Consider the following 56,917-nt stretch of genomic DNA (forward strand, 5'->3'; position numbering starts at 1 on the left):
TATTCAATCCGTTGCTTCAAAAAGAAACCATATTCCAAGAAAATCACTAAATTACCGAACACCATTGGAAGTATTTTTGAGATGCATAGATAAAGATATATTGTCTAGCTTAATTTGACAAATCAGATTAGTTAAGTTTGTTTTCTTCCGCTGAACCAAGGGCAAAATTTTTTTCTAGTTCAAGCAATTGCGCTTTGATTTTTAAACCTGCTGGACTGGAACCTGTATAGCCGGTGAGTTGACCATTTTTACCGATGACTCGATGACAAGGAATGATGATGGGCAGCTGGTTGGCGCGATTAGCTTGACCGATGGCGCGAACAGCTTTGGGGCGGCCTATTTTTTCAGCGACAGCTTGATAACTCAGCGTCTGACCATAAGGAATCTGCTGGAGTGCCTGCCAGACATTTTTTTGAAAAGCAGTACCGCCTGTCACTTCAATCGGAACGGAAAAATCTTTTAGCTGACCTTTCAAATAACTTTCCAATTCTGTTTGCGCTTGTTGTAAGATCATTTGATTGGCTTGCGGATCTTCTGCAATCTCAGTGTAAGAGATAGCAGTTAACGCGGTTTGGTTAGCATCGAGCCATAAAGGACCTAAACGGGATTCAAATTGCATAGAAATTTCCTCCTTTTCTAGCAAAACGATTCGTCAAAACCGTACTTTAGCTGTGCCTATGTTACTATAGATGCGACAAAGATTGGATAAGGGACTGAAAGTTATGGAAAAAATTATTCTTTTACATACCAATGATCTTCATTCGCATCTGGAAAATTGGCCGAAGATCCGGCGTTTTTTACATGAACGACGAGCGGAGAAACAAGCGCAAAATAATTTTGTGATCACTGTTGACTTGGGGGATTTCGTTGATCGCTCGCATCCGTTGACTGAAGCGACAAACGGTCAAGCAAATGTGACCTTGATGAATCAGATCGGTTATGATGCGGTAACGATCGGAAACAATGAAGGTGTGGGCAATTCAAAATTTGATTTGAACCATTTGTATGACGAAGCGAACTTTGATGTGATCTTAGACAATCTCTATGACAAACAAACGTTGCAAGTCCCTGATTGGGCGCAACAATATAAAATTATGGAAAGCGCGGCGGGCACGAAGATCGGCTTGATCGGCTTCACCGCACCTTTTCCTTTGACCTATCATCCCAATGGCTGGGATATTCGGCAAGTGTTCGACATTTTACCGGATCTGGTGGCCAGCCTACGTCCCAAAGTCGATGTCTTAATTTTGTTGAGCCATTTAGGTGTGGGAGCTGATCGTAAAATCGCCAAAGAATTGCCCGCAATCGATGTCATCTTAGGTTCTCACACGCATCATTTATTTGAACACGGTGAACAAGACGGCCGCGTCCAACTAGCAGCAGCTGGGAAATACGGACGTTACGTAGGAGAAGTTCAAGTCGAACTAGATGATGCGCATCAGATCGTTCACACGCAAGCAGAAACATTTGCGACAGAAAAGATGTTAGAGCTGCCGGAAGATCAAGCAGAGATCACCGGCTATTTAAAAAAAGGCCATCACTTATTGGCGGAAGCAAAAGTAGCCGATGTGCCATTTAAATTGACGACTGCATTAGATAGTGAGCATCCTCTGATCGAAATTGCCTTAAAAGCTGTCAAAGAACGAGCCAAAACCGAGGCGGCGATCTTAAATAGCGGTTTGTTTTTAAAAGATATCCCTGCAGGACTTGTAGATCAAGATCAATTGCACACCGCGCTGCCGCATCCGATGCATTTGATTAAAGTTACGCTTTCAGGCAGTGATTTGATTCGGTTGATTTTAGAGATGGAAAAAAACCGCCACTTCTTATTGCATTTTCCAGTTTTAGGGATGGGGTTTCGTGGTAAAGTTTTTGGCCAACTCGTCTATGATGGAATCAGTTATGACGCGGTCAATCACATCGTCCGCTTTTTAGGAGAACCCGTTGATCCAGATGGAACGTATACTTTGGCGACGGTGGATCATTACATGTTCGTCCCATTTTTCCCAACGATCGAAATCGCAGGGCAAACGGAATTTTTATTTCCAGAATTCATTCGAAGTGTCGTAGCTGACTACTTAAATGCTCACTACCCAATCAAATAAAAACAAGGTATAATAACACACAGGTGGTGAAACGATTGACAACAGAAGAAAAACAGACTAAGACGGTCACCGATGAATTGACAGAAGTCTTAGATGAAATCAGCAAGACGCCAACTGAAACGAAAGAAAAGAAAAAAGGCGAGAGCGTGACCGTCGTGGATGAGAAAAATCTTTTGATCGGCGACCGCCAATATCATTTAGTTGCTAACTATCGTGAAGGGTTTGACCCAGAACGATTAGGCGAGCGTTTCAGTGAAGTGTTATCCCGCTATGATTATATCGTAGGGGATTGGGGCTATGAACAGTTACGGTTGAAAGGCTTTTTTGCAGCGGATGACCGCAAAGCAAGTCCCGAACAGCGGATCGATACGTTAGAAGATTATTTGTATGAGTATTGTAATTTTGGCTGTGCGTATTTCGTGATCGAACGGGTCGGCGGCAAGCGCACCCATCATCGAAAAAAACGCAAGAAAAAAGTAAAAGACAAGGCGTATACCGAAGAGAAAAAAGCGCCGGCTACTTCTGACAAGCCAAAGAAAAAAGCGGTGATCAAAAACCGCAAGCCAAAAGAAAAAACGGAGAGCAAAACGAAAGAAAATGATGGACGGTTTGTGATCCGGCAACGAGAAGAGTAAAGTGATGAACTATAAAGGTTATTTGATCGATTTAGACGGCACGATCTACCGCGGAAAAGAACCGATCCCGGCTGGTCGACGCTTTGTCGAACGTTTACAACAACGAAAGATCCCATTTTTATTTTTAACGAACAACACGACGAAAAGTCCTGAGACTGTCGCTTATCGACTGGAACATGAATTTGATATTTTTGTATCACCGGAAACAGTCTATACTGCGACCCTAGCGACGATCGATTTTATGAAAGCTGATGCGCGGGGCAAAAAAGTCTTTATCATTGGGGAGCCTGGCTTGATTGAGCCGGTCTTAGCCGCTGGTTTTACGTGGGAGGAAGAGCAGCCAGATTACGTCATTGTCGGATTAGACAATGCTGTCACCTATGAAAAATTTGCTAAAGCGACATTAGCGATCCAAAAAGGTGCTACGTTTATCGGAACGAATCCAGATAAAAATATTCCGACTGAGCGTGGGTTACTGCCGGGAGCTGGGGCGGTGATCGCGCTGGTGGAAGCCGCAACACAAACCAAACCAATCTTTATCGGTAAGCCGGAAGCGATCATTATGGATAAAGCAGTCGCGCTCTTACAATTGCAAAAATCAGATGTGTTGATGGTCGGAGATAATTATATGACCGACATCTCGGCTGGGATCAATAATGAGATCGATACGTTGCTTGTTTTGTCTGGTTTTACACCTAAATCCGCGGTACCGACATTACCAGTTGCGCCGACGTATGTCTTAGATTCATTAGATGAGTGGACTTTTGATGACGAAGCTTAAATGGCTCGAACGTCTCGGTCTAGTTTGCTGGGTCGTGACGTTGCTGACCTTTGCGATCACGGTGACGATCAATGTCCGTAGTTTATACGTTTTTGATATCGATCATTTGCAAATTTTGCACAATACGATATTGTCGAAAAAGGAATTGTTACACAATTTTGATCAGTTGATGGCGTACTTGAATCGTCCGTGGGTAGAAAAATTAGTCATGCGTGACTTTCCAGTTTCTAAAAGTGGTGCTTTCCATTTTTATGAAGTCAAAAAGTTATTCTTATTGAATTATGCACTGTTGTTTCTCAGTGTGATCCCCAGTGGCATTTATTTACGACACTTGAAAAAAACGAAACGGCTATGGACCCTTTATCAGCCGTTTCAACTTATCGCGGCGGTGCCGATCGTGATCGCATTTTTAATGGCAGTCAACTTTGATCGCTTTTTCGTGGCGTTCCATGGGATTTTTTTTCACAACAACGATTGGATCTTCAATCCAGCCACTGACCCGATCATCAATGTCTTACCGGAGACTTTTTTTCTCCATTGCTTCATTGTATTTTTTGTTCTGTTAGAAGGTCTATTGATCAGCCAGTTGTTGATTGGGCGACACGCGTTAAAAAAATAAGCAAAAAGGTTTGACTGCAAAAAGCAGTCAAACCTTTTTAGTTGTCCAGCGTTACGCCTTCAATCCGTTTTTAGACATTCAATTGTTGACCAGGTACGATGGTCGATGCTTGAGTCAACCCGTTTAAAGCTAACAGTTGTTGGAAGGTCAAGCCATTTTTTTGAGCTACGGTCCAAAGGGAATCCCCATTTTGCACCGTATAAGTTTGACCGCTGGCACTGGTGCTTGTAGCGGTAGTTGGAGCCGTTGTGTCAGTCGAGCCATAGCTTGTTCCAGTATCAAAGCGAGTCAAGTCATACGTTTGGATCAAGCTGATCAGTTGGCTGCCATAGTTAGGAGCTGTCGCATAGCGTCCAGTTAAATAGTGAGCAGCTTCTTGGTAATTGTTAGTGTGGCTTTTCCAAGCACCGGCGTAATTTGAACTAGCTAAGACGCCGACATGCCCAACAAAAGATTCATAGTAGCTGCTGTATTTAGAAAATGGTTCAGACATGGTCGTCCACTGACCGTTGACATATTCTTTTGTCGCCATGTAGACAGCTGGGCCGCCGCCGTATTCTTTGACGCCGAATAAATTATAATTCGGAGCTTGTGAGAGCGCAGATGAACCAAAGCCGCTTTCAAGTAACGCTTGTGCTACCATGATCGAAGCATATAGATCGTTGGCTGCTGCGACTTGCACGGCAGATTGGCCCAGTTGTTCGATCAAAGCTTGGTTGTTTTGAGTGCTGGCGATTTCAGCTGCTTGGGCATCGGTAGGACTTAGCGTGGTCAAAGTGGCCACAGCGGGTGCGACGGATAACGCAACACTCAGTAGTGAAGCACTTTGTTTCAAACGTTTTTGTTGCTGCTTTCGTTTGAAAAATAGACGCTCGGTTCGGGTCGTGAATGATTTCATCTTTTTTCCTCCAAAAATAAATCCAAATAAGTACAAAAGCAATTTAAAAAATTATACCGCATTTTGACAGTCGCAACAATAACTGTTGAAGTCTACTGAGAAAAATAATTTAGCCAGTGTTTGACAAAAAGACATAAAAGCTTCGAAAATAACAGCTGTTAAAAATGAAAAAAATGAGCTAAAATAAACAAAGAGCAAGATGAACTGGCTTTATTATTTTGCGACACAAGAGCGGTTAAGGGTGCATATTCCTTAGCTTGAATATTCGTTTGAATAAAACGATCAGCAAATAAAGATAAAACTAGATCGTCACAGCGTTCCTTCTTTAAGTAAAAAGAACACGCATCTTAATTTTTTTCAAGAAAGTGCGAGCTTTGTTGTAAGAAAGTGGGGGAATAAGATGAATGTCAAAATTACTTTTTACAATGAGGTAGATGGCAAGCAAGAGACGGGCGTTCAAAAACGTCTCATGTCTGATCCACCTCGAATTGGTGACGTTTTCGAGTTGAAGCGTAAAAACCAACGCGGAAAGTACCAAGTGTTTGAAGTTCAAAAACAAGACATCGGCTATGGTCTGGCGGAAAGCCGGATCTGTTTAGCAAAAGTCAAACCAATCAGTGAAAAGTAAGCTTGCTACCAGCAAAAAGCACAGACCGTTCATTCGATCTGTGCTTTTTACTGTGAAATTTTTAGGCTGGTCGGGTTTAAGCTAGCTGTGTTTTTAAAGTAGCTAATAAAATGTCGGCTGGGTCGATGCAAGGAATCGCTGTCTGTTTTTGATAATCCGCTAGAAAATACGGAAAATGTGTACAGCCGATCAAGATTGCTTCGACTTGGTTCGCTTGAAAAAATGTTGGAGTGTCTGACAAACCAAATGAGGTGACGATCGTTTGTGGTGGAATTTTTTGTTCGACGGCATTGACCCAATCTAAATTGGTCACGTTATACACTTGGATCGCTGGATTCGTTTGGACTAATTCACGTTCGATCCCGGCGGCTCCTTGGGCGTTAGCGGCTAAGACACCTAGCCTATGGTACTGAGCAGCTAGTTGGTGATACGCGTGAAACGGCGTTAAGATCGGCAAAGCAATCGCCTGAGCAAGTTCATCAAAATCGATCGCACCGCTCAATGAATTACAATAGACAAACACTTGCTCGGCACCTTGAGCCTTTAATGTTAGTAGTTGCTGTTTCACTCGTTGGTATTTTTTGGCATAAGGCAACGTTTGGAAAAAAGTTTGTTCATTTGGATTTTTGGAAACGGGTGCGAAAAATGTTTCGACCGGTAGCGCTTTGAGTAACTCGATTCCCATTTGAGTATCAACTGGTGTTCCGGCCATCACGGCGATTTTTTTCATCAAATCACCTCCTCGCTGAGATTTTGGCTTCATTTTACAGCGGAAAACGATTTTTAGCCAGTGCTTCGTTTTGCTAGAGGAATCATTTTAGCTTGAGCTAGCTGAGTAATAAAAAAGTGATGACTGTTAACTTAGCTCAGTCTTTTACTTGTTCAGCTTGAGCGATTTTTTGTTGCAGTTGTTGGTCATAGGTTCGTACGCGCGGAATCAAACAGGCGACTATCCCACAAACTAATGTGCCGATTCCGGCCAGTAAAAACATTTTTTCGACGCCAAACTGATCGGCAAGCGGGCCGGCAAAAATCAAGCCGACTGGACCGGTGATGCTCATCAGCGAATTCAAGACCCCTAAGACACGGCCTAAATATTTTGGTTCATAACTTTGCTGGATCATCGCCATCAAAAGCGTATTGAAAAACGGTGTGCTGAAGCCTGCAATCAGATTCAAGCCGATGAACCACTTGAAGCCCAGTTGATCACCAGGTAAAATTCCGCTAGTACCAATCGTGATTCCTAAAACAAAAAAAGCGATTAAAACAGGTTTCATCCGATCGCGCCATTTACCGAAGATCCCAACAAAGGTACCGCCTAAAAGCATGCCGACTGAATAGATGACTTCGATCAAGCCAGCTTGGGCGACTGTCCCGTTGAAATAATCCATCGTCATAAGGGGGTAAAGGCTAACGGCTGGCATGAATAGTAAGGTAAAGATCGCTTCGATCAACGTGATCAACCAAAGTCCACGATTTTCCCGCAGCTTTTGTAACCCGACTTGACTGTCGGCTAAGAGGTGGATCGTTTCACCTTGAGAAGTGATTTGGGGAATCGTCACCAATAGCAGTAAGCCAACGCCAAAAAAAGCGCCCAAGACATCCAGTAAAATCAAAAAATTCATGGGCACAGCGGCAAATAAAAAAGCGCCTAGAGCGGGTGCGATAATGTAATTAGCGGATTGAACGATTCCTAATTGTCCATTGACTCGTGTAAGCTCAGCTTCTGGCACCATCGTTGGCAAAATCGATTGGATCGTCGGCAGCTGAAAAGTTTGAGCGATCGCTCGCATCAAAAGTGAAATGAAAACGAGCCACAGTGGAAATTCAGTTGCGATCGTCCCAACGATCGCCAAGATCAAAGCGAAGATTGCAACGATGATGTCGGTTGCGATCAAGATTTTTTTCTTGTTCCAACGATCGACGAACGGTCCGACAAATGGTGAGAGCAAAACTAACGGCAACATCCCCAAGAGGGTGGCGAAACTCAAAATAGTCGCTGAGCCGGTGATTTTAGTCAAATGCCAAATGATCGCGTACTGCACGATCATACTCGTGATCCCAGATAAAAATTGGCCGCCTAAAAAGAAATTGATGTTGCGACGCCAATGAAGGGGGAATTTTTCGGTCATAGTTTTTCTCCTTAAAAAGATAGTCACTTCAGTTTACCTGACAAAAGAGGACAAAACAATTTATAATTGAATCGGAGCTGCGAACGTTGCGGTAAAAAATGAAGGTAGGAGTGAAGGCATGAAAGTTATTATTATTGGACCTCATGGCAATATGGGGCAGTGGATCACCAGGATCGCAAATGAACGGAAAGATTTTGAGATCGTAGGTGCAGTTGGTCCTAAGGGGCGAGACTACATCGGACAAGACTTAGGACAAGTGGCGCGGGTCGGGCAAGATCTGAAAATTTTAGTCACAGATGAATTGGAAAAAGTAATCATGCAAGGGGATGTGATCATCGACTTTTCAACCCGTGAGATGAGTCTCGATGTTTTACGTTTGGCTGTGGCCTATCAAGTGCCATTAGTTTGCGGGACAACGGGTTTTTCGTCAGAAGAAAAAGCGCGTTTCACGAAAGCCGGTGAAAAGATCCCAGTGTTACTTGCCGCTAACACCTCACGCTTTGTTTATATCTTGCGCCAGTTAGTAGCGGAAGCGACTGAACAGATCGGAAAACAAAGTGATATCGAGATCGTCGAGATGCATGATCGTTGGAAAAAAGATGCGCCTAGCGGAACAGCCGAAGAGTTAGGAGAGGTGATCGCTGGTAAATTAGGAACGGATCTAGCTGAGTTGGCGGTTTATGATCGCCACCAGCAAACCCAACGCCACGAGCATGAGATCGGCTATCATTCATTGCGACTAGGAAATGCTTCTAGCAGTCATAGCGTTTATTTTGGTGGAATCGGTGAGCGGCTAGAACTTACCCATCATTCGTATGATTTTTCTAGCTTTGCCAAAGGTGCATGTGATTGTGCCGCCTTTTTAGTCAAACAATCGGTAAGTAATTACACTGTGGAAGATGTTTTTAAAAATTAAACGAAAGACTAACAGCCCGTCAGATCGAGTTTTGATCTGGCGGGCTGTTGTTGTTTATTCAGAAACTTTTTCAGTGCTAAAAAGTAAAAACTGAAGAAGTACCGTTTACTTGATATGCTATTAATAGAGCAAATCATAGGCAAAGTTAAAAAAGTTTTGTGGTGCGTTGCCTTTTGGTGCGATCTTTTCGGCACCGGCTAACCAGTGTTCAAATTCTTTTTGACTGGGTACAGGTTTTGCGGCGGGCAACTGAGCAGGATTGGCAACTTTTTGTAACAACGTCAAAGGAGTCGTCTCACCATCTTGCGCTAATGTTTTTTTCCACGCATTCGGGTCTTCGTGTTTTTCTTTTGCCAAACGATCTAACAAGATTCCAGCATAAGCTCCGATCGCGTAGCCTTCGATCACGGCGCCGCTGTCACGGTAAGCGGGATTGTCATCTTTTAATAAAAGCGACAAAGCTTGTTGCACATCGGCTTCAGTTTTGATTTGTTGTGGGTAGCCGGCATACAAACTGGCTTTCAATTCATAATAATACGCTGAACCCTCTAGCCGATCACTTAACAAAGTGGCACGGGCATCTCGGGGATTCTTTTTTTGATAATCTGCATAAGTCGCGAGCGCATCGTTCAAATGTTCCGTTTGTCTAGCTGGTTCACTGATCGCTAAAGCCAATTGCTGTTGCAAGAGCATCCGTTTTTTGCGCGCTGCCGTATCAGTGTCGCGTTCATCGCGCTCACGGTTGCCAAATTTTGAAGTTGCCCATTTTTCTTGCGGTAACGCGTGGAACAATTCATGTGCAAATGTGATAAAAGGGTCATAAGTTCCTAAGTGTTCATAACGCTGAAAAGTATAAAAGTTTGTCAACGCATTCGGGTCGATTGGTAAGTAGGCCCCTGATACGCCATTAGTTGAAATCTTAGACCAGCCGCCATTCGTAGCAGGTCCCGCGATGTGATATTTTTTTAGTTCAGTTGCAGAAAGTGGTTTGAGCTGTCCCGTTGGGGTGATCAGTTGCGCTTTTTGAGTTGTGACATCTTGTGTGATGACAGCTTGATTGATTTCATTGTTGTCCGGCCAAAGTTCGGGCGCTTTTTGATTATAGATTTTGACTTGTTCAGCGAGAACCTTGAGATAAGCGGCAGTGGTTTGCGGCTGTTTGTGACTAGCAGCCCCGAGTGAAAAATTTTTGTTTTCAATTTTAGGAATCGTTGCCTGATGAGCGACAGGCATTGGGAAAACGATCCGATGACCAATAAAGACAAGTGCGTAAATAAGGGCAACTAGCGCCACTGAGAATAGAAAAATTTTTTTCAAACGTTTCATGGTCAACTCCTCCGTTTAAGAAAGAAAAAGTTTGATCCCATAATAGACATTGTAAAGTCCTAAGATCAAATCGACTAATAGTACGACACCGAGAAATAAAAGCGAGCCAACGCCCAGTGATTGCATAAATGTATCGCTGTTTCCAAAGGCTAGACCTAGACTACCGATGACGATCGCTAAGCCAATTGTTAAAACGAGCGGGATCAAGTGCAGTTTAAACGCGCGACCAGCATGGTAGTGAGAAGTCGTATTTTTGGGCGTTAAGAGCCAAACGATAAAAGGAAAGAAAAAAGGCGCGAATAAAATGGAGATATAAGATAAACCATCTAAGATCTTGTTTTCAGATTGCATGGGAATTCCTCCTAAAAAATAAATTTGTAGTTGAGATCATCATACCAAGGCCAAACATTTCTCGCTACTTTAAAGGCGTCAGCTGACAAAACTGTTCGTTTACTGTCACCTTAACGCAAGTGGCGGATCTCTTTTGGTGTTGCACCGAAGTAATCCCGATACTTTTTGTAAAATTGCGTTTTGTTTGAGTAGCCGACAAATTCTGCGATTGTTTCGATGGCTGCATCAGTAGTCAAAACGAGTCGATGCGCTTCATTTAACCGTTGCAACGTGACTAACTCTTTAAAGGTCTTACCGGTTTTTTCTTTGATCATATTGGAAAGATAATTTTTATTGTAGCCAAACTCAGCTGCTAAATCTAACAAGGTCAGTTTCCGATAATCGTTTTCGATCCGCTGTAAGACTTTGATCATGAAGTCGGCATCTTGAACGCCGTGGTAGATTTTTTCCAATTGAGAGTGATAGACCCGTGACAATTGTAAAAATAAAATCTGCGTATAGGCATCCATGATCTCTTTAGTCAGCCGCTTGGGTTCATGAAATTCATGCATCATCTGTTCAAAAGTTGTTTGGATCTCAGGATGCTCGGTTAGATCCAACACTAAAAAATTATCATTATAGTTATTGCCTAAGATCGCACTCATCAAAAAATTATATGTCAAGCCCGCACTGCGCGTATCGATTCGTTTCAAGAGGTCGATATTTAATTCTTTCGTTCGAAATAAAAAATTGATCAACAAGTCATTCGGTCCTAAAGCCGCTAGTTCGTGTTCGCTGTTCGTATCCAATAATAAAAGTTGCTTTTCTTTCAAGCGCAATTCTTTTCCGTTGACGACTTGCTGCGATTCACCTGCCAGCATGTAATTGAATTCTAAAAATTGATGGGAATGCAGTGGGTAAGGAGCAAAACGTCGGTGTTTACGGATCAAGATATTTTGCGAATCGTAAAATAATTTATCGTGTATCACGAGAGATTGTGAATCATTGGTTAAATTTTCTTCTTCAAATTCTTTTGCAAAGATGCCAGTTTCTTTTTGTTTGATCTCGAGTTTATCTAAGGGAAGAAAAATGTCTTTAATCGTTTGGCCCATTTTATCATCACCTGTATTTTTGTTAGTTTTATTATAACTTTCTGATATTGTCTGTCAACGTGATCCAGCTTAAACTAGAAACATATTAAGCGATGTAAACGAATTCAAAAAAAGAGAGGAATGTATCAAATGAACAAAAAAGGGTTGATGAAGTTTTCACTACTGTCGATTTCACTCGTGTTGACTTCGAATACGGCAATCGCGTCCGCATTGCCAATGATGTTGGGCTATTATAAGAATCAGCCGCAGTCATCTGTAGAACTGTTAATGACGATCCCGCAAGCAAGCGTTGTCATTTTTATCGCGTTAAGTAGTATCATTGCGAAAAAGATTGGACAGAAAAAAACCGTCTTGATCGGTTTGATCTTGGCAGGGGTGTCAGGTGTCTTACCAGTCGTCACGTCAAATTTTTATTTGTTGATGATTTCACGAATCGCGTTAGGTGCCGGCTTTGGACTTTTTAATTCACTTGCGGTCAGCATGATCAGTGAATTTTTCGACGGTGATGAAGCTGCGACATTGATCGGGTTCCAATCAGCTTTCCAAGGGTTGGGGGCAGCCGTGATGACTTTTGCGGCCGGTCACTTATTAAACTTCGGTTGGCAACGGGCATTTCTCGTTTATCTGATCATTATTCCGATCATTTTCTTATTCATGATGTTTGTACCAGAGCCACCTAAAGCTGCGAAAGCCGCGGAAGAAGCGCTGGATCAGCCAACAACGAAAACTAAATTAAGCACAACGACGATCGGTTACGGGATCTTGTTACTTCTCTTATGTGTCTTGTACATGATCGTAGCTGTTAAATTATCATTGTTCATCACAACAAATGGTATCGGCACAGCATCGAATGCTGGAACGATTCTTTCATTCATGCAAGTTGCTAACATGGTCACTGGTTTCTTATTCGGTCTGATTTTCAAAAAATTGAAAGCCTTCACATTACCAGTTTCATTTTTCATCATGGCAGCCGCACTTGTCTTGATCTTAGTTTCAAAAAGTTTGTTTTTAACCGGGATCGGCGCAGCACTAAACGGCGTAGCCTTTGCATTGTTTGTTCCGTACATCTTCAATGATGCAAATTCAAAAGTTTCTCAAAGTGCTAAAGCAAGCACGACCTCTTTCATTTTAGTCTTAGCTAACATCGGAAACTTCGCCTCGCCTTATGGCCATAAGTTTTTAGAATTATTTGGTCTAGGTGACAACGGTTTACAAAATATTTTCTTAAACGGCAGCATCATTATGGTCGTGTTAGGCATTATTTTCACCTTACTTTCACTTAAAAAAAAATCGACTAAATCAGACAACGACTTGAACGTTGCAGAACAAAATTAGGAGGCAGCAATCAATGGAATATATCGCAATTGATATCGGAGCTTCGAGTGGTCGCTTGATTCGTGCACACTTCAAAGGCTTAGGTGGTTTTGAATTAGAAGAGCTCCACCGGTTTAAAAATGGATTTGAAAATAAAGGCGGCACTGATTATTGGAACTTCAATCATTTAGTGAATGAGATCTTAAAAGGCTTGGAAAAAGTCAAACAAGCAGGTATCACGGAATGTTACGTGGGGATCGATACGTGGGGCGTTGACTATGGTTTGTTAGATAAAGCAGGTAATTTGATCAGTGATCCCGTCAGTTATCGGGACAGTCGGACTCAAAATGCGATCGCTGACTTTGCGAAAAAAATGTCACTGGAAACATTGTACGAAAAAACGGGGATTCAGTTGCAGCCATTCAACACTGTTTTTCAATTATTCGTTGAAGACCAAGCAAAATTAGCGCAAGCCGATAAATTATTATTGATGCCGGATCTACTGGGATACATTTTTACCGGCAATGCGGTCACCGAAAAAACCAATGCATCGACTATGCAATTGTTGAATTTAAAAACGCGCAAGTGGGATCAAGACATTTTAGATGTTGTGGGAGTAAGCGAAGACTTGTTCCCAACGATCACTGAACCAGGACAAATCTTAGGTGAGTTACAAGCTGAAAAATTCAGTGACTATGATTTACCAAAAGCAAAGTTCATTACGATCGCTTCTCATGACACGGCTTCAGCAGTCGTTGGTACACCAGCGCACGGCGAAGACTGGGCATATATCAGTTCTGGTACATGGTCGTTGATGGGGGTTGAAATCCCTGAAGGTATCTCAACACAAAAAGCTTTCGATTCGAACTTCACGAATGAGTGGGGCGTTCAAGGAACGATCCGCTTCTTGAAAAATATTATGGGGATGTGGTTGATCCAAGAAGTGGCACGGATGCAAGAGTACCAATACAGTTTCCCTGAGCTAGCCGAGTTAGCTAGCCAAGAAGAACCTTTCCAACAATTCGTTGACGTTAATGATGCGCGCTTTTTAAATCCAGCAAACATGATCGAAGCGTTGCAAGCGTATTGTCGTGAGACGAATCAAAAAGTACCACAAACACCCGGGGAACTTGCTCGTTGTGTCTATGACAACTTAGCTTTGTGTTATGCCGTTGAATTAGAAAATCTAGAAAAAATCACTGGTCGCAAGATCAACAAACTGCACATCGTCGGTGGCGGTTCCAATAATAAAATGTTGAACCAATTGACTGCCGATGTTTGTGAGATCGAAGTGGAAGCTGGACCAGGAGAAGCAACTGCGATCGGAAATCTAATGGTGCAAATCATCGCCACTCACGGCTATGGCACGTTGGAACAAGCCCGGGAAGATATTCGCAATTGTGTGGAACTAGAAGCGTATTGTCCACAAACGTCTGAAACAGTTAGTCAAGCGTTGACTGAGTTTAAAAGCTTTATCAATAAAAAACAATTAGTTTAAAAGGAGAGAAAAAAATTATGTCAGATGTACAAAAACGTTATGAAGAAGCAAAAGCACGCTATGCTGCGATCGGTGTCGATACGGATCAAGCGTTAAAAAAATTAGAACAGATCAAAATCTCAATGCATTGCTGGCAAGGCGATGATGTAACAGGTTTCTTAAATCCTGATGGCGAATTAACGGGTGGGATCATGGCAACGGGGAACTATCCAGGTGCAGCCCATACGCCCGCTCAATTACGAGAAGATTTAGAAAAAGCTTACTCATTGATCCCAGGAAAACATAAATTGAATTTACATGCGATCTACTTAGACACGGATGAAAAAGTTGACTTAAATGAAATCGAACCAAAACATTTCACACTATGGGTCGACTGGGCTAAAGAACAAGGCGTTGGTTTAGACTTCAACCCAACTTTCTTCTCACACCCAATGATGAAAGATGGTTATACATTGGCTCACCCAGATAAAGAAGTACGTGACTTCTGGATCGAACACGGCAAACGCGCCCGCAAGATCGCAGAATACTTCGGGAAAGAATTAGGCCAAACCTGTATCGATAACTTCTGGGTTCCAGATGGTATGAAAGACAACCCGATCGATCGGTTGAGCCCACGTCGTCGCCTGATGGAATCATTAGATGAGATCTTTGCAGAAGAAGTCAACGAAGCGTACACCCAAGATGCAGTCGAAAGTAAATTATTCGGTCTAGGTGCTGAAGCGTATACTGCAGGTTCCCATGAGTTTTACATGGGCTATGGTTTGACACGCGATAAATTGATCTGTCTTGATGCGGGTCACTTCCATCCAACAGAAGTGATCTCAAACAAACTTTCTTCATTAGCACTCTTTTCTAAAGGAATCATGCTCCACGTGTCACGCCCAGTTCGTTGGGACTCTGACCATGTTGTGATCATGGATGACGAATTGCAAGAAATCGGTAAAGAAATTGTGCGCAATGATCTATTAGACAAAACAAACATCGGCTTAGACTTCTTTGATGCAACGATCAACCGGGTCGTAGCTTGGGTCGTAGGTACTCGGAACACCCAAAAAGCATTATTAAAAGCGATGTTAGAACCAACGCAAGAATTAAAAGACATGGAAGATAAATTCGATTTCACTTCACGCATGGTTTATACCGAAGAATTGAAAGACTATCCTTACGGCGATGTTTGGAATTACTTCTGTGAACAAAACAATGTACCAGTTGGTTTGGACTGGTTGAAAGAAGTTCGTCAGTACGAACAAGATGTTCAATTAAAACGCTAAAACTAAATTTTGCGGCTACGACAGAAAAGTTCTGTCGTACCCGCTTTTCCGTGAAGGACTGAAAATTTTTCAGTCAGCTCATTTAGCATAAACGGACGTAAATGCGCCCGATAAAAAATGGAGGCATTATTGTGAGTAAAAATATTTTAGAAGCACCTTTTGTAAAAGAAATGGTCGAAGTGACGACTAATCTTTATCATCATGGTTGGGATGAACGAAACGGCGGAAACGTCACGTACTTGTTAGATGAAAAAGCGGTCACTGAATATTTAGATCCGACAAAAGTTGTGCGCAATATTCCGATGGACTTTGATGGTTCTGCGATCAAAGGAAAATATTTCATCGTGACCGGTTCAGGAAAATATTTTAAAAATGTCAAAAATGATCCCGCCTGTAATTTAGGTGTGTTGCGGGTAGCCGATGATGGTCAAAGTGTTGATTTGTTGTGGGGCTATACTGATGGCGGCAAACCGACGAGTGAATTGCCAGCTCATTTGATGAGTCACATCGCACGTCTTTCCGTTGATCCAGAAAATCGGATCGTGATGCATTGTCACGCGACGCATTTATTAGCGATGACATTCTCCCATGATTTAGATCCACGAGCGTTCACGCGGACATTATGGCAAATGTGTACCGAATGTCTCGTTGTTTTCCCAGAGGGGGTCTCGGTGATTCCTTGGTTGATCCCAGGCTCAAATGAGATCGGCAAAGCGACCGCTGAAAAAATGAAAGAAACTCGATTAGTCATGTGGCCGCAACATGGAGTTTACGGTGTGGGACGTGATATGGATGAAGTGTACGGCTTGATCGAAACGGCAGAAAAAGCGGCTCAAGTCTATACGTATGTGCAAGCGCAAGGCGGCATCAAACAAACTTTGACGGATGAAAACTTGAAAAAATTAGCGGATGCATTCGGGGTAACACCACGCGCAGGCTATTTGAATTTATAAGAGGTGAAGGCATGACCAGTAATTTAGCAAAAATGATCGCAGGAGATGTCTACGAACAAGATGAAGAGTTGTTGAAGGTGCGACTCGACATGCGTGATCATTTATTTGCGTTTAATCACACGCAACCACGAAAAATGGCTGAGCGTAAACAATTGATCAAACAGATCTTTGGTCAGACCGGAGAAGAATTATTTGTGGAGCAACCGTTTCATTGTGATTACGGGTTCAACATCACCGTGGGGGAAAATTTTTTGGCAAATGCCAATTGCATATTATTAGATGTTTGTCCGATCACGATCGGTGACGATTGTCTCTTAGCGCCAAATGTCGGTATTTACACGGCTGGTCATGCACTTGATCCTGAATTGCGGCGTCAACACGCTGAGTATGGCGCGCCAGTTACGATCGGCAACAATGTTTGGATCGGAGCCGGCTCGATCGTGTTGCCAGGTGTTACGATCGGGGATGATGTCGTGATCGGAGCGGGCAGTCTCGTGACTAAAGATATCCCAGCTGGTGTGTTAGCAGCGGGACATCCTTGTAAGGTCATTCGCGAGTTTGATGAGCGGGACAAAGTTTATTATTTCAAAGATAAAAAATATCCAGCTGAGTATCAAAAGCTGTGACAGACAGGAGTAAAAAATGATCAAAAAAGCAGTGCGGATGAAATTATATCCAGGGTTGAAAGAAGAATACGCAAAACGACATGATGAATTATGGCCAGAGATGCGCGAGATGTTAAAAGAGCACGGCGCGATCAGCTACTCGATCTTTTTAGATCCCGAAACGGATTATTTATTTGGTTACTTAGAGATCGAAGACGAAGGTAAATGGGCAAGCGTGCCTGACACTGAGATCAATCGCAAGTGGTGGGATTATATGAAAGACATGATGGAAACAAATCCTGACCATTCGCCAGTCAGTGTAGAGTTGGAACAAGTTTTTGAATTGTAGCAGTAACTAAAAAAGCGCAAGTCGCTTTTTTAGTGTTTAACATGTGAAACTAGACACAAAAATTTAAAGGAGCGAAACAAAGATGACAGTGAACCGAATGATTTTAAATGAAACATCGTATTTTGGTAAAGGCGCGATCAAAGAAGTGGCGACTGAAGCAAAAAAACGCGGTTTCAAAAAAGCGTTAGTAGTAACGGATAAAGGCCTGATCAAATTTGAAGTGGCGACAAAAGTAACAGCCGTCTTAGATGAGGCAGGCTTAGCGTATGAGATTTATGATGACATTGTACCAAACCCAACGATTGAAGATGTTCAACGAGGCGTCAAGGCAGCTAAAACTGCAGGAGCAGATTACATCGTAGCGATCGGTGGCGGATCATCAATCGACACGGCAAAAGCGATCGGTGTGATCATCACGAATCCAGAATTTGAAGATGTTTTGAGCTTAGAAGGGGTAGCAGATACAAAAAATCCAGCTTTACCGATTTTAGCAGTACCGACGACTTCTGGAACGGCCGCTGAAGTAACGATCAATTACGTGATCACCGATAAAGCTAACAGCCGTAAATTTGTTTGTGTCGATTCGCATGATATTCCAGTCGTTGCGTTTATCGATAGTGATATGATGATGGGGATGCCAAAAGGATTATGTGCTTCGACCGGGATGGATGCGTTGACCCATGCCATCGAAGGGTACATCACAAAAGGCGCGTGGGAAATGACGGACATGCTGCACATCAAAGCCATTGAAATCGTGGCGAACTCATTGCGAGATTCAGTTGAAGGCAAACAAGCTGCGCGGGAAGAAATGGCACTGGGTCAATACATCGCCGGCATGGGCTTTTCAAATGTTGGTTTAGGTCTTGTTCACGGGATGGCACATCCACTATCTGCTTGGTATAACACGCCTCACGGAGTTGCTTGTGCGGCGTTATTACCATTGATCATGGACTACAATAAAGAATACACGGGAGAAAAATATCGGGACATCGCCGTGAAATTTGGCATTGAAGGAGCTGAAACGATGGCACTTTCTGCGGTCCGTGACGCGGCGGTTCAAGCGGTGAAACAATTAGGGATCGATGTCGGAATTCCGCAACATTTAGCTGAACTGGGGATGAAAGAAGCTGACATCGCCAAAATCGCTGAAGATGCTTACCGCGATGTTTGTACACCAGGAAACCCGCGCGATACTTCTGTGGAAGAGATCATCGCGTTATACAAATCAATGCTATAAGAGTTAAATAGCTGAGCGCACTTCAATTGGAGGTGCGCTTTTGTCTGGAAAATTTTACGCATGGAAGTAGAGCAGCTCAAAGGTTATGACTTGCGGATTTTCAGCAGTTGGCTGATCAGCAAAAAAAGTTTGTGTGAGCTGCGCTAATTTTTCAGGTGCCAAGTCATCGGCGAGATACGCCGTAAAAAAATCTTTTGTGAGCGTTTCAGTCGAAGTAAAACTGAAACGCTGTGTTTGAAACGGAATTTGCTGCTGCAAGAGAAATTCTTTGTAGGCTTCATTTAAGTGGAGTGCAGGATCACTCATTTCAAACGGCGAAAACAGTCGATCTTTTTGTTCGACTAAGCGTAAGATCAGCACGTAGCTTTGTGCTAAGTGTTTCAACTGTAGCAGATCAGGAGGTGTCAACGCTGGATTCATCGCGCTAAAGATCACATCGATGGAATGCGGCGGTGTCGTGGCCAAAAAAGTTTGTTGGGTTTGTTTGTTCAAGCTTAGATTTGGCTGGCGACTTTTTGTCCGCGCGATCTCTAGCATCGCTTGAGAAAAATCTACGAGTAAGTAACGAGTCACGTAAGGCTGCAAAAAGGGTACGTAACGCCCGGTGCCGCCTGCTAGATCAACCAAAGTCTTAGCAGGTAAGATTTTTTCTGCCAGCAAAAACTCGGTGAGTGCTGGCTCGATCGCAGCGTTAGACTCTTGTTGGATTGCTTCATATTCAGCCGCAAATTCATCCCAAAATGTTTCATCGTCCATACGGAAGCCTCCTTTTTCATCCAGTCTAGCATAAAATTAACCTGAGTTTGTTTTTCCGTTGCACAAAAAAACGAACTGGAATCATTCCAATTCGCTTTAATGAAAAATCGTTTCGATTGCTTGGGCTGCAACCGGATTTGTTAAGAGATCACTGTGACTGGCATCGACTTCTAGCTCAGTGTAACTAGCACTGTTCTGATATAATTTAGCGCCGGCTTTCACACTAGCTAACTCGACGGTGCCATCTGATTGTGTCGCATTTTGATCACCGGCGATATTAAGGACTGAAAGCTGCTCAGTCGGCAATTTATTCGCATTTTTTAAATAGCTGTTGAGCCAAGGACTGATAGCTTTTAATTGGTTGCCATGATTGTAATCGCCTACGTCGTTAAAAGGTGTCCCTAGTGTAATCAAATGATCTAACTGAGGGTCTTCAGGTAAGCGATCATTTTCTAAATAATCTGTGAGTACAAGGCCGCCATTAGAATGTGCGACTACATTGTAATTAGAAAAAGCATAACTTTCATGAACATAAGTCAGTGCTTGTTGATACCATTTTGCTTGTTTGGCGACGGCTGGTTGTCCATCACTTGCATCTTGAAACGCGATGACGACGATCGGATGTTTCGTTGCTTGATTTAAAGAGCCAGAAACCGCTAACGTGCCATCGGTTTTGACCGTGACTTTCATAACTGCGGTGTCAGGATCAGTTTCTTTTAATTTTTGGATCAATTCATCGAAACGATCTGCGTCGCCGTTCGTTCCTGGAACCATGATAGTCGGTTCACTGATTTTTTGTTGCGTCGTGACTTGACTGCCGGCTAAAGCTGAGATCGACGAGTTGATGAATTGAAAGGTAAAGAAGAATAGTCCAACGAAAAGCAGAACTAAACTGTAATCGGTAATTGTTTTTTTCATCTGTCTCACCTTCTTGTCTATAGCATAAAAGGTGAAACTTAAAGTAAGCTTAACGACAAACAGTAAAATCTCAACGGTCAGTCTCAGCCGTAAAAAATTGGGCAACGATCATTGCCTGCAAGGTTCATTTAGTTGACTTCAGCGATTAGCGGTGGTAATTTTCTAGCGACTATAAAAAAAGCTGCCCCCTTTGATGGAAGCAACTTAACTAGAAGTTTAAAAAATACTCATTAAAGCCAGTCCTTCTTCAATCAACGAACCACCAAATAAAATCAACGCGTCAATAAAGCCCACGGTCATATTAGTACCAAATAAAACGGCGAGTTTATCGACGCCATTTTCAATTTGTTTTTCTTTGAAGTAGACTAAGAAGACATACATATTGACACCATACAGTAGCACGGTTGCTAAAATAATTGCCCCTAACATGATCAACACCTCTTCGCCTTTTAGTATACTGCTTTTCAACAAAATTGTAATCCCTTTCACTTGGATTCTTAGCGCTTCCTTACTTAAAATGATCGTGGCGAAAGTCTTTTCTATCTTTAATTTGGATTTGTCGTTATAATATGAATTATCAATTAGAAAGAAAAAGGTGAGTGGAATGCAAAGAAATCGGACGAAAGAAATGACGATCTTAGCGATGTTTATGGCACTGCAAGTTATTTTGATCGTACTGAATGAAATATTAGCCAGTGTTTGGCCGTTTCCGATCCAGCCAACGATTCTGATGGTGCCGGTCATCGTGTTGTCGATCGTGTTGGGACCTAAAATGGGAGGCTTCTTAGGTCTATGGTGGGGAATCCTTTCGGTGATCGTGGCTACCGTAACACCTGGGCCGGTCAATTTTATTTTCACCCCGTTCGTGCCCGTCCTTGGAACGAATCATGGTGATTGGCGTGCGCTGTTAGTATCGATCGTGCCGCGGATCATCGTGGGGATCGCGCCGTATTTTATTTATCAACTCTTTGGACGAAAAAAAATCAGTAAGCTGGGGTTAGTGGTGACTGGAGTTGCGGGTTCGGTGATCAATACGATCTTTGTTTTATCGGCGATCTATTTGTTTTTTGCGGCCGAGTTGCATTGGACTCTGGCCACGCTTTTAGCTAGTATCGTCGCGACGAACTCAATTTTAGAAGCGGTGTTATCCGGCTTTTTAGTAGGCGCGATCACCCCGGCATTATTTAAGTTACGAAAATAAATTCGATCCCGTTCAGGTTGAGCGGGATTTTTTTTACGAAAGTGTCACCTCAGTAGGTCGTAGCGGAAAAAATTTTAGCGAGCAGCGAATAAAAATAGTGTAAGCAGATTTAGTGACAATTTGTCACTTGTGCGTTAGACTTGCCATCAGTTAAAACCGTTGGATTAAAAATAAAAAATTTTTTTAATCCTGTTACGAACGGTCAACAAAGGAGGAAAGCAGATGTTTTTAGCACTGAAAGAAATTCGCTACGCAAAACTACGCTACGGTTTAGTGATCGGGATCATGCTATTAGTAGCTTATGTTGTTTTTATTTTATCCGGTCTGGCGTTTGGATTATCCAACCAATTCAAACAAGCGGTGGAAGATTGGCAGCCGACGGAAGTGATCTTGTCTACGGACAGCAACAAAACGTTTGCCGCTTCACAATTAAAAAATAGCGACCTCGACCAAGTGAACGCTCCGAAAAAAGTTGGGATCGGGATGCTGAGTGGTGCGATCAAAGAAGGCGATCAACAATTAAACGTCACGTTGTTTGCGGGTAAAGCCGATGCTTTTTTCATACCGAAAGTAACTTCAGGACAAATGTTTGACCAAAAAAATGAAGTGATCATCTCAAAAAATCTAGCGGAACAAGGCTACAAAATCGGTGATGAGGTAAAGCTTGGCAGTTCCAAAACAAAATTGAAGATCACGGGTATTTTTAAGCCGACGTATTTCAACGCGACACCAGTTGTTTACAGTTCACTAGCGACATGGCGCCAATTGAAATTTGGAAGTCAGTCTCTTAGCGATGATCAACCACTCACTGCGGTTTTGACTCGCGGGAGAACGACGATCAAACAAAACGGTACGGCAATCGAAAAATTATCGAAGACCCAATTCATCGACAATATCCCAGGTTATTCAGCCCAAAATATCACGTTGATGGGGATGATCTACTTTTTATTTGTGATCGTCACGGCAGTTATTGGGATCTTCATGTATGTGATCACCTTGCAAAAAACTGCGATCTTTGGCGTCATGAAAGCTCAAGGGATCAGCAATCAGTTTATCGCACGTTCCATTATCAGTCAGTCATTGATCGTGGGCATAATCGGTTCTGGCCTGGCCTTTTTATTGGCTTACTTAACCAGTTTTATTTTGCCGACTGCAATGCCGTTTGCGATCGATCTTTCTCAATGGTTGTTAGATAGTGGGATCTTGATTGCAGCAGCGGTTTTAGGCGGACTATTTTCGATTCGGACGGTGGCGCAAGTCGATCCGATCACAGCGATTGGAGGGTAAACAATGAAAGACATTTTAATCATGAAGCAGATCATCAAAAAATTTGGTCACGGCCATGCAGAGATCACCGCGTTAAAAGGAATTGATTTTAGCATTAAGCAAGGGGAATTTATCAGTATCATTGGGCCATCGGGTTCGGGTAAAAGTACCTTTTTAACGATCTCTGGCGGCTTGCAAAATCCAACGAGCGGAGAGATCATCATCAATGGAACGAATTTTTCAACGTTGAATGAAAAAAGGCGCGCCCGATTGCGGTTTAAAGAATTAGGTTTTATTTTGCAAAGTTCCAACTTGATACCTTTTTTAAAGATCAAAGAACAATTTTATCTCGTAGATAACGTTGAAAAACGCACGCAGCAAGAAGCCAAAATCGATGCGTTGCTAGACTCGCTGGATGTTTTAGCGTTAAAAAATAAATATCCGAACGAATTATCTGGCGGTGAGCGACAACGGGTTGCGATCGGCCGCGCATTGTACAATGAACCTAGTTTGATCTTGGCCGACGAGCCGACTGCTAGTTTAGATACTGATCACGCGTACGATGTAGTCAAATTATTAGTCAAAGAAGCGCACGAAAAAGAAAAAGCGACGATCATGGTCACCCATGATCCGCGAATGGTCAAGTGGAGTGATCGGATCTTTCGGATGGAAGATGGTCTACTCGTAGAAGAACCCATGCCAACGGAGCATGAAAAATCAAATTGAAACCAAAAAAGATCGCTGAGCAAGTCCTTGCTTTTTCAGCGGTCTTTTTAGTAGGGTAAAAAGAGGAGGTGTTGCAGATGAAACGTTTGAAAGTTGAAGTGACCGTAGATCGCCCGCTGGGGTATACCGATCAATTTGGAAATGTTTATCCGTTAAATTACGGTTTTGTAGCTGGGGTGATCGGGGGCGATGGCGAGGCTCAAGACGCTTACATCGTTACGGAAGATTCGGATATTTTGACCACATTTGTCGGTGAAGTAGTAGCAGTTGCCGTACGCCAAGATGATGTGGAAGAAAAATGGATCGTGACCGATGGCAGTCGTGAGTATTCTGCGGCTGAATTGTATCAAAAAGTCGCGTTTATGGAACAATATTTCAAAACGACGATCAAACTAGTCGGCGCAGATTGATGTTAGACGGAAGGGACGAAGAAAATCGTTCGTTCCGTTTTTTTTTGCTGGGCTATGCTATACTTTTATCAAAAAGGAGGCGTTCTAAATGAAAGTGTTGCCAATCAAAGAAGCCGCAAATGTCCGTGACTTAGGGGGTTATGTCACACGTTCAGGAAAACAAACTGCTGCAAAAAAAGTGATCCGATCGGCGGCAATCGATACGTTGACGCCAACTGATAAACAATATTTTGCGGAGTATGGGCTGCAAACGATCGTGGATTTTCGTTCGGCTGATGAGCGGGCTAAAAAACCGGATCAAGTGATCGAGCAAGTCGAAAATATTTTTTTACCGATCTTTCCCATCGATGAAACAGGCGTATCAGCAGCGCCCAATCAATTGTTCAATCAAATCCAAAATGGTCAAGCCGCGCATGAGCAGATGATCGAAGTGTATCGGCATTTTATTTTAGACGAGCATGCCAAAAAACAATACCGCCGTTACTTTGAGATCTTATTAGCTAATCCGACGCCGCAAAAAAGTGTGTTGTTCCATTGTACCGCCGGAAAAGATCGAACGGGTTTTGCCGCTGCTGTGTTGTTGAAGTTGTTGGGGGTACCAAATGAAATCATTCAAACGGATTATTTGGCAACGAACGTGTATTTGAAACCGCGGATCGATGCCATGCTGGCAGAAGCCAAAACAGCGGGTGCTTCAGCTGAATTATTACATGAGATCACCGACTTATTAGCGGCTAAGCCAGAATATTTGGCTGCTAGTTTTGCTGAGATCAAACAAACCTATGGGACATTCGAAGAGTTCGTAGCGAAAGGACTGCAGCTCAACGCGCAAGCGATCGCAGATTTGCAAAAAATTTATTTAGTGTAGGTGAGTGGGATGAAAGAACTACTGAAAGAACTACTGAAAGAACTCGACTTGCAACAAAAATTTTTACCGATCAATGGCGGCGATATCAATCAAGCGTTTCGGGTAACCGATGGCCAGTCGGATTATTTTTTGAAAGTCCATCCACAAATGGACGAGAATTTTTTTGCGGCGGAAGTAGACGGCTTGCAGGCGTTAGGTGAAGTTGTCCGCGTGCCGAAAGTTTATCAAGTGGGGAAATGCGGTGAACAAGCGTACTTGCTGTTGGAGTGGATCACACCAGGAACCGGTGACCCGAAAGATCTAGCGCGGGAGTTGAGCAAGTTACACCAGAAAAAAGCGGCGACCTTTGGCTATCCACGAGCTAATTTTATGGGGATTTTGCCGCAAAAAAATCATGAAAGCCAAAACTGGCCAAATTTTTATTTTACAGAACGGTTAGAAGTTCAAATCGAGTTGGCTAAAGCCCGTAATCGCTGGCAGCCAGAACGCGAAAAAAATTACCAACGCTTAAAAGCTCGAACACTTAAAACGTGGCAGACTGAAACATTTACCCCGAGTTTACTGCATGGGGATTTTTGGAGTGGCAACACCTTTTATGATGAAAATGGAGCACCAGTCTTTGTGGACCCAGCAGTTTCTTATGGCGATCGGGAAGTCGATCTAGCAATGGCGCAGCTTTTCGGTGGTTTTCGGCGCGAATTTTTTACCGCGTATCAAGAATTTTTACCGTTGAAAACGGGTTGGCAAGCACGTTTACCGATCTATCAACTGTATTACTTGTTAGTTCATTTAAATATTTTTGGAGAAAGTTACGGCGGCGCAGTCGACCGTATCTTAATGGGAGGAAATTAATTTTGGGCAGTCAATACACGATCGAACACGAAGTCGCTTATTATGAATGTGACATCAATCAAACGATGACCTTTCCAGCGCTGATCAGTGTAGCGGTCAAAGCATCATCCGATCAAAGCGATCAATTAAATCGCAGTTCAGAATATCTTAATCAATTGGGATTGACGTGGGTAATCACGCAGACAAAAATCACCATCGCACGCTTGCCACGAGTTGGAGAAGTCATCTCCATCATGACCGAACCGACCGCATTTAATAAATATTTTTGTTACCGTGATTATTGGGTGGCTGATCAAGCCGGCAATGAGTTAGTCAAAATCGAGATGGCGTTTGTCTTGATGAAAGTAAAAGAACGCAAGATGAGCAGTGTCGATGAAGCTTTGATGGCACCGTTCGAATCGCCAAAAATTAAAAAGATCAAACGCTGGGATAAGATCGAAAAAGTCGAAGACGGGAGCATGCGGCCTTACCATGTTCGTTTTTATGATTTAGATAGTAACCAGCATGTCAACAATGCAATGTATTTCAATTGGATCATCGACGTGTTAGGGTATGATTTTATGACGCAACATATTCCGACGTCCGTCAATGTAAAATTTGATAAAGAAGTCCAATATGGCAACGATATCGAAAGCCATTATCAAATCGATCCGGCAAGTGAAGGGCATATACTGACGCGCCACGAGATTCGGTTAGGCGATCAGCTAGCCTGTGAAGCCAATTTAGTGTGGCAGCTAAAATAAATTGGTTTGCCACCAAACGCAGTACTAGTTGCTAAAAACAAAAACTTGATGACCAATCCTGAAAAGGAGTGGCTCGTCGAGTTTTTGTTTTTGATATTTCAGAAGCTTTGAGGATCGAACGCTGCTTTTTAAAAAAGCAATTATACCATCAGAAACGAAAAATAATTTCAATTTGAACGTTTAAAAATCATGGCAGGTCTTTGTTAATTTTCTTAAGCTAAAATAGTCGCTGAAGTGTCTGCTTCAATTCAATATTAGGACCAGTAGATACTATCGTCTTCTAGTAAAAACAAAAAAACTGTGCAGTAATCCTCCTGTTAAGTTCGTGATTACTTACACAGTTGTTGCTAACGATTTTTCTTTGCTAAAAGACTGCTTAAGATCTGAAATCAAAACTAAGATCAGCTCTTAGTTTTGATTTCGCAGCTCATGCCATACTTTTGAGGTAATAAGAAACAATCCGATATTGGCTAGCGAGACAAACCAAGCTTGAACTTTTATCCAGTGAGCTTTCTATGCGCCGGTCAATACACCGAAACCAGCGCCGAGCGCAGCTCCACCTATACCACAGACTGCCATTGCGTAAGGTCCGCCAGCTGAGCAAAGTTTTACTCCGGCTGTTGCTCCAGATAAAGTTGTTCCTAAAATACCTACAGTACTTCCACCTTGAATTGTTTTTAGCTCTTCAATAGAAAGAGGATTTGAATTAAATAAATGTTTTGTCTTTTCATTCATAATTTGAGCACTCCTTAATTTATTTTCTTACATCCCATTCGGCTGCTGCTACACCAACCATAGCTCCATATACTCCGCCGACTATGCCGCACACTGGTCCGCAAATTGCAGTTCCTAAGCCTGCGCCGCCAGCACCTCCAGTAGCTAGGCCTCCAGCTAATTTACTTAGTCTACTCCAAGAATCTCCTCCGAATACTTTTTTAGTCTTTTCGGGTGACAATGCTTTTGCATTTTTCATGCTAAAACCTCCTATAGTATTTTGTTTACAAGATAGAAGTTAACATATGGAAATCAGCTCTGATCCATTTCATCACAAGACGTTAATATTCAGTCATGAAATTTACTTTTAGACAAGCAAAAAAGCAGCACGAATTATTTTTAAATTCGTCGACTAAATTAGCACGCTTTAAGATGGTCTATGCTTTCTGATGGCTACGATTTCATTGAGACGATGTGGACAATACTTAGGAAAGCACGGCGAAAAATGAATTAAGATTGACTCTCATGACAATGGGTGAATTACAATAAAAAAGTGTTCAATCTTCCAGCCTACTAAAATAGCAAAATAAAAACTCGACGGGCCGCTCCTTTTCAGGATTGGTCATCGAGTTTTTATTTTTAGCGACTAGTATTGCGTTTGGTGCAGCCGCATTTTGTCAACGGATTTTATCGAGGAAAAGGCTGGTATTTTTTACGCTTCCATAAAGGTGCGCAACTCAGCTGGGGACAGCTCAGCGTTTAGAGCGATCAGTAGTTTGATCCGTGCTTTTTGGCTGTTGATCCCGCGACAAAAGATCACGCCCATCTCGGCTAGTTCAACTCCACCGCCGTGGTAATCGTAGACTGGTTCGGCGATGCCATTGAAACAACGAGAGACTAAAACGATCGGCATTTGATTTTCGAGTAAGTGTTGGATCGCCGGCAGCGTTTGGGGTGGTAAGTTGCCAGCACCGAGGGCTTCGATCACTAGCCCTTCGACTTTTAATGTGTCAGCGAGCATCTCAAAGAATTTTCCTTGCATGCCTGCGTAGGCTTTGATGATCGGGATCATCCCCTGCGTGTGCGTGATGTCATAGCGTTTAGCTTCTGGCAGTTCCTGCATGAATAAAATTTTTGATTTGGTGACGAGCCCCAGTGGTCCCAAGGTCGGCGTGCGGAAAGTCGCAACGTTTGTAGTATGCGTTTTCGTCACGTAGCGCGCACTGTGGATTTCATCATTCATCACCACTAACACACCTTGGCCGATCGCATCTGGACAAGCAGCTACTCGCAGCGCGCATTCAAAATTATACAGCCCATCGCTACCTAGCTGATTGATCGAGCGCATTGCACCCGTTAAAACGATCGGAAGCAAGTCACCGATCGTCGTATCTAAAAAGAAAGCTGTTTCTTCTAAAGTATCGGTGCCATGCGTGATGACGACACTATCAAAATTTTCGTTGACTGCTTGTTTGATCCGTTCTTTTAATTCAAACATGATCTCTAATGTGATGTGCGGTGAAGGGAGATTAGAAAAATCTTCCACTACGAGTTCGATATTTTCCGGTAATAAAATTTTTTGACCTTCTAGTAGCAAAGGATTTTTAGCGTCAGGACGAACTGCACCGTTTTCATCGGCACTCATGGAGATCGTACCGCCAGTATGTAAAATCAAAATGCGGGTTAAAGTCATTTTTTGCACCTAATTTCTGTAAAAGTCATTTCAAAATAAAATATCATCTTGTATATTGTATACTAGGAAGAAAAGAGTTGGGAGTCGACTATGATTCGAATTGGATTAACTTCTTTTAATGAACACGTCGCCTTGACAGGCAAAGAACAGACCACGTTGTTTGAATACGCCGGGAAATTGCCCCTCGTCGAGATCGACACGGCCTATTACGGGATTCCACGAGTCAGTACGGTGGAAAATTGGGTCGCACAAGTGCCAGGAAATTTTCGGTTTGTTGTCAAACTTTACGCGGGCTTCACCGGCCAAAACAAGTGGCAAGATCATTATAGCTCATTTGATGAGCTGACCGCACACTTTTTGCAAGCACTGGCGCCGCTACTTGAAAGTGGCAAGCTGTATTGTTGTTTAGCGCAGTTTCCCGCTCAATTCAAATGCACGCGAAAAAATGTCCGCTATTTAGAAACTTTGCGGCAAGCTTTTTTAGACGTGCCCCTGGCAATCGAATTGCGAGATTTTTCTTGGTATGCACCAGAATTAAAAACGAAAACGTTGAAGTTCATGGCAGCACAAAAATTTAGTTTAGTCATGGTGGATGAGCCGCAACTGTTAGACACCGTGCCTCTTGATCTAACGGTGACGAATCCGGCTTTCACACTGTTTCGATTTCATGGCCGCAACAAAGATTATTGGAAAAGTAGCGGGCAAGGCTGGCGTAAAAAACGCACGCTGTATCGCTATAATGAAACAGAACTTGCTGAACTTGCCGTAAAGATCCAACAGGTGGCTAAAAAAAGTCAGCAGACTGCGGTGATTTTCAATAATAATTCCGGTGGAGACGCCGCCGATAACGCGCTCGCAATGATTCGGTTGTTAGGACTTGATTATAACGATTTAAATCCGAGTCAATTGGATTTGTTTTGAGGAAAGTTTGGGACAGCAGATTTTTTGTGGGTCCACGAATAAAAAAGACAGTTGGAAAGGGCAGACATGATAAAAGCAATTTTTTTTGATATCGATGGCACATTGATGAGCAGTCAGTCGCGAGCATTGGAAAGTACAAAACAAGCAATCACTGCGGCGCAAGCAAAGGGAATTTTATGCGGAATCGCGACTGGAAGAGGCCCCGTTGACTTGGCACAACGGATCGATCACTTACCGATGGACATGTATGTCACCTATAACGGTCAGCTGGTGTTTACCGATCAGCTGGATTTGTATCGTCATCCCTTTGAAGCGGAAGTCTTAGCCGAGATCGTCCGCTTTGCTGATGAAGAGTTTCGGCAAATTATTTTTGGCGGGCGGACTCGCGTTGATGGCAGTTACTTGATGCAGCAGTCCCAAGGCAAATGGCTAAAACGTTTAGCCGGTAAAATGCCGACTTGGTTTCCCGTTCGAGCGAGTAAAAAAATGATGCAAAAGATCAATACTCATCGCAAACCAGGGCGTTACAGCAAACTTACGATCATTCATGAGCCGATCTATCAATGCGTCTTATACAGTGCCGAATCAGAAGAAGCGTATTTAAGAAAGCGGCTGCCAAATTGCAGTTTTCAACGTTCCAATCCTTACTCGGTCGATATTATCCCAAAAGGCGGTTCGAAATTATTAGGCATTCAACAATTTTTAAGTCAAAATGATTTACGATTAGAAGAAGTGATGGCTTTTGGGGATCATTTGAATGACATCGAGATGCTCCAAGGCGTGGCGATCGGCGTAGCCATGGGCAATGCTCAAACCGAAACGAAAGCCGCGGCTGATTTTGTAACCAAGACCAATGACGACGATGGTATTTATTACGCCTTGAAACACTATGGGATTGTTTAACTGACTAAGGAGGGACAGCTTTTGGAAACACCTTATCAATCCGCGCGGGACTTTCATCAAATCTTTGATCCAAGGATCCCCGCGTCACCGACTGCGTTCACCAGCGAGACTGCTGCCTTTCGCGCAGGTTTTAAAATTGAAGAGTTAGTAGAATTTTTATATGCCGCTAGCGAAAATGATCCAGCAACATTTGAAACGCTGATCACGCAACTGCATCAAAATATTGAGGCGGCTAAAAATAAAGTCTTGGCAAAAGGTGAAGCCGTCACAAATCCGCTGGTAGGGCAAGTAGATGCTTTGACGGATCTATTGTATTTTACGTATGGTTCTTTTGCGCTTTTAGACGTTGATCCAGCACCAATCTATCAAATCGTACATGCGGCTAATCTAGGTAAACTTTTTCCTGATGGCAAGCCGCATTATGATCCGGTGACAAATAAAGTGCTGAAACCAGATACGTGGGCCCAGCAATTTGCGCCTGAGCCGAAGATCGCAGCCGAATTGGAACGTCAAAAAAAGTTGAGCCAGCCCACTGAGCTGCAGAAAAAATCCGACAACAAAGAAGGCAAAACGTAGTCTGAACACTACGTTTCGCCTTGTTTTTTTAATCAAAAAAAGTATAGTACAACGAGCGCACCGCCGCCCGTTCTTGTTCGCTTTTGATGGCAAATACGATACTGACCTCACCAGCACCTTGACTCAGCATGCGGATGTTGACATTTTTCCGAGCTAAAGCGGCAGTGCTGTCAGCGGTGATATTAGGCTGATACTTCATACCTTCGCCCACTAACACTACTACGGAAAGCCCATGTTCGATCACGAGGGAATCAGGATCGATCTCATAAGCGATCGCTCGCAGCAGTTCTTCTTCTTTTACTTGGTCGAGTTGATGAGAGCGTAAAATAATCGAGATGTCATCGATCCCGGATGGCATATGTTCAAAACTGACATTGCGCTCTTCTAAGATCCGCAACACTTTGCCGACGATCCCGACTTCGCGGTTCAATAAATATTTACTGATGTTGATACTAGAAAAACCATCGTCACTCGCGATGCCGACGATTTGATTTTGATCTTCCGCATGACTTTGTTTGATCGTTGAACCTGGCGAATCAGGATTATTCGTATTTTTGATCACAACGGGGATATTTGCTTTAAACGATGGCATCAATGCTTCATCATGGAACACTGAAAAACCAGCGTAAGACAATTCGCGCATTTCACGATAAGTCGCGCATTTCATTAATTCAGGTTTGTGGACGAATTTAGGATTGGCAGCAAAGATCCCATCGACATCGGTGAAATTTTCGTATAGCTCCGCTTTGACTCCCGCAGCAACGATCGAGCCGGTGATATCTGAACCGCCGCGAGAAAAAGTACAAATATTCCCGGCTTGCGTATAACCAAAAAAACCTGGGATGACTAAGATTTCTGCAGAATCTTTCCAGTGATTGATCTTTTCATACGACTCATTTAAAACGCGCGCATTTTGCGGCTCAGCGGTGACCGTGATGCCTAATTCTTTTGGGTCGAGGTAGCGAGCGGCTAGTCCGGCATGTTTGAAAAACTCAGCGACGAGTTGCGCATTGAGATTTTCACCGGTCGATAAGAAACGATCTAATAAATAAGGATCGGTAAAATCAGCTGTCTGGGCTAAATTTTTTAATTGTGCTAATAGTTCCAACGGTTCAGTTAAAGCTAAATCTGTGGCGATTTGTTGGTAGCGAGAAAAAATTTCTGCGACGATCGCACTGGGATCTTTTTTTTCTTTGACGGTGTGATAATAGGTGATCAAAAGATCGGTGACTTTTTTATCTGTCTGCTCGCGTTTACCCGGAGCCGACACGACGACAAAGCGCCGGTCAGGATCACTTTTAACGATCGCTAAGACTTTGTTTAATTGTTTGGCTGACGCGACTGAGCTGCCACCAAATTTAATTACTTTCATTTTGGTCACCCCTAAATTTAATTTGTATTTAATAGTATCTAAAATAAACACAAACTGCAAGTTGATTTGAATCGGGAACAAAAAAGTTTTCCTTTCAGGACAAGCGGTAAATTTTTAATAAACTCACAGCGGGAATTCACGAAAGTAGGTGGTGAACCCCCTTAGTCTTTGTGTTATAATCGAACCTAGATAATTTTGCCTAAATTTGCGTAAATAAAATTTACCGAAAACTGTAAATAAGAGTTGAAACTGGAGGAACATTGGATGGGGAGTAATATTATTATTGGTGTCATCATCGGGATCATCATTTTGGCCGTCGTTATCTTTCTAGTCGGTCGCATGTTGAAAAAGAAAAATCAAGAGCGGCTGCAAGCGCTAGAAGAACGCAAAGAAACTTTTTTTGCGCAACCGGTCTTAGAAGAACTCAATGACGTTCGTAAGATGCACTTAGTCGGCCAAAGTCAAAATACGTTTCGTGATTGGAATCAACGTTGGAAAGATGTTTCGACTAAAGCGTTCGCCGAATTAGAAAGTCAGATCTTTGAAGTTGAAAGCCAAAATGAGACGTTTCGCTTTTTTAAAAGTAAAGCGGTGATCGAAGACGCTGAGACTACGATGACGCAAATGGAAGACGCAGCTAGTGAGATCAGAAGCGGTTTGAAAGAATTAAAAGAAACCGAAGAACGAAACTCACACGCGGTCCAACAAGCGTTAGATGTGTTTGAAGAATTAAAAAAAGAGCTGAAAGAAAACGAAGAACAATATGGCCCAGCCTTGCCAGAATTGGAAAAGCAAGTCAAAAATGTTGAAACAGAATTTACTCAGTTTGTAACACTGAATACTTCCGGTGATCCGGTAGAAGCGCGCCAAGTGTTAGAGACGGCGGAAAAACATGCGTATGACGTGCAAGGAACGATGCAAAAGATCCCGCCGCTACAAGAAGATGTGATGAACACCTTCCCGGGTCAGATCGAAGAGATCGAAAAAACGCACCAAGAGATGTTAGAAGACAGTTATGTTTTTCCAGATGAGGATGTCAAAGGTCAGATCGATCAAGTCAAAAAGCGGATTGCTACTAGCCAAAATGATTTGGAACGCTTAGATTTGGAAACGGTAGAAGCTGATAATCAAAAAACGGCTGATTTGATTGAAAACTTATATCAAACATTGGAGACCGAGTTTGAAGCAAAACGTTTTGTCTTGAGTAATCGCGAGACGTTGAAAGAATATATCGATCACGCGATGAAAAATAACCATCAATTGATGATCGAATTGGACCATACGGCTCAAAGTTACGTTTTAAATGATAACGAGCTAGGACGAGCACGCAGTTTCCAAACGGAGATCGACGAATTGTCACGGCGCAACCGAGCGACTGAAGTCAAAGCAAACAAACAGCAACTATCTTATTCAGGGGTGGCTGGTTTTTACAAAGATGCGTTTAAAGTGTTAGATGACATCGAAACGCGCCAAGTTGAAATCGATCAAGGACTCAGTGAATTGCGGGCTGGTGAAAAAAATGCACGAGCAAAAGTAGAAGATTTCGAATTTCATTTGCGAGGCTTGAAACGGTATGTCGATCAACAGCGTTTACCGGGCTTGCCCGCTGATTATTTAGAATTTTTCTTTGTCGCGACCGATCGTGTCGAAGAATTGAGCCAAGCGTTGAATAAGATTCGAATCAATATGCAAGAGATCAACCAACTAGTTGACTTATGTCATGATGATATGGATCTGTTAGATGAAAAGACAAATAATTTGATCGATGCTGCAGCCTTGGCCGAGCAGATGATGCAATACGCGAACCGCTATCGTCACACGTATCCTGAGGTCAAAGATGCGATTGATGAAAGTTTGGATCTTTTCAATAAAGAATATCGGTATCAAGATGCGTTAGATAGTATCGGTGAGGCGTTAGAACGAGTCGAGCCCGGGGCTTACAAACGGATCGAAGACTTCTATTTCAAAAATCGTGAACTAGTTTAAGGTTCCCGCAAAGAAACAGTCGAAGTGAGTGCTTCGACTGTTTTTTTAGCTAGTCAAAGCTCACTTCAGCTTTTTTTAAGAGTAGCTAGTGGAAATTATAAAAATCCTAACCGACTTGCGGGTTGCTGGATAGAAGATTTCCCGCTATAATGGGAAAGAATTTTTGAAAGAAGGGTAAGCATGATTTATTTTGATAACAGTGCGACCACGAAGATTTATCCGCAAGCACTTGATACATATGTCAAGACGAGCCAGCGCATCATTGGGAATCCGTCGAGTCTCCATGAGTTAGGCAATCAAGCCCAACGTTTACTGCAACAAGCCCGCAAACAAATCGCGGAGTTGATTGGTAAAATGCCAGCTGAAATTTATTTTACTAGTGGTGGGACAGAAGGCGACAATTGGATCTTAAAAGGCAGTGCACTTGCTAAGCGCGAGTTTGGCAAGCACATCATCATTTCTAGTGTGGAACACCCCGCTGTCAGCCAAAGCGCGCAGCAATTAAAAGAGTTAGGCTTTGAAGTGAGCGTTTGTCCAGTCGATGCACAAGGCTTCGTTCAAGTCGACGCATTGAAAAATTTATTACGGTCAGATACGATCTTAGTATCCGTCATGGCAGTCAACAATGAGATCGGCGCGATCCAACCGATCGAAAAAATCAGCGCGCTCTTAGCCGATCAGCCAACGATCCATTTTCACGTAGATGCAGTCCAAGCGATCGGTAAAGTCGCAACTAGTACGTGGTTGACACCGCGAGTTGACTTTGCGACTTTTTCAGCACATAAATTCCATGGACCACGCGGCGTCGGGTTTATTTATTGGAAGCAAGGAAAGAAATTAGCGCCGTTACTAACCGGCGGCGGTCAAGAAAACAATCAACGCAGCGGGACCGAAAACGTGCCGGGAATCGTAGCGATGAGCCGCGCCTTGCGGTTATCGCAAGAAAAAATCGCGGATCGACCTGAACATACGGCCGTGATCCGCAAGTATTTGAAAGAAGCCTTAGCGCAATATGAAAAGGTCACGCTATTTTCTGGTGAAGAAAATTTTGCGCCGCATATTTTATGCTTTGGCTTGAAAGATATCCGCGGTGAGGTCCTCGTCCACGCCTTTGAAGAAAAACAAATTTTTATCTCGACGACCAGTGCGTGTTCAAGCCGTAAAAAAGTCGAGAGTTCGACTCTGCATGCGATGCATGTCCCTCATCAAAAAGCAACGACAGCGGTCCGCATCAGTTTAGACGAGAGCAACACGATGGCAGAAGCCGAGCAATTTATGGTCGTCTTCCACCAACTGTATCAAAAATTTTCGACGATCAATTAGGAGGTCAAACGTGCAATATACAGAAATTATGGTGCGCTACGGTGAATTATCAACGAAAGGTAAAAACCGTCGCACTTTTATCATGCAGCTGGCACAAAATGTCCGCAATGCGTTAGCTGATTTTCCCGCGCTCAAGATCCATGCTGATCGTGACCGGATGCATTTGTTATTGAATGGGGAAGACAGTCAAGCTGTGATCCCCAAATTAACGCAAGTTTTCGGGATCCAAAATTTTTCACCTAGCATTCGCTGTGAAAAAGAACCGCAAGCATTAAAAGCATTGACACAATCGATCATCAAAGAAATCTACACTGGACGCGAGACATTTAAGATCACAGCGAAACGCAGCGATCATTCATTTGAAATGGACAGCCACGAACTGCAACAATTTTTAGGCAATGCCGTGATGGATATTTTTCCTGCAATCACAGCTCAAATGAAACGTCCTGACATCAATTTGCGCGTGGAGATCAGACGGGATGGCGCCTATTTGTCTTATGAGACGATCAAAGGTGCAGGCGGTCTGCCAGTCGGAACGAGCGGTCGAGGGATGCTGATGCTTTCTGGCGGGATCGATTCGCCAGTGGCTGGTTATTTAGCGATGAAGCGCGGCGTCGAGATCGAAGCGGTTCATTTTGCCAGTCCGCCTTACACAAGTGAGCAAGCATTGCAAAAAGCTAAAGACTTAACGGAAAAATTAACCCCTTACGTCGGCAGCATTCAATTTATCGAAGTACCATTTACTGAAGTTCAAGAAGAAATCAAAAAACGAGCACCACAAGGCTACTGGATGACGTTGACGCGGCGAATGATGTTGCGTTTGACCAATCAGATCCGAGAAGCTCGCCATGGATTAGTGATCATCAATGGAGAATCTTTGGGACAAGTTGCTTCTCAAACGTTACACAGTATGGTTGCGATCAATGAAGTGACGACAACACCAATCATTCGGCCGGTGGTGACGATGGATAAAACGGAGATCATCGAACTGGCAGAAAAAATCGATACTTTTGAGCTTGCGATTCAACCGTTTGAAGATTGCTGTACGATCTTTGCGCCACCGCAACCTAAGACGCGGCCAAAATTAGAAAAAGTCGAAGAGCTGGAAAAACGTTTGGACATCGAAGGCATGATGGCACGAGCGTTAGCAAATTTAAAAATCGAAGCGATCACAGCGGGTAAAAGTGAACAAGCTGATGACGAAGAATTTGCTGATCTACTCTAACGATCGTAAGTTCAGTGGGAGCCGTTAACAGATAAATGAAAAAAATGAAGGCAGTGGTTTGACGCGCCTTCGTTTTTTTTGCTCTTTTCGGCTGCTGGATTTTAAATTTCAAGCGGGGCATCACGAGTAAGAAATTGTGGATTGTACAATGACCGAGTTCGTGCTAAAATGATATGTGAAAATATTAACAAAGGAGTCGCGCAATGGTAAAATTAATTGAAAAACCACATCTCTCAAAAGCAGCGGCTAAACGTTTATCACTTTATTTGCGCTGCTTGAATGAATTGAATACAGCCGGTGTCACAAAAATAAGATCTTCGGAGTTCAGTCGGTTGACTCAAGTCGGCTCGGCAACGATTCGCCGGGATTTTTCTCAAGTCGGGGAACTAGGTCGCAGCGGTTATGGCTACGATGTCGCGTATTTGATCAAAGTGTTCAACGAACTGTTAGATGTTCACGATGAAAAGCGAATCGCTTTGATCGGTTGCGGTAATCTCGGTCAAGCGTTGCTGAAAAATAATTTTCGCCGCAATGCTAATTTGAATATTAGTTGTGCATTTGATAACGATCCGGAAAAAATTGGTCGAGAAGTAGCCGGACAGATCATTCAGCCACTGGAAAATTTACCGCAGTTAGTCGCGCAAGAAAATATTTCGGTGGCGATCTCGACGGTGCCGAGTCAATTCTCGCAAGCGGCGGTCAACGCGATCGTGAAAAGTGGACTGACGGCGATTTTGAATTTTGCACCAGACCCAGTCGATGTGCCGCCAACAGTCAATGTTCATTACATCGATCTGACGACGGAATTACAAACGTTGATTTATTTTGATGAACAATCAGAGTGAGACTTTACAAGTGGTAGGCTTCATTGTAGAATGAGAGGCATACGAAGAACAAGAGGAGTATGCAGGACAAAAGTTCTAGAGAGAAGATGCACGGCTGGGACATCTTTACTTTTACTTGCAGAAGGTAGCTTGGGAGTATCAGGATGAGCCTGCGTGTCATGAGCGTTAATCATGTTAAGCGGCAGAATGATTTTTTCTGCAATTTAGGTGGTACCGCGTAGTTTACGTCCTAAAACACGAATCGTGTTTTAGGACGTTTTTTATTTTTGAGGAGGACATGCTGATGGAAAATTTACCAACCAAATTTAACCCGCAAGAAGTCGAAGCGGGTCGTTACCAAAAATGGCTCGACCAAGATTTGTTCAAGCCGTCAGAAGACAAAAAAGCCAAACCGTATTCGATCGTGATCCCGCCGCCAAACGTTACCGGCAAATTGCACTTGGGTCACGCTTGGGATACGACGTTACAAGATATGATCATTCGGCAAAAACGGATGCAAGGTTTTGATACGTTGTGGTTACCAGGGATGGATCATGCCGGAATCGCCACTCAAGCCAAAGTGGAAGAAAAATTACGGGAGCAAGGCGTCTCACGTTATGATCTTGGCCGCGAAAAATTTGTCGACAAAGTGTGGGAGTGGAAAGAAGAATACGCGACCCACATTCGCGAGCAGTGGGCAAAACTTGGCCTTTCACTTGATTATAAGCGGGAACGTTTTACGTTAGATGACGGGTTATCTGACGCAGTCCGGAAAGTTTTTGTCGCACTTTATGAAAAAGATTTGATCTATCGCGGCGAGTATATCATCAACTGGGATCCGAAAGCCCGCACCGCATTGTCAGATATCGAAGTGATCCATAAAGATGTCGAAGGTGCTTTTTATCATGTCAATTATCCATTGACTGATGGCAGCGGCAGTTTAGAGATCGCGACGACGCGACCTGAAACGATGTTAGGGGATACTGCGATCGCCGTTCATCCAGATGACGCGCGTTACAAAGATTTAGTCGGTAAAACGGCGATCTTACCGTTAGTCGATAAAGAAATTCCGATCATCGCCGATAGTTATGTCGATATGGAATTTGGAACCGGGGCGGTGAAGATCACACCGGCGCATGACCCGAATGACTTTGAAGTCGGTAATCGCCATGATCTTCCACGGGTCAATGTGATGAATGATGATGGAACAATGAATGATTTAGCCGGCAAGTATGCTGGGATGGATCGTTTTGCTGCTCGGAAAGCGATCGTTAGCGATTTGAAAGAAGCCGGTTACTTGTTGAACGTTGAAAAAATGGTTCACAGTGTTGGCCACTCTGAACGTTCTGGTGTGGTAGTCGAACCGCGTTTGTCGACGCAATGGTTCGTGAAGATGGCACCTCTTGCCAAAGCTGCGATCGAAAACCAAGCAACTGACGATAAAGTCGAATTTTTCCCACCGCGCTTTAATCAAACATTTTTAAATTGGATGGATAACGTCCATGACTGGGTGATCTCACGTCAATTATGGTGGGGACATCGCATTCCAGCTTGGTACAACAAACAAACCGGCGAAACGTATGTCGGCATGGAAGAACCAAAAGACATTGAAAACTGGGAACAAGATCCCGATGTGTTAGATACGTGGTTCTCTTCTGCTTTATGGCCGTTTTCAACGATGGGTTGGCCGGATACCGAAAGCGAAGATTACAAACGCTACTTCCCGACCAATACATTGGTTACGGGGTACGATATTATTTTCTTCTGGGTCAGCCGCATGATCTTCCAAAGTTTGGAATTCACTCATGAGCGTCCATTTGAAAATGTGTTGATCCATGGTTTGATTCGTGATGAACAAGGCCGCAAGATGAGCAAATCTCTCGGAAACGGGATCGACCCGATGGATGTCATCGATCAATATGGTGCCGATGCGTTGCGCTGGTTTTTATCAAATGGTTCAGCACCTGGTCAAGATGTTCGTTTCAGTTATGAAAAAATGGATGCCGCGTGGAATTTTATCAATAAAATTTGGAATGCGTCACGTTTTGTGATCATGAACATCGAAGACTTTACGAAAGCTGATCTTGATTTAACAGGTGAAAAAACGGTGGCGGATCGCTGGATCTTGACGCGTTTGAATGAAACGATCGAAAAAGTGACGGACTTGTTTGATCATTTTGAATTTGGCGAAGCTGGTCGGCAATTGTATAATTTCGTATGGGATGACTTTTGTGACTGGTATATCGAGATGAGTAAAGAAATTTTGTATGGCGATGATGCAGCTGCACAAAAAACGACTAAGAGTATCTTAGTCCACGTCTTAGATCAAACGTTACGCTTGTTGCATCCGATCATGCCGTTTGTGACTGAAGAGATCTGGGAAAAACTTCCTCATGAAGGCGAGTCACTTGTTGTTGCCGCATATCCAGTCGTTGAATCAGCCAATAACGATGAAACAGCTGCCAAAGGGATGGAAGTCTTGAAAGAATTGATCCGTTCAGTACGGAACGTTCGGGCTGAGGTCAACACACCACTTTCAAAACCGATCACACTATTGATCAAAACCAGCGATGCGAATGTGGATCGTTTCTTGACGGAAAATACGAGCTACATCGAACGTTTCTGTAATCCAGAAGAGTTAGTGATCGCAGCTGATATTACCGCACCTGATCTAGCGATGTCTGCGGTGTTGACGGGCGCAGAGATTTATTTACCACTAGAAGGTTTGATCGATATCAAAGAAGAGATCAAACGCTTGGAAAAAGAACTAGCGAAATGGACGGGCGAAGTCAAACGGGTCCAAGGCAAATTAGCTAACGAACGCTTTGTCAACAATGCACCCGAAACTGTCGTCGCCGAAGAACGCGCGAAAGAAAAAGATTATTTAGAAAAACAAGCAGCTGTCAGTGACCGAATCGAAAGTTTACGGACGATCCAGTAAGTCAATCGTTCAGCGGAGTATAAAGTTTAAAAGTGCGTCATCAAGTTGTAGACTAACAGCTGATGACGCACTTTTTTAGCAAACTGTCGGTGTCTTCTTGCAACGTTTCGCGTATCTGACAAACTTTGCTATAATGAATGCGAGGTGAATAAAATGACAATCGAGCAAGCGATCGCTTGGATTCACAGTCGTCAAAAATTTGGTTCACGACCAGGTTTAAAACGAGTCCAAGCATTATTAGATAAAGTTGGAAATCCTGAAAAAAAAGTGCCGGTGATCCACATCGCCGGGACGAACGGCAAAGGGTCCACCGTCGCCTATTTGCGCAGTCTGTTAGAAGAAAGCGGCTTGTGTGTCGGCAGCTTCACATCGCCTTACATCGAAGAATTCAATGAACGAATCGCCATCAATGCGGAACCGATCCCAGATGACAAGCTAGTTGCGTATGTGGAAAAGTATCAGCCGCTCGTCAACGCGTTGGATGAAGACGAAGCACTAGGTGGGATCACGGAATTTGAATTGATCACGGCGTTAGCACTGGATTATTTTTTGACAGAAAAAGTTGACGTAGCTGTCATCGAAGTCGGTTTAGGCGGTTTACTAGATTCAACGAACGTTGTGGAGCCGCTGTTAACTGCGATCACCACGATCGGGTATGACCATACGGAGATCTTAGGTGATTCGTTAACGGAAATCGCCGCCCAAAAAGCTGGGATCATTAAAAATGGAGTACCAGTGGTGACTGGAAAGATTGCGCAAGGACCACTCTTAGCAATTGAAGAAACTGTCGCTGCTCAAAAAGCGACTCTCTACCGTTATGATCGTGAGTATACGGTCACGTATTTGCATCCTGATCCGGGATGGGGCGAGCTGTTTGATTTTTCCGATGTTACGGGAACTTTCAAAAAGCTCAAAGTGCCGTTACTCGGTCGGCATCAAACGGAAAATGCCGGTGTTGCCATTGAGTTGTATCGTTTGTATTGTGAATTGCAAAAGTTGCCGTTTGAAGAAAAAAATGTGCGCAAAGGGTTGCTGCATGCGCAGTGGCCTGCGCGGATGGAAAAAATCAGTGATGAACCATTGATCGTGTTAGACGGCGCTCATAATGGCCATGCGATGAAGCGGCTCGTTGAAAATGTTAAACAAGAATTTAAAACGTATAACATCAAAGTTTTATTTTCTGCACTAGAACGCAAAGATATCTCATTGATGTTAACCGAGCTACGGACGATTCCGAATGTCCGAATTTATTTAACGACCTTTGAGTATCCCGGAGCTCTGGATCTCAGTCAATATGACGATCGTGAAAATGAACGCTTCACCGTTGTATCGCTGTGGCAGTTTGGTTTAGGGGAACTCTTGGGGAATTTGGAGGCTGATGATCTTTTGCTGGTGACTGGTTCATTGTATTTTGTAGCCGAAGTTCGAAATTTATTGTTAGACATAGGAGGAGCCAATGAAAAAAGTTAGTGGAATTATTTTTGACATGGATGGGTTGTTGTTTGATACAGAACAGATTTATTATGATGCATCGCAAGTCATTGCAGATAAAATGAATTTTCAATATGACGAAGCGTTGTATGATCGTTTTATCGGGGTGTCAGATGAAGAATTGTGGCAAAATTATCATGAGATCTTTGCGGCTCACGGAAAAGCGAATGTGCAAAAATTTATCGACGAATCGTATGCATTAGCGCTAAAGACCTTCAACACACAAGGTGCGCCATTGAAACCCGGGGCAAAAGAATTGCTAGATTTTTTAGCAGCAGAAAACATTCCGCGCGTGTTAGCTTCTAGTAACCAGCGTCCAGTGATCGAAACACTGTTGAACAAAGCGGGGTTGACTGAACGTTTTGCCGCCATCGTTTCAGCAGATGATGTCAAGCGCGCCAAACCCGATCCTGAGATTTTTCAACTGGCACTAACTAAATTAGAAACGAACGCTGAGACAACGCTAGTCCTAGAAGATTCTCATAATGGGATCTTAGCAGCTGAAGCAGCCCAGATCCCCGTAGTGATGATCCCAGACCGCATTCCCGCTTCACCAGAACTAACTGAAAAAGTGCATGCCGTACTACCTGATCTGCATGCAGTGATCAGCTACTTAAAAAAATAAGTCCCGCTCCTTTGCGTAGCTTTGATAAAGAGCAGCAAAGGAGTTTTTTTGATGAACGAAAAAAGTTTATTGCGAGCACTGCCAGAAAGTTCTTGGCCACGAGAACGTTTGTTGCGCGTTGGCGAAAAAAATCTCTCGGATCAAGAACTTTTAGCGATTCTCTTACGGAGTGGTTCGACGAGTCAAAACGTGATGGAACTCGCTGGTAGCATCTTACGAAGTGTCTCTGATCTTTACCGGTTAAAAGAGCTTTCGATTCCTGAGTTGATGACGTTTAACGGGATCGGCAAAGTCAAAGCGGCTGAGTTAAAAGCTGCACTAGAGTTTGGTCGGCGCGTCACTATAGCTAAACAGCCGAAGCTAGGGCAAGTCCATTCTAGTTTTGGGGTAGGTCAGACACTGATGGAACATTTACGCGGATTGCAACAAGAACACTTAGTCGCGTTGTTTTTAAATACGAAAAATGAAGTCATCTTACAAAAAACGATTTTTATCGGTTCTTTGAATCAATCGATCGCTCACCCACGAGAGATTTTTAAAGAAGCGGTGCGGATCAGTGCAGCTCGGATCGTTTTAGGCCATAATCATCCCAGCGGCAATCCACTGCCGTCAAAAAATGATCTAGTTTTTACAAAACGCATTCGTGACTGCGGTGAAATGATGGGAATCGAGGTGTTAGACCACGTGATCGTCGGGGAAGAAAAATATTTCAGCTTGCGGGAAGAAAATTATTGGGATTAGCAAATTGAGAACCCTTGCAAAAAAGAATCAACAAGTGGTACACTATTAATGTAATTTTGTTTGATTTGATGAAACGGGTGAAACACAGTATCATCTCTATCGTACTGAGCAATGTTACAATCAATAAGTGCAGACGCACGAGGAGGAACAGATTCATGGAAAATGGAACAGTAAAATGGTTTAACGCAGAAAAAGGGTTTGGCTTTATCACACGCGAAGATGGCAGCGATGTATTCGTACATTTCTCAGCTATCCAAGGCGACGGCTTCAAAACACTTGAAGAAGGTCAAGCAGTAACTTTTGATGTTGAAGAAAGCGATCGTGGACCACAAGCTACGAACGTTGAAAAACAATAAACCAAAAAATCCCCTGGAGCCTCGGCTTTCAGGGGGATTTTTTTGCTTTAGGATAACGAACACAGTAAGTGGGTTTGAATCGAGCATTCGTTATTGGAATAAAATGGCTAATAATTCACTTTCATCAGAAATTTCTTCTAAGTGATTGGCCATCAAGACTGCTTTTCCGATGCAGTACTGCCAGTAAAGTGGGAACATCAAATTGATTTTTTGCTGGGATGGACCAAATTCTAAACGAGAGAAGACGTCTTGGGTGATTTGTTTGACCGCGTCGATGGTCTCTTTGTCTTGTAAAAAGAAGCGCTGAAATTCTTCGGGGTAGTCGTTGGCGTAGTTGACGATCGTGTTGGTCAATTCGTGGATGTTTTTTGGCTGCTGATCTTCTAAAAAATCAGAATACTTGGCGATGATGCGGCGGGTCAAAACTGTTTTTAGTTCAGCCAAGTTATGAAATTCGCGATAAATCGGTTGGGTCGAACAAGCGACTTGTTGGGCGATGTTGCGAGCGTGAAATTTTTTAAAGCCTTCTTTGATGATTAGTTGATAAGCGCCATCGATGATTTGATCGCGATGGACTCGTTTAGTTCTTACCATGTTATCGACTCCTATTTTTTATTACTCAAAACAACAGACTCTGTAGTGTATTAAATAACCAACAAAATCTTACTATTTTATATCTATTTTCCATTTTCACGATTTTTAGTGCTTTTGTCAATCCCATATCTTAAATTCAGTTAAAAAAATAATTTAAATCGCATAAAGCAAAGCGCTTTCGCTAAATTTATTAAAATTATCAAATCAACAGCACTAGTTTTTTTTATAAGAGACAAAAAAGAAGCACGGCTTGTTAGCTGCGCTTCTTTGGATTACTAAATTTTATTTGTCAGGCGTCATGATCATCGGAATGATCATCGGATGCCGTTCCGTTTCATCAAATAAAAATGGTTGTAAGGCTGAAACCATCGCGTCTTTTAATTTCCCTTCCGTACAGTTAGGCGAGTTCAATGCTTCGCGTAACGCGTGGAATAAAATTCGTTGGCCTTCACTGATCATTTCGCCTGATTCTCGCATGTAAACAAAACCACGAGATAAAATGTCAGGACCAGCTAAGACTTCTTTTTTCGCAATGTCCACAGTGGTAACGGCAACGACTAAGCCTTCTTCAGATAAAATGCGGCGATCACGTAAGACGACGTTGCCGATGTCGCCGATCCCGCTGCCGTCGACATAAACGTCACTGGCATTAAAGTGGCCGCATGGTCGAGCGGAGTCCGCGGTGAGAGCTAACATGTCGCCGTTTTCCATAATAAAACAATTTTCTTCCGGCACGCCGGTATCTTGGGCTAGTCCCGCGTGGATCTTCAACATCCGGAACTCGCCGTGGATCGGCACGAAATATTTTGGTTTCATCAAACGGAGCATCAATTTTTGTTCTTGCTGACTGCCGTGACCAGAAGTATGAATGTTGTTGACTTTACCGTGAATCACTTCAGCGCCAGCTTCTGATAATAGATTGATCAAATGATTGACACTCGTCGTGTTACCAGGGATCGGTGAACTAGAAAAGATCACGGTATCTTCTGGTTGAATTTGAATCTGACGGTGTGTTCCGTTGGCGATCCGGCTAAGGGCGGCCATTGGTTCACCTTGGGAGCCGGTACATAAGATCAACAGTTCATTAGCTGGGATGCGGTTGATCTCGTGCGAATCGACAAATGTTCCATCAGGGACATTGATGTAGCCCAAGTTTTGTCCATTGACGATGGCGTTTTCCATACTGCGGCCAAAGACTGCGATCTTACGTCCAGTGGCGACCGCGGCATCGGCTGCTTGTTGCAGACGGAAAATATTTGAAGCAAACGTCGCGAAGATGATCCGACCTTTGATTTTTTCCACGATGTGTAAAATCGAGGTGCCGATCGTTTTTTCTGATTTTGTAAACGTTGGGATTTCCGCGTTCGTACTGTCAGATAATAAACACAAGACGCCTTCTTCACCGAGCTTTGCCATCTTGTGTAGATTAGCAGGCTCGCCCACTGGTGTGAAGTCAAATTTAAAATCGCCTGTCTCGACAATGTTGCCTGACGGTGTTTTGACGACGACGCCTAATGGATCTGGAATACTGTGGGTCGTTCTAAAAAAGCTGACCGACGTTTTGCGGAAACGGATCACCGTATCTTCCGTGATCTCGTGTAATTCCGCATCGCGCAGTAAACCATGTTCGTCTAACTTGTTGCGGATCAATGATAAAGCTAACGGTCCGCCGTAAACGGGAATGTTGGCTTTTTTTAATAAATAAGGCACGCCACCGATGTGATCTTCATGCCCGTGTGTGATGACGAGTGCTTTGACTTTGTTGATATTTTGAACGACATAGCTGTATTCAGGAATGACATAATCAATCCCTAACAGATCGTCTTCCGGGAATTTGATCCCGGCATCGATGATGATGATCTCATCTTGAAATTGGACCCCATACATATTTTTTCCAATCTCACCTAGACCACCGATCGCGAAAACACCTGTCTCGTTGTTTTTCAGCGATAACTTCATCTTAGAACTCCATCAACTTAAAGTCGGCATGTTCTTTCTCGTAATCAAGATGACTGCCTTCTAAAAGTTGAACGTATTCCACATTATATGGGGTGTGCTCGCGCATCAATTCACGGACGGTTACTTCGTCTGTTGCTTCAACGTAAACCGAATGCGTTTGCTCTCTTTTGGGATTGCGTTCTTTGGTTTCTTGATAATAAACTTTGAAAATCATAAAAAATCTCCTTTATCTGCTTCTAGCAGTATTTTTCCACAACAAAATGAGGGGCTCGTGCCGCCTAAAAAATTTTATGCTCAGTCAAAAAGAAAACTCTAGTTCACTGAGAGAAAGCCTTGACTTTGCTTTCTGCTGGTTACATCTTTCACCGAGTGTTATAACAAGTGCTTTTAGTTTATCACAGAATAAAGCAGAAGTATAGAAACTAAGCAGCGATCAAAGTGAACTGATCGACCAGAAAGTTGTTCCAGTTAGCGCGGTGAAATTTTTAGTCTTGTGCGATTCAGTGAGCAGCCCAGTTGAAAAAATCTTCTTTCTGCTAGTTCATTGTGCAGCGATCAACTGAAAGCTAAATTTTGGTATCTTTCCTGAAAACAAATATGGTATATTGAAAGTATTGGATTACAGAAAGAAGGGATTAAATGAAATTGATGTGGCGCTATACGTTGCGCTATAAAAAGTTGTTGTTGTTGGATTTTATCAGTGTGTTCGGTTTTATTTTGATCGAGCTGGGCTTGCCAACGATCTTGGCGTCGATGATCGATCGCGGGATCGGCCAAAAAGATTTCGGTTATATTCAAAAAATGGCACTGGTGATGATCGCGATTACGGTCGTCGGTGTCTTGCTAAATATTTTGTTACGCTACGTCAGTTCACAGATCACTTCGCGGATGGTCGCTGATATTCGCGATGATTTGTTTGCAAAAGTCCAAACGTTTTCTCACACGGAATATGAAACGTTAGGCGTCTCTTCACTTATCACGCGAACGACTAACGATGCGTATCAGATCATGTTGTTCATGCAAAATATTTTGAATATGGGTTTTATGACTCCCATGATGTTTGGTGCGAGTTTGTATTTGATCATGCGGACTAGCCCGAGTCTCGGGATCTATGTTTTGGGTTCGCTGCCGATCTTGTTGCTGGCAGTTATTTTAATCGCGAAATATTCAGAGCCACTTTCCAGTAAGCAGCAAAAAAATCTCGATAACATCAACAGTATTTTACGAGAAAATCTAGCTGGCTTGCGGGTGATCCGAGCATTTGTCAAAGAAAAATTTGAAGAGACGCGCTTTCGGAAAGTCAACGATGCGTACGCAGACAGTTCACGCAGCTTGTTTCATTTGATGGCGATCGCGCAACCGGGATTTTTCTTCCTATTTAATATCGTGATGGTCTTGATCATTTGGAATGGAACATTGCAGATCGATCATGGCCAATTAGAAATCGGTACTTTGATCGCGTTTATTGAATATATTTTTCACGCGCTGTTTTCATTCATGTTGTTTGCCACGGTCTTTATGATGTATCCGCGAGCGAATGTTTCTGCGTTACGGATTCAAGAGGTGTTTGATCAACAACCTGTTATCACAGATCCCAAAGATGGCGTGCGAGAGACCGAGCAAAAAGGGTATTTGGAATTTAAAAATGTGACCTTTGCCTATCCCGGTCATGCGGAAAGTCCAGTGATCCGAGATGTGAGTTTTACCGCCAGTCCTGGCGAGACCGTAGCTTTTATCGGCAGTACGGGTTCTGGTAAATCAACCTTGATTCAATTGATCCCGCGTTTTTATGATGTGACAGAAGGGCAAGTGTTAGTCGATGGGATCGATGTCCGCAAGTATGATTTAAAAGCATTGCGCAAAAAGATCGGGTATATTCCGCAAAAAGCACAGTTGTTTACGGGGACGATCGCTGAAAATTTGCGTTACGGGAAAAAAGATGCGAGTCAAACGGAATTAGAGCAAGCGGCTGAAATCGCGCAAGCAGCCGAATTCATTTCGCAAAAAGCAGCGGGCTTTGACGAACGTTTAGCAGAAGGCGGCAGTAATTTTTCTGGCGGCCAAAAGCAACGGCTGTCGATCGCTCGAGCGGTGATCCGCCGACCAGAGATCTATATTTTTGATGATAGTTTTTCGGCACTCGATTACCAGACGGACGCAAAATTGCGGACTCGGTTGAAAAAAGAAACGACGGCCTCGACTGTTTTGATCGTGGCACAACGAGTGGGGACGATCATGCATGCCGATAAGATCGTTGTCTTAAACGAAGGCGATGTCGTCGGGATCGGAACGCACGAAGAATTATTGCAAACGTGTCCGATCTATCATGCGATCGCAGCCTCTCAATTGTCAGAGGAGGAATTAGGATGAGAAAGTTTTCTTCTTTAAAACGGTTGATGCACTACATTAATCCGTACAAAAAAACCTTTTACCTCGTGTTGTTTTTTGCGATCGTGACTTTGATCTTAGGAACGCTCGTCCCGTATTTAACGGGGCTTCCGACAACCGAGGTCGCTAAAAATGTTCAGCAAGGAGAAGCCATTAACTTTGCGTATGTCTTTAAATGGCTCGTAGTGGTGGTCATCGTCGGGATCATTTATTGCGGCACGCAGCTTGCGACGGGATGGCTGATGGCCAATGTCGTTCAAAATGCGATGCGTGATCTGCGAGAAGCGATCGAAACTAAGATCAACCGTTTGCCAGTTTCGTACTTTGATAAAAATCAGCAAGGTAATATTTTATCGCGTGTGACCAATGATGTGGACGCGGTGAGCAATGCGTTACAACAAGCGATCGTAAAGTCAGTCAACGCTGTGCTGGGAATCTTTTTTGCCATCTTGATGATGTTTTATATCAATCCACTGATGGCCGTGATCTCCATGATTATGATCCCAACCTCGCTTTTGATCTCACGCAAGATCGTCCAAGTCTCGCAAAAAGATTTCCAACAGATGCAAAATTCATTGGGCGAGCTGAATGGGTATGTCCAAGAAAACATGACTGGTTTTGGCGTGTTGAAATTATATGGTCGCGAAAAAGAAACCTTAGCCGGCTTTAAAAAAGTCAATCATGAATTACGGCATTCAGGTTTTCGCGCAGCGTTTGTGTCTAGTACGATGCAGCCGTTAGTTCAATTGACTGCGTATGCGACTTATATCGCGATGGCGGTTTTAGGTAGTTGGAATGTGATCCACGGTGTGATTTTAGTTGGGCAGTTGCAAGCGTTCATCCAATACATTTGGCAAGTCAGTCAACCGATGGGGGATATCACCCAATTATCTTCTATGATCCAAAGTGCTTCCGCTTCGGCGAAACGCGTGTTTGAGATTTTAGATGAAGCAGAAGAAGTGGAAGTTAAATCAGCGGCGGTGATGAAGACACCGGTTGCTGGGAATGTAGCTTTTGAAAATGTCAGCTTCAGTTACGATCCGAAAAAGCCATTAATCAAAAATTTGAGCTTTTCTGTCAAGGCGGGGGAAACGGTGGCAGTCGTAGGGCCGACTGGTGCCGGGAAAACGACGCTGATCAATTTATTGATGCGTTTTTACGATGTGGATGAAGGCAAAATTTTAATCGATGGTGTCGATACGCAAGCGATGAAACGTTCCGATGTGCGAGCGCTCTTTGGAATGGTTTTACAAGATGCGTGGTTGTATGAAGGAACGATCGCGGATAATATTCGCTTTGGTCGTTTGGAAGCGACCGATTATGAAGTAGTCGATGCGGCGAAAACCGCGAACGTCGATCATTTCATTCGCACGATGCCCGGCGGTTACGAAATGGAGATCAACGCAGAAGGTGATAATGTCTCCTTAGGGCAAAAGCAATTGTTGACGATCGCTCGCGCGGTGATCTCTGATCCAAAAATTTTGATTTTAGACGAAGCGACGAGCTCAGTGGATACGCGCTTAGAAAGTTTGATCCAAAAAGCGATGGATAAAGTGATGGAAGGCAGAACTAGTTTTGTGATCGCCCATCGTCTGTCAACGATTCGCGAGGCTGATTTGATCTTAGTGATGAAAGAAGGTCAGATCATCGAACACGGCACGCACGAAGAATTGTTACAGCAACAAGGCTTTTATGAAAAACTATACAACAGTCAATTTGCCGAAGAAACAATCGAATAACTTTTATAGGCGTGTGCAAGCAAGTCGCCAAAAGATCAGGATACGTGCATCCTGATCTTTTTTATTTTTTTGTAAATGGTTTGAGGGATCAAGCGTAAAAGAAGTTAGCCACGTTTACGATTCACCGTCATTTTTTCTTCGCGCGGTAGTTTGGTCTAGGAGCTGTTGCGCTTTTATGAGGGACTCTTCATAAGATTCTTAAAAAGTCGTCTAGTGAAAGGCCAACGAGAAAAGCAAAAAAATGAAGGAGTGAGCTGTTTTTTGAGGTTGATAAAAAATAACCATTCCTCTTTATTAAAAAAAGATCGTTAGCCGGGCTGAATGAATGATGCTTTGCTAAAAAAAAGCTAACAACGATTGCTAATGAAAATGCTTTCAATTACCATTTTAGTAGGGAACGACAGAAAAAATCAACTTGAAAGGAGTTAAACTGTTCCTGGGTAAAAAAATGAAAACATGGAGGGACTTATTATGTCGAAAGGAAAAAAACAAAAGCTGACGCTCATCTCATTGATCTTGATGATCTTTACTTCAGTCTTTGGCTTTACTAACATCACCCGCGCATTTTATTTGATGGGTTATGCTTCGATTTTGTGGTATGTCTTAGCTGCGGTTACTTTTTTCTTACCATTTGCATTTATGTTATCGGAATACGGAGCAGCTTTTAAAGACAAAAAAGGCGGGATCTATTCTTGGATGGCGGAATCATTCAATCCTAAATTTGCTTTTGTCGGAACGTTTATGTGGTATGCTTCCTATATTATTTGGATGGTCAATGTCGGCTCTGGGATTTGGATTCCATTATCAAATGCGATCTTTGGGGTTGATAAGACGCAGCAGTGGACGCCGTTTGGATTGTCTGGTGTACAAACTTTAGGAGTATTAGGAATTATTTGGATCATCGTGATCACATTTGTTTCATCAAAAGGGTTAGACAGTATCAAAAAAGTTACGTCGATTGGCGGGACAGCGGTGGCGTTAATCAATGTAATTTTGTTTGTCGGCGGCTTAGCGATCTTGCTGCTAAACGGTAAGATGGCTCAGCCTTTGAGTCCACAAGCCTTCTTTGTTTCACCAAACGCAGATTACACAACCATGATCCAAGTCTTTGGCTTTTTAGTTTTTGCGATCTTTGCTTATGGTGGGCTGGAAGTTGTCGGCGGGTTAGTCGATGAAACTGAAAATGCTGAAGTGACGTTTCCTCGAGGTGTTGCTATCTCAGCAGTCGTGATCGCAGTCGGATATGCCGTTGGGATCTTCATGATGGGAACGTTCACTAACTGGACGTTTGCCTTTACTCAGTTTTCTGATGCGGAAGTAACGTTAGGAAATGTCGCGTACATCGCGATGAACAACATGGGCTATCAATTAGGCCACGCGCTTCATTTAACCGAAGCTGCTTCAGTGACTTTAGGTGTTTGGGTGTCACGTTATATGGGACTTTCAATGTTCTTAGCTTTAACGGGAGCCTTTTTCACTTTGATCTTCTCACCATTGAAACAATTGATCGAAGGAACACCAAAAGAAGTTTGGCCGAAATATTTGACTGTGACGAAAAATGATCTGCCAGTCAATGCCATGAAAGTCCAAGCAGTGATCGTCATCGTGATCATCGCGTTAGTTTCATTTGGAGGAAGTGGCGCGAAATATTTCTTCCAAGTTTTAGTTTCCATGACGAATGTTTCCATGACCGTACCATATATGTTTTTAGCGATCGCCTTTATCGGATTCAAAAAGAAAAAAGAGATCCAAAAACCATTTGAGATCTATAAGAGTCAAACGATGGCTAACATCGCCGTAACAGTCGTAACGTTTGTCGTTGGTTTTGCCAATGTCTTCACCGTGGTTCAGCCAGCGATGCAAGGCGACGTTCCAGGAACGATCTATTCTGTTTTAGGACCGGTCATCTTTGGAGTCGTTGCGATCGTGATGTACAATCGCTACGAGAAGAAACTTCTTTCAGGGATGATCCAACCAGAAACAGATCAAGTGTAGAGGTGGGAATAAAATGAAAGACTTTGCCAATTATTTAGCAAAATATGCAACCTTGATCACCAAGACTGGCGTCAATGTTCAGCCAGGTGATGTGATTCAATTAGATATTTCCGTCAACCAAGCACCGCTTGCACGACTGATTACGAAAAAAGCTTACAAACTAGGTGCTAAGCAAGTGATTTTGCGTTGGCTAGATGATGAGATCTTACGCGCTCAAGTCGAACATATGGCACTGGATGATTTGAAAACTGTACCGGATTATAAATTGACTGAGATGGCTGAACTAGTCGATCAAAGAATGACCCGGATCAGTGTTGTCTCCCAAGATCCCGGTGTGTTTGCTGGCGTTGATCCTGAACGAATCGATGCTTACCAGCAATATGATCGCAAATTATTTTTCGGCTTACGCCAAGTCGCTGCCGCTAATAAAATCAGTTGGACAGTCGTAGCGGCCGCTGAAGCTCCGTGGGCGGAAAAAGTTTTCCCTCACTTAGCTAAAGCGCAACAAGTGGATGCACTGTGGGATGCGATCTTTAAAGCAACGAAAGTTTATGAAGCTGATCCGATCAAAGCTTGGGAGGTACACGAAAAGACATTGCAGGAAAAAGCTGCGCGCTTGAACAAAGAACAATTCAAAGCACTACACTACACCGCACCCGGAACGGACTTGACGATCGGCTTACCTGAAAATCATGTGTGGGACAGCGCACGCAGCATCAATGAAAAAGGGTTTGAATTTATGGCGAATATGCCGACAGAAGAAGTTTTCACTGCACCGGATTGCCGCGTAGCAGATGGGGTCGTTTCATCAACTAAACCATTAGCGTATGGCGGCCAAGTCATCACAGGTATAAAGCTGACGTTTAAAGCTGGTGCGATCACCGAAGTCAAAGCTAAGACTGGTGAGGAAGTCTTGAAAAAATTAATCGCGATGGATGAAGGCTCCCGTCATTTAGGCGAAGTCGCATTAGTTCCCGATCCTTCTCCGATCTCGCAATCGGGCATCACCTTTTTCAGTACGCTCTATGACGAAAATGCGTCAAACCATTTAGCAATCGGAAATGCGTATGCGTTTAATCTTGCTGGCGGGGTGGAGATGACTGAAGAAGAATTAATTGCGCGAGGCTTGAACCGCAGTAAAAATCATGTTGATTTCATGATCGGCTCAGACCAGATGGCTATTGATGGTATTCGAGCAGATGGCAGTCACGTTCCAATCTTCCGAAACGGCGATTGGGCATCTTAATTGGCAAGGCAGCAGGCAATCAATTCGATTGTCTGCTGCTTTTTTATATCGTGAACGAACAGGTTTGAAAAGCCATTTTGGATTGATAATGCTATACTAAAAAGTGAGGTGAAGCAGATGAAACGATTTATCGCAAAAAATGCCGCGGTCTTTGGGGATGTGACCATTGGCGAAAAATCGACTATATGGTTCCAAGCCGCACTCCGCGGAGATAGCAATACGATCAAAATTGGAAAGTTGACGAATATCCAAGATAATACGGTCGTTCACGTTGATCACGATGCGCCGACTGTGATCGAAGATAATGTTACGATCGGCCACAGTTGTATCATTCATGGCTGTACAGTCAAAAGCGGCGCGCTCATTGGAATGGGCACGATTATTTTGAACCACGCTGAGATCGGTGAAAATAGTTTGATCGGGGCGGGATCATTAGTGACTGAACATACGAAGATTCCACCTAATATGTTGGCTTTTGGTTCACCAGCAAAAGTGATCCGTCCGCTGACTGAAAAAGAGATCGAAAAAAATCGACAGAACGCACAGCACTACTTTGAATTAGGGCAAGAGTATTTGGCGGGGAAATATCCGGAGTATCATGACGAATCGTAGCGAAAAAGAACGCCGTTACTTGTTGTTGCAAGCGGAATTGAAACGCCGGTTTAAAAAAGATGAATTGTTGCAGCTGTTGATCTACGAAGATACATACGAACGCGTCTTGATTTTTGATCCGCAAGGGTTTTATTTGATCGAGCTGACAACTAGTGAGCCAGTAGACAAGCTCCAGTTTCGTCATTACCCGCTGGATTGTCTACAGCCATTAGTTATCACGCAATGCGAGGCAGTTTTTTATTTAACGGTACGAACGTTGCGGGCGCGAGAATTTCAACTGCCGTTTGCCGATCAGTTAGAGGTCCATCAAGTCGCGACTGAAATCAATCGTTTGTGGTCAATCTTTTGGTGAGATTTGAGCAAAATCAGCCAAAGCGTGACGGCGAGAACAATTAGTTGCCAAAAATTCCCTTCTATTGATACTATACGGTAAAAGAACTCGAGGAGCGTGAGCAAAATGGATGGCAGTAAAATCAATGGCCAGCAAGTGACCGAAGCAGAGTTACTTGCAGCTGACTATCGGAAATATCAAGGCGAAGATGTCGATATTTATTACAATAAAAACATCTGCGCACACATCGGAAACTGTGTGCGGGGCAATCCGGCAGTCTTTGAAGTGGGACGGCGGCCGTGGATCTTAGCGGACAATGCGTCAGCCGATGATGTAGTAAAAGTGATCAACACTTGCCCGAGCGGGGCGTTGAAATATATTCGAAAGGATGAACAATAATGGAGATCAAAGAAGAACAAAATCGTTTTGCTTTATTCAATGATGATGATTTGGAGATCGGTGAGATGACTTGGTCAGATGCTGGACCTGAGATCATGATCATTGATCATACGTTTGTCGATCCAACGTATCGGGGCCAAAAGCTAGCTGAAAAATTAGTTTTGAGCGGCGTGGAAAAAGCGCGGCGGGAAAACAAAAAAATTATTCCCCTTTGCCCGTTTGCTAAAAAAGAATTCGATACGAAACCTGAGTACGACGACGTCTTGAAAAAATAAATTTTTTACTAGTAGTAAGCGAGCTTGGAGCAGGGTATCTGTTCCAAGCTCGCTTTTTTAGGCTGTGAGGGCCGCATAAAACTTTCCTAGCCAAGCTCTTTCATTTGTGCTAAAGTAGGAACTGAGAAACTTTGGCAAGGGAGGTCTTCAATTGTATAATTTTATTCTTGGTGTGATCATTGTGATTTCGATCGTCATCATCATTACGATCATGATGCAACCTAGTAAACAAAATAGTGCCGCAAGTGCATTTACTGGCGGAGCGGATCAATTATTTGGTAAACAAAAAGCACGTGGCTTTGAAGCAGTCATGCAACGTTCCACCGCTGTTTTAGGCGCAGTGTGGATGATTTTATTATTTGTATTGATGTACCTATCAAGTAAATAAGGGGTCTCTCGTGCTGAGAGGCCTTTTTTATATGGAGTCTTACCAACTTAGTAGAAGGCAGTGACGTCTCATGAGCAGCCTGCATCATGTGCCGATGCTGCTTTCCTTTTTGCTTATGCAAACGGAGCAATCTTTTTTATTTAGTTTCTACTCTGAAATGAAGTATGATGGAGATAATGAGGTGATGGAAATGTTAAAAGCACCGCAATCTTTATTTTTGCCCCATGGCGACGTGGCGGTTTTATTACTGCACGCCTATTCAGGCAGTCCGAATGACGTTCGGATGTTGAGCCGCTTTTTAGAAAAACAAGCGTATACGATTTATGCGCCGCTATTTTCGGGACATGGGACATTAGACCCAGCTGATATCTTACAACAAGACCCAACGCGTTGGTGGCAAGAAAGTCAGGCTGCATTGGCTTTTTTAAAAGCACGAGGGTATCAAAAAATCGCGGTCTTTGGTTTGTCGATGGGTGGGATCTTTGCAACGCGTTTAGTAACGGCAGGCGATCCTGCGGTGATTGGCGGTGGCTTTTTCTGTTCGCCGATCACGCCCGTTAAAAACAATGTGGTGGAGAACTTTTTATTGTATGCCCAAAAAGTGCTGACTTATGCAAAAGAACCGGTGACCAAAACTAAACTGGATACGTTTAAGACACAAGTCAGTCAGCAGTTGCAAAAAATCGAGCAACAAGCTGTACCGGCTGCGGCGAGTTTGCAAAAGATCCGCGTGCCTTTTTTTATGGCGCAAGCTGGAGCCGATGAAATGATCGACCCGCGCGGTGTTTTTCAAACCGCCCAACAATTGACGCAAACGAATTTTACTTTGAAGTGGTATGCAACAAGTGGAC

59 protein-coding genes and 1 other annotated feature (1 of these 60 cut by a window edge) are annotated in these 56,917 nt (G+C 43.2%); of the genes, 42 read left to right on the forward strand and 17 right to left on the reverse strand.

Features of this window, described 5'->3' with window-relative positions:
• Window positions 1–127 precede the first annotated feature (127 nt).
• Entirely contained in the window at window positions 128–619 is a 492-nt protein-coding gene (locus GVJ38_RS04315; protein ID WP_159721948.1) for a methylated-DNA--[protein]-cysteine S-methyltransferase, read from the reverse strand.
• 103 nt (window positions 620–722) lie between these two features.
• Here GVJ38_RS04315 and GVJ38_RS04320 point away from each other — a divergent pair, with 103 nt between their 5' ends.
• Genes GVJ38_RS04320 through GVJ38_RS04335 form a run of 4 tightly spaced genes read left to right on the forward strand, consistent with a single transcriptional unit; the run spans window position 723 to window position 4,140 of the window.
• A complete protein-coding gene (locus tag GVJ38_RS04320) occupies window positions 723–2,105 on the forward strand; it encodes a bifunctional metallophosphatase/5'-nucleotidase (protein WP_159721949.1) in 1,383 nt (460 codons plus the stop codon).
• Between the two features lie 35 nt (window positions 2,106–2,140).
• The gene (locus tag GVJ38_RS04325) at window positions 2,141–2,740 is read left to right on the forward strand and encodes a YutD family protein (protein WP_159721950.1); all 600 of its coding nucleotides are present in this window, start codon (window positions 2,141–2,143) and stop codon (window positions 2,738–2,740) included.
• A gap of 4 nt (window positions 2,741–2,744) precedes the next feature.
• On the forward strand, window positions 2,745–3,521 hold the full coding sequence (locus GVJ38_RS04330; RefSeq protein ID WP_159721951.1) for a TIGR01457 family HAD-type hydrolase: 777 nt from the start codon (window positions 2,745–2,747) through the stop codon (window positions 3,519–3,521).
• Window positions 3,508–4,140 carry a TIGR01906 family membrane protein gene (locus GVJ38_RS04335; RefSeq protein ID WP_442896010.1) on the forward strand — a complete coding sequence of 211 codons (633 nt, stop codon included), beginning with the start codon at window positions 3,508–3,510 and terminating at the stop codon, window positions 4,138–4,140. Before GVJ38_RS04330 ends, GVJ38_RS04335 begins: the two co-directional genes overlap by 14 nt.
• Window positions 4,141–4,210: 70 nt before the next feature.
• Here the strand turns inward: GVJ38_RS04335 and GVJ38_RS04340 are convergent, their stop codons facing one another.
• The gene (locus GVJ38_RS04340) at window positions 4,211–5,038 is read right to left on the reverse strand and encodes a glucosaminidase domain-containing protein (RefSeq protein ID WP_159721953.1); all 828 of its coding nucleotides are present in this window, start codon (window positions 5,036–5,038) and stop codon (window positions 4,211–4,213) included.
• Between the two features lie 400 nt (window positions 5,039–5,438).
• Here GVJ38_RS04340 and GVJ38_RS04345 point away from each other — a divergent pair, with 400 nt between their 5' ends.
• Window positions 5,439–5,666 carry a hypothetical protein gene (locus GVJ38_RS04345; RefSeq protein WP_159721954.1) on the forward strand — a complete coding sequence of 76 codons (228 nt, stop codon included), beginning with the start codon at window positions 5,439–5,441 and terminating at the stop codon, window positions 5,664–5,666.
• 76 nt (window positions 5,667–5,742) lie between these two features.
• Here the strand turns inward: GVJ38_RS04345 and GVJ38_RS04350 are convergent, their stop codons facing one another.
• Complete coding sequence (locus GVJ38_RS04350; RefSeq protein ID WP_159721955.1) at window positions 5,743–6,396, reverse strand: aspartate/glutamate racemase family protein; 654 nt, start codon at window positions 6,394–6,396, stop codon at window positions 5,743–5,745.
• A 136-nt stretch (window positions 6,397–6,532) separates the two neighbouring features.
• Complete coding sequence (locus GVJ38_RS04355; RefSeq protein WP_159721956.1) at window positions 6,533–7,798, reverse strand: MFS transporter; 1,266 nt, start codon at window positions 7,796–7,798, stop codon at window positions 6,533–6,535.
• 118 nt (window positions 7,799–7,916) lie between these two features.
• Between GVJ38_RS04355 and dapB the strand changes: the two genes are divergently transcribed.
• Window positions 7,917–8,714: a 4-hydroxy-tetrahydrodipicolinate reductase gene (dapB, locus tag GVJ38_RS04360; protein ID WP_159721957.1), complete on the forward strand. Its 798-nt coding sequence runs from the start codon at window positions 7,917–7,919 to the stop codon at window positions 8,712–8,714.
• Window positions 8,715–8,834: 120 nt separating this feature from the next.
• Here dapB and GVJ38_RS04365 read toward each other — a convergent pair whose 3' ends face one another.
• The 3 genes from GVJ38_RS04365 to GVJ38_RS04375 form a co-directional block, all read right to left on the reverse strand.
• Complete coding sequence (locus GVJ38_RS04365) at window positions 8,835–10,040, reverse strand: hypothetical protein (protein ID WP_159721958.1); 1,206 nt, start codon at window positions 10,038–10,040, stop codon at window positions 8,835–8,837.
• Between the two features lie 15 nt (window positions 10,041–10,055).
• Window positions 10,056–10,391, reverse strand: a complete 336-nt coding sequence (locus GVJ38_RS04370; RefSeq protein ID WP_159721959.1) for a hypothetical protein — start codon at window positions 10,389–10,391, stop codon at window positions 10,056–10,058.
• Between the two features lie 110 nt (window positions 10,392–10,501).
• Entirely contained in the window at window positions 10,502–11,482 is a 981-nt protein-coding gene (locus GVJ38_RS04375) for an AraC family transcriptional regulator (RefSeq protein WP_159721960.1), read from the reverse strand.
• Between the two features lie 129 nt (window positions 11,483–11,611).
• Between GVJ38_RS04375 and GVJ38_RS04380 the strand changes: the two genes are divergently transcribed.
• The 7 genes from GVJ38_RS04380 to fucO all read left to right on the forward strand — a co-directional run bounded on the left by GVJ38_RS04380 (window position 11,612) and on the right by fucO (window position 18,709).
• Window positions 11,612–12,817 carry an MFS transporter gene (locus tag GVJ38_RS04380; RefSeq protein ID WP_159721961.1) on the forward strand — a complete coding sequence of 402 codons (1,206 nt, stop codon included), beginning with the start codon at window positions 11,612–11,614 and terminating at the stop codon, window positions 12,815–12,817.
• Window positions 12,818–12,830: 13 nt separating this feature from the next.
• Window positions 12,831–14,294 carry a rhamnulokinase gene (rhaB, locus tag GVJ38_RS04385; RefSeq protein WP_159721962.1) on the forward strand — a complete coding sequence of 488 codons (1,464 nt, stop codon included), beginning with the start codon at window positions 12,831–12,833 and terminating at the stop codon, window positions 14,292–14,294.
• Window positions 14,295–14,311: 17 nt separating this feature from the next.
• Window positions 14,312–15,565, forward strand: coding sequence for an L-rhamnose isomerase (rhaA, locus tag GVJ38_RS04390; RefSeq protein WP_159721963.1), 1,254 nt, complete (start codon window positions 14,312–14,314; stop codon window positions 15,563–15,565).
• Between the two features lie 101 nt (window positions 15,566–15,666).
• Window positions 15,667–16,518 carry a rhamnulose-1-phosphate aldolase gene (gene rhaD / locus GVJ38_RS04395; protein ID WP_159721964.1) on the forward strand — a complete coding sequence of 284 codons (852 nt, stop codon included), beginning with the start codon at window positions 15,667–15,669 and terminating at the stop codon, window positions 16,516–16,518.
• Between the two features lie 11 nt (window positions 16,519–16,529).
• On the forward strand, window positions 16,530–17,144 hold the full coding sequence (locus tag GVJ38_RS04400) for a sugar O-acetyltransferase (protein ID WP_159721965.1): 615 nt from the start codon (window positions 16,530–16,532) through the stop codon (window positions 17,142–17,144).
• A gap of 16 nt (window positions 17,145–17,160) precedes the next feature.
• The gene (gene rhaM / locus GVJ38_RS04405) at window positions 17,161–17,472 is read left to right on the forward strand and encodes an L-rhamnose mutarotase (protein ID WP_159721966.1); all 312 of its coding nucleotides are present in this window, start codon (window positions 17,161–17,163) and stop codon (window positions 17,470–17,472) included.
• Between the two features lie 82 nt (window positions 17,473–17,554).
• Window positions 17,555–18,709 (forward strand): lactaldehyde reductase, encoded by a 1,155-nt coding sequence (fucO, locus tag GVJ38_RS04410; protein ID WP_159721967.1) that lies wholly within the window; start codon window positions 17,555–17,557, stop codon window positions 18,707–18,709.
• Between the two features lie 54 nt (window positions 18,710–18,763).
• Here fucO and GVJ38_RS04415 read toward each other — a convergent pair whose 3' ends face one another.
• From GVJ38_RS04415 to GVJ38_RS04425, 3 genes are all read right to left on the reverse strand, one after another.
• Entirely contained in the window at window positions 18,764–19,465 is a 702-nt protein-coding gene (locus tag GVJ38_RS04415; RefSeq protein WP_159721968.1) for a class I SAM-dependent methyltransferase, read from the reverse strand.
• Between the two features lie 96 nt (window positions 19,466–19,561).
• Window positions 19,562–20,383, reverse strand: coding sequence for an alpha/beta hydrolase (locus GVJ38_RS04420; protein WP_159721969.1), 822 nt, complete (start codon window positions 20,381–20,383; stop codon window positions 19,562–19,564).
• 216 nt (window positions 20,384–20,599) lie between these two features.
• The gene (locus tag GVJ38_RS04425; protein ID WP_159721970.1) at window positions 20,600–20,812 is read right to left on the reverse strand and encodes a hypothetical protein; all 213 of its coding nucleotides are present in this window, start codon (window positions 20,810–20,812) and stop codon (window positions 20,600–20,602) included.
• 175 nt (window positions 20,813–20,987) lie between these two features.
• Between GVJ38_RS04425 and GVJ38_RS04430 the strand changes: the two genes are divergently transcribed.
• The 7 genes from GVJ38_RS04430 to GVJ38_RS04460 all read left to right on the forward strand — a co-directional run bounded on the left by GVJ38_RS04430 (window position 20,988) and on the right by GVJ38_RS04460 (window position 26,449).
• Window positions 20,988–21,584, forward strand: coding sequence for an ECF transporter S component (locus GVJ38_RS04430; RefSeq protein ID WP_159721971.1), 597 nt, complete (start codon window positions 20,988–20,990; stop codon window positions 21,582–21,584).
• A 222-nt stretch (window positions 21,585–21,806) separates the two neighbouring features.
• Window positions 21,807–22,871 (forward strand): ABC transporter permease, encoded by a 1,065-nt coding sequence (locus GVJ38_RS04435; RefSeq protein ID WP_159721972.1) that lies wholly within the window; start codon window positions 21,807–21,809, stop codon window positions 22,869–22,871.
• 3 nt (window positions 22,872–22,874) lie between these two features.
• Complete coding sequence (locus tag GVJ38_RS04440; protein WP_159721973.1) at window positions 22,875–23,576, forward strand: ABC transporter ATP-binding protein; 702 nt, start codon at window positions 22,875–22,877, stop codon at window positions 23,574–23,576.
• A 77-nt stretch (window positions 23,577–23,653) separates the two neighbouring features.
• The gene (locus tag GVJ38_RS04445; protein ID WP_159721974.1) at window positions 23,654–23,986 is read left to right on the forward strand and encodes an inorganic pyrophosphatase; all 333 of its coding nucleotides are present in this window, start codon (window positions 23,654–23,656) and stop codon (window positions 23,984–23,986) included.
• A gap of 88 nt (window positions 23,987–24,074) precedes the next feature.
• A complete protein-coding gene (locus GVJ38_RS04450) occupies window positions 24,075–24,854 on the forward strand; it encodes a tyrosine-protein phosphatase (protein WP_159721975.1) in 780 nt (259 codons plus the stop codon).
• Window positions 24,855–24,863: 9 nt separating this feature from the next.
• Window positions 24,864–25,706, forward strand: a complete 843-nt coding sequence (locus GVJ38_RS04455; protein WP_159721976.1) for a fructosamine kinase family protein — start codon at window positions 24,864–24,866, stop codon at window positions 25,704–25,706.
• Window positions 25,707–25,708: 2 nt separating this feature from the next.
• A complete protein-coding gene (locus GVJ38_RS04460) occupies window positions 25,709–26,449 on the forward strand; it encodes an acyl-ACP thioesterase domain-containing protein (protein ID WP_159721977.1) in 741 nt (246 codons plus the stop codon).
• Between the two features lie 513 nt (window positions 26,450–26,962).
• Here the strand turns inward: GVJ38_RS04460 and GVJ38_RS04465 are convergent.
• From GVJ38_RS04465 to GVJ38_RS04475, 3 genes are all read right to left on the reverse strand, one after another.
• On the reverse strand, window positions 26,963–27,184 hold the full coding sequence (locus GVJ38_RS04465; RefSeq protein ID WP_159721978.1) for a Blp family class II bacteriocin: 222 nt from the start codon (window positions 27,182–27,184) through the stop codon (window positions 26,963–26,965).
• A 19-nt stretch (window positions 27,185–27,203) separates the two neighbouring features.
• Window positions 27,204–27,422, reverse strand: a complete 219-nt coding sequence (locus tag GVJ38_RS04470) for a Blp family class II bacteriocin (protein WP_159721979.1) — start codon at window positions 27,420–27,422, stop codon at window positions 27,204–27,206.
• A gap of 453 nt (window positions 27,423–27,875) precedes the next feature.
• On the reverse strand, window positions 27,876–28,856 hold the full coding sequence (locus GVJ38_RS04475) for an asparaginase (RefSeq protein ID WP_159721980.1): 981 nt from the start codon (window positions 28,854–28,856) through the stop codon (window positions 27,876–27,878).
• A gap of 90 nt (window positions 28,857–28,946) precedes the next feature.
• Between GVJ38_RS04475 and GVJ38_RS04480 the strand changes: the two genes are divergently transcribed.
• The 3 genes from GVJ38_RS04480 (at window position 28,947) to GVJ38_RS04490 (ending at window position 31,256) form a co-directional block, all read left to right on the forward strand.
• Window positions 28,947–29,777: a DUF72 domain-containing protein gene (locus tag GVJ38_RS04480; RefSeq protein ID WP_159721981.1), complete on the forward strand. Its 831-nt coding sequence runs from the start codon at window positions 28,947–28,949 to the stop codon at window positions 29,775–29,777.
• A 66-nt stretch (window positions 29,778–29,843) separates the two neighbouring features.
• On the forward strand, window positions 29,844–30,680 hold the full coding sequence (locus tag GVJ38_RS04485; protein WP_159721982.1) for a Cof-type HAD-IIB family hydrolase: 837 nt from the start codon (window positions 29,844–29,846) through the stop codon (window positions 30,678–30,680).
• 21 nt (window positions 30,681–30,701) lie between these two features.
• Window positions 30,702–31,256 (forward strand): HAD family hydrolase, encoded by a 555-nt coding sequence (locus tag GVJ38_RS04490; protein WP_159721983.1) that lies wholly within the window; start codon window positions 30,702–30,704, stop codon window positions 31,254–31,256.
• Window positions 31,257–31,284: 28 nt separating this feature from the next.
• Here GVJ38_RS04490 and GVJ38_RS04495 read toward each other — a convergent pair whose 3' ends face one another.
• Complete coding sequence (locus GVJ38_RS04495) at window positions 31,285–32,628, reverse strand: aspartate kinase (protein WP_159721984.1); 1,344 nt, start codon at window positions 32,626–32,628, stop codon at window positions 31,285–31,287.
• A 264-nt stretch (window positions 32,629–32,892) separates the two neighbouring features.
• On the opposite strand from GVJ38_RS04495, the gene GVJ38_RS04500 reads away from it, so the two are divergent.
• From GVJ38_RS04500 to GVJ38_RS04540, 9 genes are all read left to right on the forward strand, one after another.
• Complete coding sequence (locus GVJ38_RS04500; RefSeq protein WP_159721985.1) at window positions 32,893–34,614, forward strand: septation ring formation regulator EzrA; 1,722 nt, start codon at window positions 32,893–32,895, stop codon at window positions 34,612–34,614.
• Window positions 34,615–34,794: 180 nt separating this feature from the next.
• Window positions 34,795–35,937, forward strand: coding sequence for a cysteine desulfurase family protein (locus GVJ38_RS04505; RefSeq protein WP_159721986.1), 1,143 nt, complete (start codon window positions 34,795–34,797; stop codon window positions 35,935–35,937).
• A gap of 10 nt (window positions 35,938–35,947) precedes the next feature.
• Window positions 35,948–37,162 (forward strand): tRNA uracil 4-sulfurtransferase ThiI, encoded by a 1,215-nt coding sequence (gene thiI, locus GVJ38_RS04510; protein WP_159721987.1) that lies wholly within the window; start codon window positions 35,948–35,950, stop codon window positions 37,160–37,162.
• 203 nt (window positions 37,163–37,365) lie between these two features.
• Complete coding sequence (locus GVJ38_RS04515) at window positions 37,366–38,007, forward strand: redox-sensing transcriptional repressor Rex (protein ID WP_159721988.1); 642 nt, start codon at window positions 37,366–37,368, stop codon at window positions 38,005–38,007.
• Window positions 38,008–38,042: 35 nt separating this feature from the next.
• Window positions 38,043–38,242 (forward strand) — a binding site (T-box leader).
• 42 nt (window positions 38,243–38,284) lie between these two features.
• Entirely contained in the window at window positions 38,285–40,927 is a 2,643-nt protein-coding gene (locus tag GVJ38_RS04520; RefSeq protein ID WP_159721989.1) for a valine--tRNA ligase, read from the forward strand.
• Window positions 40,928–41,080: 153 nt separating this feature from the next.
• Entirely contained in the window at window positions 41,081–42,397 is a 1,317-nt protein-coding gene (locus tag GVJ38_RS04525; protein ID WP_159721990.1) for a bifunctional folylpolyglutamate synthase/dihydrofolate synthase, read from the forward strand.
• Window positions 42,384–43,043, forward strand: a complete 660-nt coding sequence (locus tag GVJ38_RS04530) for an HAD family hydrolase (RefSeq protein ID WP_159721991.1) — start codon at window positions 42,384–42,386, stop codon at window positions 43,041–43,043. The genes GVJ38_RS04525 and GVJ38_RS04530 overlap by 14 nt, the downstream gene beginning before the upstream one ends.
• A 51-nt stretch (window positions 43,044–43,094) precedes the next feature.
• Window positions 43,095–43,784: a RadC family protein gene (radC, locus tag GVJ38_RS04535; RefSeq protein ID WP_159721992.1), complete on the forward strand. Its 690-nt coding sequence runs from the start codon at window positions 43,095–43,097 to the stop codon at window positions 43,782–43,784.
• A 155-nt stretch (window positions 43,785–43,939) separates the two neighbouring features.
• The gene (locus GVJ38_RS04540; protein WP_159721993.1) at window positions 43,940–44,140 is read left to right on the forward strand and encodes a cold-shock protein; all 201 of its coding nucleotides are present in this window, start codon (window positions 43,940–43,942) and stop codon (window positions 44,138–44,140) included.
• 90 nt (window positions 44,141–44,230) lie between these two features.
• On the opposite strand, the gene GVJ38_RS04545 is transcribed toward GVJ38_RS04540, so the two are convergent.
• The 3 genes from GVJ38_RS04545 to GVJ38_RS04555 all read right to left on the reverse strand — a co-directional run bounded on the left by GVJ38_RS04545 (window position 44,231) and on the right by GVJ38_RS04555 (window position 46,907).
• A complete protein-coding gene (locus tag GVJ38_RS04545) occupies window positions 44,231–44,734 on the reverse strand; it encodes a TetR/AcrR family transcriptional regulator (RefSeq protein ID WP_159721994.1) in 504 nt (167 codons plus the stop codon).
• Between the two features lie 282 nt (window positions 44,735–45,016).
• On the reverse strand, window positions 45,017–46,693 hold the full coding sequence (gene rnjA, locus GVJ38_RS04550) for a ribonuclease J1 (RefSeq protein ID WP_159721995.1): 1,677 nt from the start codon (window positions 46,691–46,693) through the stop codon (window positions 45,017–45,019).
• 1 nt (window position 46,694) lies between these two features.
• On the reverse strand, window positions 46,695–46,907 hold the full coding sequence (locus GVJ38_RS04555; RefSeq protein ID WP_159721996.1) for a DNA-directed RNA polymerase subunit epsilon: 213 nt from the start codon (window positions 46,905–46,907) through the stop codon (window positions 46,695–46,697).
• 425 nt (window positions 46,908–47,332) lie between these two features.
• Here GVJ38_RS04555 and GVJ38_RS04560 point away from each other — a divergent pair, with 425 nt between their 5' ends.
• The 10 genes from GVJ38_RS04560 to GVJ38_RS04605 all read left to right on the forward strand — a co-directional run.
• A complete protein-coding gene (locus tag GVJ38_RS04560; RefSeq protein WP_159721997.1) occupies window positions 47,333–49,063 on the forward strand; it encodes an ABC transporter ATP-binding protein in 1,731 nt (576 codons plus the stop codon).
• A complete protein-coding gene (locus GVJ38_RS04565) occupies window positions 49,060–50,820 on the forward strand; it encodes an ABC transporter ATP-binding protein (RefSeq protein WP_159721998.1) in 1,761 nt (586 codons plus the stop codon). Before GVJ38_RS04560 ends, GVJ38_RS04565 begins: the two co-directional genes overlap by 4 nt.
• 471 nt (window positions 50,821–51,291) lie before the next feature.
• Window positions 51,292–52,815 carry a glutamate/gamma-aminobutyrate family transporter YjeM gene (yjeM, locus tag GVJ38_RS04570; RefSeq protein WP_159721999.1) on the forward strand — a complete coding sequence of 508 codons (1,524 nt, stop codon included), beginning with the start codon at window positions 51,292–51,294 and terminating at the stop codon, window positions 52,813–52,815.
• A gap of 13 nt (window positions 52,816–52,828) precedes the next feature.
• Window positions 52,829–54,061: an aminopeptidase gene (locus GVJ38_RS04575; protein WP_159722000.1), complete on the forward strand. Its 1,233-nt coding sequence runs from the start codon at window positions 52,829–52,831 to the stop codon at window positions 54,059–54,061.
• 117 nt (window positions 54,062–54,178) lie between these two features.
• The gene (locus tag GVJ38_RS04580; protein ID WP_159722001.1) at window positions 54,179–54,673 is read left to right on the forward strand and encodes a gamma carbonic anhydrase family protein; all 495 of its coding nucleotides are present in this window, start codon (window positions 54,179–54,181) and stop codon (window positions 54,671–54,673) included.
• Window positions 54,660–55,025 (forward strand): hypothetical protein, encoded by a 366-nt coding sequence (locus tag GVJ38_RS04585; protein WP_159722002.1) that lies wholly within the window; start codon window positions 54,660–54,662, stop codon window positions 55,023–55,025. The genes GVJ38_RS04580 and GVJ38_RS04585 overlap by 14 nt, the downstream gene beginning before the upstream one ends.
• 105 nt (window positions 55,026–55,130) lie before the next feature.
• A complete protein-coding gene (locus GVJ38_RS04590; protein ID WP_159722003.1) occupies window positions 55,131–55,403 on the forward strand; it encodes a (4Fe-4S)-binding protein in 273 nt (90 codons plus the stop codon).
• Complete coding sequence (locus GVJ38_RS04595; protein ID WP_159722004.1) at window positions 55,403–55,678, forward strand: GNAT family N-acetyltransferase; 276 nt, start codon at window positions 55,403–55,405, stop codon at window positions 55,676–55,678. The genes GVJ38_RS04590 and GVJ38_RS04595 overlap by 1 nt, the downstream gene beginning before the upstream one ends.
• Before the next feature lie 151 nt (window positions 55,679–55,829).
• Window positions 55,830–56,066: a preprotein translocase subunit SecG gene (secG, locus tag GVJ38_RS04600; protein WP_159722005.1), complete on the forward strand. Its 237-nt coding sequence runs from the start codon at window positions 55,830–55,832 to the stop codon at window positions 56,064–56,066.
• Window positions 56,067–56,256: 190 nt separating this feature from the next.
• Window positions 56,257–56,917, forward strand: the 5' portion of a protein-coding gene (locus tag GVJ38_RS04605) for an alpha/beta hydrolase (RefSeq protein ID WP_159722053.1). It continues 92 nt past the right edge of the window; only the first 661 of its 753 coding nucleotides appear in the window; its start codon is at window positions 56,257–56,259; the stop codon falls past the right edge of the window.

This window comes from Enterococcus sp. CSURQ0835 (assembly GCF_902706605.1).
GTDB lineage: Bacteria > Bacillota > Bacilli > Lactobacillales > Enterococcaceae > Enterococcus_A.

Bases quoted from the DNA above. Each gene is read 5' to 3' on its own strand.
- GVJ38_RS04465 (WP_159721978.1), bottom strand. From the start codon at position 27,184: ATGAATGAAAAGACAAAACATTTATTTAATTCAAATCCTCTTTCTATT.
- GVJ38_RS04525 (WP_159721990.1), top strand. From the start codon at position 41,081: ATGACAATCGAGCAAGCGATCGCTTGGATTCACAGTCGTCAAAAATTT.
- GVJ38_RS04560 (WP_159721997.1), top strand. From the start codon at position 47,333: ATGAAATTGATGTGGCGCTATACGTTGCGCTATAAAAAGTTGTTGTTG.
- GVJ38_RS04340 (WP_159721953.1), bottom strand. From the start codon at position 5,038: ATGAAATCATTCACGACCCGAACCGAGCGTCTATTTTTCAAACGAAAG.
- GVJ38_RS04335 (WP_442896010.1), top strand. From the start codon at position 3,508: ATGACGAAGCTTAAATGGCTCGAACGTCTCGGTCTAGTTTGCTGGGTC.
- rhaA (WP_159721963.1), top strand. From the start codon at position 14,312: ATGTCAGATGTACAAAAACGTTATGAAGAAGCAAAAGCACGCTATGCT.
- rhaD (WP_159721964.1), top strand. From the start codon at position 15,667: ATGCGCCCGATAAAAAATGGAGGCATTATTGTGAGTAAAAATATTTTA.
- rhaM (WP_159721966.1), top strand. From the start codon at position 17,161: ATGATCAAAAAAGCAGTGCGGATGAAATTATATCCAGGGTTGAAAGAA.
- GVJ38_RS04595 (WP_159722004.1), top strand. From the start codon at position 55,403: ATGGAGATCAAAGAAGAACAAAATCGTTTTGCTTTATTCAATGATGAT.
- GVJ38_RS04430 (WP_159721971.1), top strand. From the start codon at position 20,988: ATGCAAAGAAATCGGACGAAAGAAATGACGATCTTAGCGATGTTTATG.
- GVJ38_RS04540 (WP_159721993.1), top strand. From the start codon at position 43,940: ATGGAAAATGGAACAGTAAAATGGTTTAACGCAGAAAAAGGGTTTGGC.
- GVJ38_RS04575 (WP_159722000.1), top strand. From the start codon at position 52,829: ATGAAAGACTTTGCCAATTATTTAGCAAAATATGCAACCTTGATCACC.
- GVJ38_RS04580 (WP_159722001.1), top strand. From the start codon at position 54,179: ATGAAACGATTTATCGCAAAAAATGCCGCGGTCTTTGGGGATGTGACC.
- GVJ38_RS04380 (WP_159721961.1), top strand. From the start codon at position 11,612: ATGAACAAAAAAGGGTTGATGAAGTTTTCACTACTGTCGATTTCACTC.
- GVJ38_RS04315 (WP_159721948.1), bottom strand. From the start codon at position 619: ATGCAATTTGAATCCCGTTTAGGTCCTTTATGGCTCGATGCTAACCAA.
- GVJ38_RS04555 (WP_159721996.1), bottom strand. From the start codon at position 46,907: ATGATTTTCAAAGTTTATTATCAAGAAACCAAAGAACGCAATCCCAAA.
- GVJ38_RS04375 (WP_159721960.1), bottom strand. From the start codon at position 11,482: ATGGGCCAAACGATTAAAGACATTTTTCTTCCCTTAGATAAACTCGAG.
- GVJ38_RS04520 (WP_159721989.1), top strand. From the start codon at position 38,285: ATGCTGATGGAAAATTTACCAACCAAATTTAACCCGCAAGAAGTCGAA.
- dapB (WP_159721957.1), top strand. From the start codon at position 7,917: ATGAAAGTTATTATTATTGGACCTCATGGCAATATGGGGCAGTGGATC.
- GVJ38_RS04545 (WP_159721994.1), bottom strand. From the start codon at position 44,734: ATGGTAAGAACTAAACGAGTCCATCGCGATCAAATCATCGATGGCGCT.
- GVJ38_RS04425 (WP_159721970.1), bottom strand. From the start codon at position 20,812: ATGTTAGGGGCAATTATTTTAGCAACCGTGCTACTGTATGGTGTCAAT.
- GVJ38_RS04530 (WP_159721991.1), top strand. From the start codon at position 42,384: ATGAAAAAAGTTAGTGGAATTATTTTTGACATGGATGGGTTGTTGTTT.
- GVJ38_RS04435 (WP_159721972.1), top strand. From the start codon at position 21,807: ATGTTTTTAGCACTGAAAGAAATTCGCTACGCAAAACTACGCTACGGT.
- rnjA (WP_159721995.1), bottom strand. From the start codon at position 46,693: ATGAAGTTATCGCTGAAAAACAACGAGACAGGTGTTTTCGCGATCGGT.
- GVJ38_RS04370 (WP_159721959.1), bottom strand. From the start codon at position 10,391: ATGCAATCTGAAAACAAGATCTTAGATGGTTTATCTTATATCTCCATT.
- GVJ38_RS04505 (WP_159721986.1), top strand. From the start codon at position 34,795: ATGATTTATTTTGATAACAGTGCGACCACGAAGATTTATCCGCAAGCA.
- GVJ38_RS04420 (WP_159721969.1), bottom strand. From the start codon at position 20,383: ATGAAAAAAACAATTACCGATTACAGTTTAGTTCTGCTTTTCGTTGGA.
- GVJ38_RS04485 (WP_159721982.1), top strand. From the start codon at position 29,844: ATGATAAAAGCAATTTTTTTTGATATCGATGGCACATTGATGAGCAGT.
- GVJ38_RS04450 (WP_159721975.1), top strand. From the start codon at position 24,075: ATGAAAGTGTTGCCAATCAAAGAAGCCGCAAATGTCCGTGACTTAGGG.
- fucO (WP_159721967.1), top strand. From the start codon at position 17,555: ATGACAGTGAACCGAATGATTTTAAATGAAACATCGTATTTTGGTAAA.
- GVJ38_RS04470 (WP_159721979.1), bottom strand. From the start codon at position 27,422: ATGAAAAATGCAAAAGCATTGTCACCCGAAAAGACTAAAAAAGTATTC.
- rhaB (WP_159721962.1), top strand. From the start codon at position 12,831: ATGGAATATATCGCAATTGATATCGGAGCTTCGAGTGGTCGCTTGATT.
- GVJ38_RS04350 (WP_159721955.1), bottom strand. From the start codon at position 6,396: ATGAAAAAAATCGCCGTGATGGCCGGAACACCAGTTGATACTCAAATG.
- GVJ38_RS04345 (WP_159721954.1), top strand. From the start codon at position 5,439: ATGAATGTCAAAATTACTTTTTACAATGAGGTAGATGGCAAGCAAGAG.
- GVJ38_RS04585 (WP_159722002.1), top strand. From the start codon at position 54,660: ATGACGAATCGTAGCGAAAAAGAACGCCGTTACTTGTTGTTGCAAGCG.
- yjeM (WP_159721999.1), top strand. From the start codon at position 51,292: ATGTCGAAAGGAAAAAAACAAAAGCTGACGCTCATCTCATTGATCTTG.
- GVJ38_RS04440 (WP_159721973.1), top strand. From the start codon at position 22,875: ATGAAAGACATTTTAATCATGAAGCAGATCATCAAAAAATTTGGTCAC.
- GVJ38_RS04495 (WP_159721984.1), bottom strand. From the start codon at position 32,628: ATGAAAGTAATTAAATTTGGTGGCAGCTCAGTCGCGTCAGCCAAACAA.
- GVJ38_RS04355 (WP_159721956.1), bottom strand. From the start codon at position 7,798: ATGACCGAAAAATTCCCCCTTCATTGGCGTCGCAACATCAATTTCTTT.
- GVJ38_RS04565 (WP_159721998.1), top strand. From the start codon at position 49,060: ATGAGAAAGTTTTCTTCTTTAAAACGGTTGATGCACTACATTAATCCG.
- GVJ38_RS04475 (WP_159721980.1), bottom strand. From the start codon at position 28,856: ATGACTTTAACCCGCATTTTGATTTTACATACTGGCGGTACGATCTCC.
- GVJ38_RS04500 (WP_159721985.1), top strand. From the start codon at position 32,893: ATGGGGAGTAATATTATTATTGGTGTCATCATCGGGATCATCATTTTG.
- GVJ38_RS04445 (WP_159721974.1), top strand. From the start codon at position 23,654: ATGAAACGTTTGAAAGTTGAAGTGACCGTAGATCGCCCGCTGGGGTAT.
- GVJ38_RS04330 (WP_159721951.1), top strand. From the start codon at position 2,745: ATGAACTATAAAGGTTATTTGATCGATTTAGACGGCACGATCTACCGC.
- GVJ38_RS04515 (WP_159721988.1), top strand. From the start codon at position 37,366: ATGGTAAAATTAATTGAAAAACCACATCTCTCAAAAGCAGCGGCTAAA.
- GVJ38_RS04455 (WP_159721976.1), top strand. From the start codon at position 24,864: ATGAAAGAACTACTGAAAGAACTACTGAAAGAACTCGACTTGCAACAA.
- GVJ38_RS04365 (WP_159721958.1), bottom strand. From the start codon at position 10,040: ATGAAACGTTTGAAAAAAATTTTTCTATTCTCAGTGGCGCTAGTTGCC.
- GVJ38_RS04415 (WP_159721968.1), bottom strand. From the start codon at position 19,465: ATGGACGATGAAACATTTTGGGATGAATTTGCGGCTGAATATGAAGCA.
- GVJ38_RS04320 (WP_159721949.1), top strand. From the start codon at position 723: ATGGAAAAAATTATTCTTTTACATACCAATGATCTTCATTCGCATCTG.
- radC (WP_159721992.1), top strand. From the start codon at position 43,095: ATGAACGAAAAAAGTTTATTGCGAGCACTGCCAGAAAGTTCTTGGCCA.
- GVJ38_RS04480 (WP_159721981.1), top strand. From the start codon at position 28,947: ATGATTCGAATTGGATTAACTTCTTTTAATGAACACGTCGCCTTGACA.
- GVJ38_RS04400 (WP_159721965.1), top strand. From the start codon at position 16,530: ATGACCAGTAATTTAGCAAAAATGATCGCAGGAGATGTCTACGAACAA.
- GVJ38_RS04590 (WP_159722003.1), top strand. From the start codon at position 55,131: ATGGATGGCAGTAAAATCAATGGCCAGCAAGTGACCGAAGCAGAGTTA.